This is a genomic window from Vibrio sp. D431a (assembly GCF_030248655.1).
Lineage (GTDB): Bacteria > Pseudomonadota > Gammaproteobacteria > Enterobacterales > Vibrionaceae > Vibrio > Vibrio alginolyticus.
This window is the reverse complement of record NZ_JAHGAP010000032.1, coordinates 57,672-99,669: the sequence shown is the minus strand read 5'-3', so window position 1 is coordinate 99,669 and position 41,998 is coordinate 57,672. Positions and strand designations below refer to the sequence as shown.

General features: G+C 44.6%; 32 protein-coding genes and 1 riboswitch (1 of these 33 running past the window's edge). Of the genes, 26 read left to right on the top strand and 6 right to left on the bottom strand.

The features are described 5' to 3' along the window. Nucleotides 1–693: 693 nt before the first annotated feature. On the bottom strand, nt 694–2,025 hold the full coding sequence (locus KJB35_RS24475) for a sodium:proton antiporter (RefSeq protein WP_031781147.1): 1,332 nt from the start codon (nt 2,023–2,025) through the stop codon (nt 694–696). A gap of 191 nt (nt 2,026–2,216) precedes the next feature. Between KJB35_RS24475 and metH the strand changes: the two genes are divergently transcribed. After that, nucleotides 2,217–5,897, top strand: a complete 3,681-nt coding sequence (gene metH / locus KJB35_RS24470; protein ID WP_053306798.1) for a methionine synthase — start codon at nt 2,217–2,219, stop codon at nt 5,895–5,897. Between the two features lie 86 nt (nt 5,898–5,983). Here metH and lysC read toward each other — a convergent pair whose 3' ends face one another. Next, entirely contained in the window at nt 5,984–7,336 is a 1,353-nt protein-coding gene (lysC, locus tag KJB35_RS24465; RefSeq protein ID WP_017821324.1) for a lysine-sensitive aspartokinase 3, read from the bottom strand. A gap of 101 nt (nt 7,337–7,437) precedes the next feature. Further along, a riboswitch (Lysine riboswitch) is annotated at nt 7,438–7,616 on the bottom strand. A 220-nt stretch (nt 7,617–7,836) separates the two neighbouring features. On the opposite strand from lysC, the gene KJB35_RS24460 reads away from it, so the two are divergent. Beyond that, on the top strand, nt 7,837–8,958 hold the full coding sequence (locus KJB35_RS24460; protein WP_033907426.1) for an alanine--glyoxylate aminotransferase family protein: 1,122 nt from the start codon (nt 7,837–7,839) through the stop codon (nt 8,956–8,958). 59 nt (nt 8,959–9,017) lie between these two features. Here the strand turns inward: KJB35_RS24460 and KJB35_RS24455 are convergent, their stop codons facing one another. From KJB35_RS24455 to KJB35_RS24440, 4 genes are all read right to left on the bottom strand, one after another. Beyond that, complete coding sequence (locus KJB35_RS24455; RefSeq protein WP_285356180.1) at nt 9,018–10,799, bottom strand: PglL family O-oligosaccharyltransferase; 1,782 nt, start codon at nt 10,797–10,799, stop codon at nt 9,018–9,020. A gap of 67 nt (nt 10,800–10,866) precedes the next feature. After that, nucleotides 10,867–13,689 (bottom strand): excinuclease ABC subunit UvrA, encoded by a 2,823-nt coding sequence (uvrA, locus tag KJB35_RS24450; RefSeq protein WP_033907424.1) that lies wholly within the window; start codon nt 13,687–13,689, stop codon nt 10,867–10,869. A 149-nt stretch (nt 13,690–13,838) separates the two neighbouring features. After that, nucleotides 13,839–14,711: a UTP--glucose-1-phosphate uridylyltransferase GalU gene (gene galU, locus KJB35_RS24445; protein ID WP_005381239.1), complete on the bottom strand. Its 873-nt coding sequence runs from the start codon at nt 14,709–14,711 to the stop codon at nt 13,839–13,841. A 159-nt stretch (nt 14,712–14,870) separates the two neighbouring features. Beyond that, a complete protein-coding gene (locus tag KJB35_RS24440; protein ID WP_005381237.1) occupies nt 14,871–15,515 on the bottom strand; it encodes a LuxR C-terminal-related transcriptional regulator in 645 nt (214 codons plus the stop codon). A 277-nt stretch (nt 15,516–15,792) separates the two neighbouring features. Between KJB35_RS24440 and KJB35_RS24435 the strand changes: the two genes are divergently transcribed. From KJB35_RS24435 to KJB35_RS24320, 24 genes are all read left to right on the top strand, one after another. After that, nucleotides 15,793–16,338: a single-stranded DNA-binding protein gene (locus KJB35_RS24435; protein WP_054579428.1), complete on the top strand. Its 546-nt coding sequence runs from the start codon at nt 15,793–15,795 to the stop codon at nt 16,336–16,338. A 242-nt stretch (nt 16,339–16,580) separates the two neighbouring features. Next, nucleotides 16,581–18,590 carry an RNase E specificity factor CsrD gene (gene csrD / locus KJB35_RS24430; RefSeq protein WP_191116183.1) on the top strand — a complete coding sequence of 670 codons (2,010 nt, stop codon included), beginning with the start codon at nt 16,581–16,583 and terminating at the stop codon, nt 18,588–18,590. Between the two features lie 11 nt (nt 18,591–18,601). After that, nucleotides 18,602–20,047 carry a hypothetical protein gene (locus KJB35_RS24425; protein ID WP_054579427.1) on the top strand — a complete coding sequence of 482 codons (1,446 nt, stop codon included), beginning with the start codon at nt 18,602–18,604 and terminating at the stop codon, nt 20,045–20,047. Continuing rightward, nucleotides 20,044–20,694, top strand: coding sequence for a type II secretion system protein GspM (gene gspM / locus KJB35_RS24420; protein ID WP_238843025.1), 651 nt, complete (start codon nt 20,044–20,046; stop codon nt 20,692–20,694). Before KJB35_RS24425 ends, gspM begins: the two co-directional genes overlap by 4 nt. Beyond that, nucleotides 20,687–21,019, top strand: a complete 333-nt coding sequence (locus KJB35_RS24415; RefSeq protein ID WP_005381196.1) for a hypothetical protein — start codon at nt 20,687–20,689, stop codon at nt 21,017–21,019. Before gspM ends, KJB35_RS24415 begins: the two co-directional genes overlap by 8 nt. 20 nt (nt 21,020–21,039) lie before the next feature. Beyond that, complete coding sequence (mshL, locus tag KJB35_RS24410; protein WP_285356181.1) at nt 21,040–22,680, top strand: pilus (MSHA type) biogenesis protein MshL; 1,641 nt, start codon at nt 21,040–21,042, stop codon at nt 22,678–22,680. 44 nt (nt 22,681–22,724) lie between these two features. Next, nucleotides 22,725–23,570: an ExeA family protein gene (locus KJB35_RS24405; RefSeq protein ID WP_238843024.1), complete on the top strand. Its 846-nt coding sequence runs from the start codon at nt 22,725–22,727 to the stop codon at nt 23,568–23,570. Next, nucleotides 23,567–24,661, top strand: coding sequence for a lipopolysaccharide assembly protein LapB (locus KJB35_RS24400; protein WP_213908224.1), 1,095 nt, complete (start codon nt 23,567–23,569; stop codon nt 24,659–24,661). Before KJB35_RS24405 ends, KJB35_RS24400 begins: the two co-directional genes overlap by 4 nt. Then, nucleotides 24,658–26,382: a GspE/PulE family protein gene (locus KJB35_RS24395; protein WP_005381188.1), complete on the top strand. Its 1,725-nt coding sequence runs from the start codon at nt 24,658–24,660 to the stop codon at nt 26,380–26,382. Before KJB35_RS24400 ends, KJB35_RS24395 begins: the two co-directional genes overlap by 4 nt. Before the next feature lie 8 nt (nt 26,383–26,390). Continuing rightward, nucleotides 26,391–27,614, top strand: coding sequence for a type II secretion system F family protein (locus KJB35_RS24390; RefSeq protein ID WP_005381186.1), 1,224 nt, complete (start codon nt 26,391–26,393; stop codon nt 27,612–27,614). Nucleotides 27,615–27,617: 3 nt separating this feature from the next. After that, on the top strand, nt 27,618–28,079 hold the full coding sequence (locus tag KJB35_RS24385; RefSeq protein ID WP_053303461.1) for a hypothetical protein: 462 nt from the start codon (nt 27,618–27,620) through the stop codon (nt 28,077–28,079). Between the two features lie 291 nt (nt 28,080–28,370). Beyond that, nucleotides 28,371–28,862, top strand: coding sequence for a type II secretion system protein (locus KJB35_RS24380; RefSeq protein ID WP_213908223.1), 492 nt, complete (start codon nt 28,371–28,373; stop codon nt 28,860–28,862). Nucleotides 28,863–28,919: 57 nt separating this feature from the next. After that, the gene (locus KJB35_RS24375) at nt 28,920–29,153 is read left to right on the top strand and encodes a Tfp pilus assembly protein FimT/FimU (RefSeq protein ID WP_213908222.1); all 234 of its coding nucleotides are present in this window, start codon (nt 28,920–28,922) and stop codon (nt 29,151–29,153) included. A gap of 115 nt (nt 29,154–29,268) precedes the next feature. Further along, nucleotides 29,269–29,763, top strand: coding sequence for a type II secretion system protein (locus tag KJB35_RS24370; RefSeq protein WP_238843023.1), 495 nt, complete (start codon nt 29,269–29,271; stop codon nt 29,761–29,763). Beyond that, the gene (locus KJB35_RS24365; protein WP_025767603.1) at nt 29,760–30,341 is read left to right on the top strand and encodes a type II secretion system protein; all 582 of its coding nucleotides are present in this window, start codon (nt 29,760–29,762) and stop codon (nt 30,339–30,341) included. Before KJB35_RS24370 ends, KJB35_RS24365 begins: the two co-directional genes overlap by 4 nt. Next, nucleotides 30,341–31,054, top strand: coding sequence for a PilW family protein (locus KJB35_RS24360; protein WP_080525247.1), 714 nt, complete (start codon nt 30,341–30,343; stop codon nt 31,052–31,054). Before KJB35_RS24365 ends, KJB35_RS24360 begins: the two co-directional genes overlap by 1 nt. Then, entirely contained in the window at nt 31,044–31,478 is a 435-nt protein-coding gene (locus tag KJB35_RS24355) for an MSHA biogenesis protein MshP (RefSeq protein WP_186584633.1), read from the top strand. The genes KJB35_RS24360 and KJB35_RS24355 overlap by 11 nt, the downstream gene beginning before the upstream one ends. Before the next feature lie 8 nt (nt 31,479–31,486). Beyond that, on the top strand, nt 31,487–35,542 hold the full coding sequence (locus tag KJB35_RS24350) for a DUF6701 domain-containing protein (RefSeq protein WP_213908220.1): 4,056 nt from the start codon (nt 31,487–31,489) through the stop codon (nt 35,540–35,542). Nucleotides 35,543–35,693: 151 nt separating this feature from the next. Next, nucleotides 35,694–36,737 (top strand): rod shape-determining protein, encoded by a 1,044-nt coding sequence (locus KJB35_RS24345; protein ID WP_005381144.1) that lies wholly within the window; start codon nt 35,694–35,696, stop codon nt 36,735–36,737. A gap of 150 nt (nt 36,738–36,887) precedes the next feature. Further along, entirely contained in the window at nt 36,888–37,784 is an 897-nt protein-coding gene (mreC, locus tag KJB35_RS24340; RefSeq protein WP_005381142.1) for a rod shape-determining protein MreC, read from the top strand. Beyond that, complete coding sequence (mreD, locus tag KJB35_RS24335) at nt 37,774–38,262, top strand: rod shape-determining protein MreD (RefSeq protein WP_005381141.1); 489 nt, start codon at nt 37,774–37,776, stop codon at nt 38,260–38,262. Before mreC ends, mreD begins: the two co-directional genes overlap by 11 nt. A gap of 4 nt (nt 38,263–38,266) precedes the next feature. Next, entirely contained in the window at nt 38,267–38,836 is a 570-nt protein-coding gene (locus tag KJB35_RS24330) for a nucleoside triphosphate pyrophosphatase (RefSeq protein ID WP_005381139.1), read from the top strand. A gap of 18 nt (nt 38,837–38,854) precedes the next feature. Beyond that, complete coding sequence (rng, locus tag KJB35_RS24325; RefSeq protein WP_005381138.1) at nt 38,855–40,324, top strand: ribonuclease G; 1,470 nt, start codon at nt 38,855–38,857, stop codon at nt 40,322–40,324. Between the two features lie 12 nt (nt 40,325–40,336). Beyond that, nucleotides 40,337–41,998: the 5' end (the start) of a YhdP family protein gene (locus KJB35_RS24320; protein ID WP_213908219.1), read on the top strand. 2,220 nt of this gene lie beyond the right edge of the window; only the first 1,662 of its 3,882 coding nucleotides appear in the window; its start codon is at nt 40,337–40,339; its stop codon lies off the right edge, out of view.

The following is a 41,998-nucleotide window of genomic DNA, read 5'->3' as shown; positions in this document are numbered from 1 at the left end:
TGACTTACCTTAAACCCACTCTCATATTTAAATCTTGCATCTCGAGTTACACTACCCTCTTCACATGGTTTTAATACGTCGTGAACGAGCTAGCACGTAACTCTGTGCCTTAGTCTTAGTCTTATTCCGATACCAAGCTCTAACCAAAGCTCCTTTTATTCGATATTAGAAAATCTAGTTATGTGACAGAGTTTAATTGTTTGAAGTGTCGCTTGTTTCTAATTTGAAAATAGGATGACTTTGAATACAAGTTTAGTCTCACTGAGATCAAGAGGGAGGGGGCTAAATTTCTGTTAAGGCTTTGATCTACTGAATGCTAGCTCAGTTTTATCTTGGTGAGGTTGCTAACCTGTTTGGGTTCTGAACGCAATCACCCTAAATGTCTCTTTCTCATAAAAATACAAACTCGCTCATTGCTAAGTATTGTGGAAGTTTAGCTTTGATGTTTGCGAGGAGCCTATATTGCCAAGGGAAGAGAAGTGATACAGATGAAAATGGGTAAATTAAAAGGCTCGTCTATGAATACTATCTATCGGCAATAGTTAGTATCTATGAAAATGTAGCGTAGCGATTCTTAGTATATTTGAAGGTATATCAAAGAATAAGGAGCATTAGTCCTTGAAGGGGAGTCTGAAAATTAGTTATGAAAAAAGCAGCTAGGTAGCTGCTTTTTATTTATTAAGTTACGTGTCTTTAAGAGTCCAATGGCTCCGTATGTTCCGGAGTGGTTATTGCTTGGTTATTCTCTTCCATCTTCTTCTCTTCTGCTTTTGCTTTTTCAATCATTGGAGTGATTGTTGAGCCTTGAATGAGGATAGAGAAAACAACGACGGAGTAGGTCATTACAAGAATAATCTCTTTTACATCGATTAACTTATCTTGAATCACCCAAATACCAGATGGAATAGAAAGTGCCATCGCTAGTGCTAGGCCTCCGCGTAAACCGCCCCACGTCAAAATACGCACTGACCATGGATTATATTTTCTGTAACGTTTAAAGCCTATGTAAGAAAGAAATACACTTAGATAGCGAGCTGCTAGTACAAGAGGGACTGAAATAGCCATCATGATCCAGTCTTCTTTGTGGAATTCAAATAGCAGCATCGACATGCCGATCAGTAGGAATAACACGCCATTCAAGAACTCATCAACAAGCTCCCAAAAATGGTCAAGGTGATCTTCACTCTCTTTTGAAAAGCCAATAAAGCGTGTCCAGTTGCCAATCATAATACCGGATACAACCATCGCGAGTGGGCCTGATACATGGATGTATTCAGCAAATGCGTAACCTGCTGTTGGGACACCAATGGTAAGTAACAATTCCATTGAGTGATCATCGGTGGCACTGATCAAGTAGTGGAATAGCAAACCGAGGACGAAACCATATGTGATACCACCGATAGCTTCTTGGATGAAGAGTAAGGTGACACTACCTACAGTTGGTGCCTCAGTGCCAAATGCAATCGTAAATAGAGTGACGAAGATAACCAAACCGAAGCCATCATTGAAGAGCGATTCTCCTTCAATCTGAGTGGAGATACGTTTAGGAGCATCTAGTTTTTTCACAATAGCCAATACAGCGATTGGGTCAGTTGGCGATATTAGAGCACCAAATAGTAAGCAGTAGACCAAATCAAATTGGATGCCAATTAACTGACAAAACCCATACAGCGCAAATCCAATAAAGAACGTAGAAAACAGTGTAGCTCCAAGGGCTAAAACAGTGATCTCCCACTTTTGATCTTTAAGGTTCGGGAGTTTGATGCCTAGTCCACCAGCAAATAGTAAGAAGCCAAGAATGCCTTTGAGCAAGAAATCTTCGAAGTTAATCCTTGTGACCGTCTCCGTCGCAATTTCGGTGAGATGGAACCAGTTGTTTTGACCCGCAATTAAGATTAGAAGTGAAAGCACCATTGAACCTGCGGTAATCGCAATGGTGGTTTGCATCTTTCCTATCTTGCTGTTTACAAAAGCAATTAGCATCGCAGCTGCGGATAGAAAACATAAAGTATGATAGACCGACATAGAGCTCTCTATTTGTAACATTTTATGAATGGAATTCTCGGCTGATGCTGCTTAAATAGCAAACATTTTTTCGTGATTATTTTGTAAGTTAAGAAGGAGATAAAATAATCATTAATTCCACGTTTAGACGTCTAGACTCCTGAAGTTTGTGTGATAGGATGGAAAGATAACTAAAGGAATGAGGCTGTACTGTGGGAAGTAACGTAAGACAACAGATTGAAGCTCAATTGAAGCAACGTATTCTTTTGATTGATGGTGGTATGGGAACCATGATTCAAGGGTACAAACTTGAAGAGCAAGACTATCGAGGAACGCGCTTTGCGGATTGGCATTGTGATCTAAAAGGTAACAACGACCTGTTGGTTCTAAGTCAGCCTCAACTTATCAAGGAAATTCACGCTGCATATTTAGAAGCGGGTGCAGATATTCTTGAGACCAACACTTTTAACGCAACAACCATTGCGATGGCTGACTACGAGATGGAAAGCCTAAGTGAAGAAATTAACTTTGCAGCTGCCAAGCTTGCACGTGAAGTTGCAGACGAATGGACCGCAAAAACACCCGATAAACCACGTTATGTCGCAGGGGTTTTAGGGCCGACAAACCGAACTTGTTCTATTTCTCCTGATGTAAATGACCCCGGATATCGAAATGTTTCTTTCGACGAGTTAGTTGAGGCTTACTCTGAATCGACTCGAGCGCTTATTAAAGGTGGTTCAGACCTTATTCTTATCGAGACCATCTTCGATACGCTTAACGCTAAGGCTTGTTCATTTGCTGTTGAAAGTGTGTTTGAAGAGATGGGTATTGAGTTACCTGTGATGATCTCGGGGACTATTACTGATGCTTCCGGTAGAACATTATCCGGTCAAACCACAGAAGCGTTTTACAACTCATTACGTCATGTTAAACCGATTTCGTTTGGTTTGAACTGTGCACTTGGCCCGGATGAACTGCGTCCTTATGTTGAAGAGCTCTCGCGTATATCAGAATCTTTTGTTTCCGCTCACCCAAATGCTGGGCTTCCGAATGCATTCGGCGAATACGATTTGTCGCCAGAAGATATGGCTAAGCATGTTAAAGAGTGGGCTCAAAGTGGCTTTTTAAACTTGATTGGTGGGTGTTGTGGTACAACTCCTGAGCACATTCGCCAAATGGCACTCGCGGTTGAAAATATCGCCCCTCGTCAATTACCTGAACTTCCCGTTGCTTGTCGCTTGTCTGGCCTAGAGCCACTCGCTATTGATAAAGACTCTTTATTTATCAATGTCGGTGAGCGTACGAATGTAACCGGTTCTGCGCGTTTTAAGCGCTTGATTAAAGAAGAACTGTACGATGAAGCGCTCGATGTGGCTCGTCAACAAGTTGAAAATGGCGCTCAAATTATCGATATCAACATGGATGAAGGCATGTTGGATGCACAAGCTTGTATGGTTCGCTTTTTAAACCTTTGTGCGTCAGAACCTGAAATCTCAAAAGTACCAATCATGGTTGACTCTTCCAAGTGGGAGGTTATTGAAGCCGGTCTTAAGTGCATCCAAGGCAAAGGCATTGTTAACTCGATCTCTCTCAAAGAAGGCAAAGAGAAATTCGTTGAACAAGCTAAGTTGATCCGCCGTTACGGGGCGGCTGTGATTGTGATGGCGTTTGATGAGATTGGGCAAGCAGATACACGTGAGCGCAAAGTAGAAATTTGTACCAACGCTTACCGAATTCTTGTTGATGAAGTGGGCTTTCCACCAGAAGACATCATTTTTGACCCAAACATTTTTGCCATTGCTACGGGGATCGAGGAGCATAATAACTACGCGGTGGATTTCATTGAAGCCGTTGGCGATATCAAACGTGATTTACCACACGCGATGATCTCGGGTGGTGTTTCTAACGTCTCATTCTCTTTCCGTGGCAATAACTATGTACGTGAAGCGATTCACGCGGTGTTCCTCTACCACTGTTTTAAAAACGGTATGGATATGGGGATTGTGAATGCGGGTCAGTTAGAAATCTACGATAACGTGCCTGAAAAATTGCGTGAGGCTGTGGAAGATGTCGTTCTTAACCGTCATGATGACGCCACTGAGAGATTGTTAGATATCGCGGCGGAATATGCAGGCAAAGGGGTAGGTAAAGAGGAGGATGCCTCTGCACTTGAGTGGAGAACTTGGCCTGTTGAAAAGCGCTTAGAGCACGCGTTAGTGAAAGGAATAACTGAGTTCATCGTTGATGATACCGAAGAGGCTCGTGTCAACGCTTCAAAGCCATTAGAGGTGATTGAAGGCCCACTAATGGATGGGATGAACGTCGTCGGAGACTTGTTTGGTGAAGGTAAAATGTTCCTTCCTCAGGTCGTAAAATCTGCACGAGTGATGAAGCAAGCAGTCGCGCATCTGGAGCCCTACATCAATGCAGAAAAGCAGGTGGGACAAACAAACGGTAAGATTTTGCTAGCGACGGTCAAAGGTGATGTACATGATATCGGGAAAAATATCGTTGGCGTTGTATTGCAGTGCAATAACTACGAAATTATCGATCTTGGTGTCATGGTTCCTTGCGAAAAGATCTTAAAAGTAGCGCAAGAAGAGAACGTCGATATTATTGGTTTATCAGGGTTGATCACACCTTCATTAGACGAAATGGTGCATGTTGCAAAAGAGATGGAGCGTCTCGACTTTAGCTTACCTCTTCTCATCGGTGGCGCAACAACGTCAAAAGCCCATACCGCAGTTAAGATTGAGCAAAATTACAAGCATCCAGTGGTTTACGTGAACAACGCCTCACGTGCAGTGGGCGTATGTACTTCTCTTCTGTCTGATGAACGTCGCCCTGAATTTGTTGAAAAACTTGAAGCTGATTACGAACGAGTACGTGATCAACATAATCGAAAGAAACCGAGAACCAAACCAGTGACATTAGAAGCTGCTCGAGCGAATAAAGTTGCTATCGATTGGGAAGCTTATACTCCTCCAGTGCCTGTTAAGCCTGGCATTCATATCTTCGATGATTTTGATGTGGCTATATTACGTCAATACATCGATTGGACACCATTCTTTATGACTTGGTCACTTGTGGGTAAGTATCCAACAATTTTCCAACATGAAGAAGTTGGTGAAGAAGCAAAACGTTTATTCGAAGATGCCAACGAGATACTTGATCGAGTTGAGCGAGAAGGCCTGTTAAAAGCGCGTGGAATGTGTGGCTTATTCCCTGCTGCGAGCGTGGGGGACGACATTGAAGTTTATGCTGATGAAACTCGTACCGACGTTGTGAAAGTATTACGTAACTTGCGACAACAGACCGAGAAACCAAAAGGATTCAACTATTGTTTATCCGACTACATCGCACCTAAAGAGTCGGGTAAGCATGATTGGATAGGGGCATTTGCTGTCACTGGTGGTATTGGTGAACGAGAGCTTGCTGATGAATACAAAGCACAGGGAGATGATTACAACGCAATTATGATTCAAGCGGTGGCGGATCGCCTAGCCGAAGCGTTTGCTGAGTATTTGCATGAGCGTGTCCGTAAAGAAATTTGGGGTTATGCTGCGGATGAAGATTTATCTAACGATGATCTCATTCGTGAAAAATACCAAGGTATTCGCCCTGCACCAGGTTATCCAGCGTGCCCTGAGCATACTGAAAAAGGACCGCTTTGGGAGCTACTTAATGTGGAAGAGAATATTGGCATGACTCTAACCTCCAGCTATGCAATGTATCCGGGTGCGTCAGTATCTGGTTGGTACTTCTCTCATCCTGACTCACGTTACTTTGCGATCGCACAGATCCAAGAAGATCAGCTAGAGAGTTACGCCGATCGTAAGGGGTGGGATAGGATCGAGGCTGAAAAATGGTTAGGGCCAAACATTAATGGTTAAATTGATGTTTACCTCGTCCAAATATAACAACTAATGAAACAACAAAGGGCTGCAGATACGCAGCCCTTTGTTTTATTGAGTTGAACTTACTTCTCAAACAACTCAGTGTGGAGTTTTTGTATGGCTTGTTTCGATACCGATTCATGGAGCAAGAAGCATAAGTTGTGAGGGCTAGCGCCATAACAAATCATGCGTAGGTTAAAATCTTCTAGCGTGCCAAAAACCTGTTTCGCGTAGCCTTTACTCTCACTCATGTTGTTACCAATGAGAGCAACGAGGCATAGGTCATGTTCAACTTCTACCTTACATAACTCTTCTAACTCTTCTCGTGCAGCTTGCGGCAGCTGTGGTGCTCCGCCAGATGTATCAGTTTGATCAAGTGTTAACGATACACTGATTTCAGATGTCGTGATCAAATCGACAGAGATCTTATGCTTTGCAAGGATCTCAAAGACCTTTGCTAAGAAACCGTATGCGTGGAACATATTGGCGCTGCGTAGCGTTACCATGGTTTGGTTACAACGCAAAGCTAGCGCACGGAATAACGGTGAGCTTTCGACTTGGTGGCGAATCCAAGTTCCCCCTTTTTCAGGCTCTTTCGATGACCCCACAAATACCGGAATGTCGTGGCGCAATGCAGGTACTAGCGTAGAAGGGTGAAGGATTTTAGCGCCAAAGTTAGCCATTTCTGAAGCTTCACTAAAGCTGATCTCAGGAATTGGTGAGGCTTTTGGCGCAATTCGCGGGTCTGTTGTGTAGATGCCCGGAACATCAGTCCAGATTTCTAACCCTGCCGCTTTGACGCTCTCAGCAATTAAGGCGGCGCTGTAATCGCTGCCTCCTCGACCTAGTGTTGTTGTATTACCGGCTTCGTCAGATCCTATGAAGCCTTGAGTAACAACAACGGATTGTTGGCAAAGTGGTACGAGTTTATCTTGCGCAAGCGTCGAAATTGCTTCAATGTTTGGCTCTGCGCGACCAAAGTTGTCATCAGTACGCAGCACATCGCGGATATCAAAGCGCACAGCTTGAATGCCTCGCTCACACATTAACTGAGTTAGAATATGCGTCGACATGAGTTCGCCACATGCGACTAAATGATCGGTTAACTTCGCACTAGCTTGGATAGATGCAGCCTCGGCCAGGCTGGTTACGGTATCTAATATGCCATACACCTCGGCAGCAGTTTTCGTGCTGTCTTCGAGCTGAGTTAAAATGGCGTCATGAATGTTGGCCAGATTTTGCAGCAGCTCAGTACGGTGCGTTTGATCCTGAACACCGTTGGCGAGTTCTACCAATAGGTTGGTGACGCCAGAGCAAGCGCTGCTCACGACCAGGCGAGTATTTGGATTGTTTTCGATAATGGTGGCGCAACGACTCATTGCCTCAAAGTTGGCAACACTGGTTCCACCGAATTTAGCTACGTTAAATGCGCTCACTGCGTTCTCCCACGACTTCCTAAAAAATTGTACATCCAATGTTTAGTGAGAAAAGGAACAGAGCAAAAAGAGAGGTATTTAGAATGCTATTTGAAAAATTTACCCTCAGAAGCCCTTCATCAGACTGCGCTGATGACAGTTGATGGGATTCAGCCCAATTCAACCGACAAGTCAAATCCTGCAACTTTGACTTACCTCGGCACTACTCCCCCTCAATGATTGGTGTTGGAATTGCGGTTCCACAAATCATCTACCTGGGTAGCGCTCCTCTTCTACATAAAGCTCAAACATTGAACGGTTTTGAGGCCTTAATGTCAATCAATATTTCAACCTTTATGGTGTTTTTTATTAACGATTTTGTGACACTGGTTTGACCTCCATACTTACGGCTAATTGCTGATAGAGGAAAAATCTATTAGGGTGAAGAACCCTACACCTGAGCCATGTTATTGAATAGAACTTTTAGAATGCTCAGGATAAAAGATAATCAAGGAGCTGACATGTCGATCCAAAGCTTTATTCCGCCTCACCGTATTTTAATGGGACCTGGTCCTTCTGATATTTATCCTCAAGTGTTACAAGCACTAAGCCGTCCTACGGTAGGTCACCTTGATCCTCTGTTTATCGGTATGATGGATGAGCTCAAGCAGCTATTGAAGTATGCCTTTCAAACTGACAATGAGTTCACTATTGCGGTTTCAGCGCCTGGTAGCGCAGGGATGGAAACCTGCTTTGTAAACTTGATCGAGAAAGGCGACAAAGTGATCGTCTGCCGTAACGGTGTATTTGGTGAACGCATGCGTGAAAATGTCGTCCGTGCTGGTGGCGAAGTTGTTATCGTCGATGATGAATGGGGGACGCCTGTTTCCATTGATAAAGTCGAGCAAGCACTCGAACAGCACCCAGATACAAAAATTCTTGCTTTTGTGCATGCGGAAACCTCAACTGGTGCAGTCAGTGATGCTCAAGCATTGGGTAAGCTGGCGAAACAGCATAATGCATTATCTATTGTTGATGCGGTGACATCGCTTGGTGGTGTGCCGTTAAAAGTGGATGAATGGCAACTGGATGCGGTTTACTCTGGTAGTCAAAAATGTTTGTCATGTGTACCTGGGCTCTCACCAGTGACGTTTTCTCCTGCCGCGATTGAAAAGATTCAAGCAAGAACAACACCAGTACAGAGTTGGTTCCTCGATCAGAGTTTAGTTTTGGGGTATTGGAGTGGAGAAGGCAAGCGTAGTTACCATCATACGGCGCCAGTTAATAGCTTGTATGCGCTTCATGAAGCTTTATTGATACTGAAAAATGAAGGATTAGAAAACGCTTGGGCTCGTCACCAACTGATGCATGAAAAACTCAAAAATGGCTTACAAAAGTTAGGCTTTGAATTTGTTGTGGACGAAGCCCATCGGTTGCCACAATTAAATGCGATTTACGTGCCTGAAGGAGTTGATGAAGCAAAAGTTCGTGCTCACTTGCTAGAAACCTATAACCTAGAAATTGGTGCAGGCCTTGGGGCATTAGCTGGTAAAGCGTGGCGTATTGGCTTAATGGGTTACGGCGCTCGATCTGAAAACGTTGCGCTGTGCTTAAAAGCGTTAGAAGAGTCACTCACTGAATAAAATCATACAGCAATGAGATAAAGAAAAGCGAAGGTCATCCCTTCGCTTTTTGGTATTTATTACTCAGCTCCTGAAGTGGGGGCTGGTGAGGCAGATATTGCTTGAGAAGGTGGCTGGTAATTGACGTCACTGAAATCAATCTTCGGGAACAAAAACTGCGCTTCAGCTCTAATTTGCTCCGCTTTACTTGAGTCATCTAAGCCTTGGTAGGCCAAAATCAAATTATTATAAAATGCAGGGCGAGGCTTATCTTTGATGATTTTTAGCGACCAATCGATATAAGGCTGAATCAAGGTTGCGTCTTGTTGGTACAGCCCAAGGTTTAAAAACGTGCTATAGACATCCCAATCAAACCTGTCTTTCCAAACTACAGGGTTACTGACTTGATTCAGAATATCAGGGTTAGTTGGTCTAGTGGTCTCAAACTTCGTCAATACATAATTCGTATGTAATGCGCTTACCATGTAAAACGTAAACGCAACGGGAAGTACCAAACTAAAAACACGCAGCAAGCTTTTGGTTACATTACTAAAGCCGACTTGTCGATAACGAGAGACGCGCTGATCGACCCAGTACAGTAGGATAACGAAGATCAACCAATGCACGAGAGAGTGGTAGAAAGGGTATTCCAGTTGTGAGTGCAATACGATAGGTATAAACAAGCCCAGCAACGCAAGACGAGTTCCGCGTTTGGCTTGATAGATTCGATACAGTACCAGTGCCATCGCTAAGAAGATGCCGAGTATTGGCAGTAAGCCACCTTCTACTCCCCAGTAAAGCAGCTCGTTATGCGGATGATCCATGGCAGGCAAACCTGCTGGGTAATTCTCATTAAGGGCATGTTGACGAGCCGTATACAGCATGTACTCAGATTCAAACTTGCCATATCCATAACCAGTAAAAGGCTTTTCAATCACCATGTCTAATGTTTGCGGAAAAGTATACGCTCGAGGAGACTCCATATTTACTTTTTCTGCGGCTAACCCACCTCCATCAGGAAAGGCAAGATGCATGACAACGACTGAGAGTAAGAGCCCACTTACAAGTGACACAACCCAGCGGATAAAGCGCCCTTTGGTTGCAAAGCGGTACATGTATGGAATGACCAACAACACGGCGATGACCGAGGCTAACCAACCAGTGCGTGAAGCCAACGCCACAATTAGTGGTAAAGTTAAAACTGGTACGGCATAGAGAAGGTAAACATCGCTTAACTTACGATCGTATTTGTAGGGCTGACGTGCAAGTAAATAGCTGGCAATCACCAACCCTGTCGCAAGAAAACTGGCCATTACATTGGGCTGTTGGAAAATACCATAAGGACGATTGGCCACCGTGTCGTAACCAAACGGATTGCCTGGTTTGAGATACAGATATTGTGTCAGACCAAAAATGGCTTCGATAACAACCGCAAGGACAATGAACCATAATAGGCGTTGGCGATGTTTATTACTGAAATGAAATTGTTGTAAAACAATAAAGAACAGGACACCACACCACAGGCCAATGAGCTTATTGGCTGCCAAACTGCTATTCGCATTTGGGTACAGAATGGGCACCGTCATGATAAGAGCACTAATGAACAAGCCGATGGTTAGTTTTGAGTAACGTAGTACTCGATTATTCGCAAGTTGGTAACACCCAATGCCTAATGCAAAGCTAAAAGCAATCCAAGTTGTCGCATTGAACGAAAGTGAAAGCCCCGAACCGCCGGGGTTGGGCATGAAAAAGTGCATTGCCAACACAAATAGTGTTGCCAAGGCAATGAGAAACTTGCGATTGAGGGGAACCTGTACTTTTTCGGGAGAAAGCTTTGTTCCACTTACATGTATAGTAGCCATAGTTATTGCGTTGTTTTGAATGAAAAAAGACCAGCACTTGCTGGTCTCGATACTTTACCTGTTTTTTCTACTTCAACATAGGCTTAAGGAAGTGAGCTGTGTGCGAACCCTCGATTTGCGACACATCTTCCGGAGTGCCTTGAGCGATTATCTCGCCGCCACCTTGACCCCCTTCAGGACCAAGATCGATAATCCAGTCCGCAGTCTTAATGACGTCCAGGTTATGCTCGATCACCACGACAGTGTTTCCGTGGTCGCGAAGTCTGTGCAGTACAGTGAGCAACTGCTGGATATCATGGAAGTGCAAGCCGGTTGTTGGTTCATCCAAAATGTACAAGGTTTTTCCTGTATCACGTTTGGATAGCTCTCGCGCCAGTTTCACACGCTGTGCTTCACCACCGGAGAGTGTTGTTGCCGCTTGACCCAATCGTATGTACGACAAACCCACATCCATCAGTGTTTGTAGTTTGCGAGCGATGGCAGGAACTGGATCGAAGAAGGTGCGTGCATCTTCGACCGTCATTTCTAGCACTTCATCAATAGTTTTACCTTTGTAACGTACTTCGAGCGTTTCACGGTTGTAGCGTTTACCTTTACACACATCACATGGCACATAAACATCTGGTAGGAAGTGCATTTCTACTTTGATAACACCGTCACCCTGACAGGCCTCACAACGACCACCGCGCACGTTAAAACTAAAACGGCCCGGTTTGTAACCGCGAGAACGCGACTCCTGTGTGCCTGCAAATAGTTCACGGATTGGTGTAAAGATCCCCGTATAGGTTGCAGGGTTAGAGCGAGGTGTACGGCCAATTGGGCTTTGATCGATATCGATGACTTTATCGAAGTGCTCTAGACCTTTAATCGATTTATAAGGTGAAGGCTGAGCCGTTGTCGCTCCGTTAAGTTGGGTATGCGCAATTTTAAAGAAAGTATCATTAATCAGCGTTGATTTACCTGAGCCAGATACTCCTGTAATACAGCTGAATAACCCAACAGGAATTGAAAGGTTAACGTTTTTAAGGTTATTACCTGTTGCGCCTAATAGCTCAACCGTTTTTTTCGGATCTCGCGGCGTGCGATCTTTCGGTACTGCGATTTCTTTAACACCACTTAAGTACTGACCTGTCAGAGAATTCGGATTTGCGATTATCTCTTCCATGGTGCCTTCCGCAACAACATTACCACCATGTACGCCAGCACCAGGACCAATATCTATGACATGATCTGCACAGCGAATCGCATCTTCATCGTGTTCTACCACAAGTACGGTATTACCTAAATCGCGCAAATGAGTCAGTGTTTTTAGGAGTCGTTCGTTATCACGCTGGTGGAGGCCAATCGACGGTTCATCTAAGACGTACATGACACCAACAAGACCTGCACCAATTTGGCTTGCTAAACGAATACGTTGAGCTTCACCGCCTGATAAGGTTTCAGCACTGCGTGATAAGTTTAGGTAGTTCAAACCGACGTTAACTAAGAATTGCAGACGGTCGTTGATTTCCTTCATCACTTTTTCAGCGATTTGGGCGCGTTGACCTTCCAGTTTCAAGGAATGGAAGAATTCCAATGCATCAGCAATGCTGAGTTCAACAATCTCAGGTAGTGTCGTATCAGCAATAAACACGTTACGTGCTTCAAGGCGTAGACGAGTACCGCCACAGCTTGAACAAGATTTAGTGGAGATGTATTTTGCAAGCTCTTCACGGACAGAGTTGGATTCTGTATCACGATAGCGACGTTCTAGGGTATTCAGAATACCTTCGAATGGATGGCGTTTAACGCGAATATCGCCACGATCGTTGATGTATTTAAACTCAATCTCAGTACGACCTGAGCCCTTTAGAATGACATCTTGCGTTTTCTTTGGCAGAGAATTAAAAGGGGCATGAAGGTCAAAACCATAATGATCGGCCAATGAGGTGAGCATTTGGAAGTAGTAGTAGTTCTTTTGATCCCAACCGCGAATCGCACCTTGTGCCAAGCTTAATGAATCATCTTGAATGACTCGGCTTGGATCGAAGTATTGTTGAACACCCAAGCCATCACAAGTGCCACATGCACCAGCAGGGTTGTTGAATGAGAAAAGTCGCGGCTCTAACTCTTGCATGCTGTAACCACATTGTGGACAAGCGAAGTTGGCGGAGAAAATAATCTCTTCACCGTCGCCATCCATTGGCGCGACAACCGCAATTCCGCCTGATAATTCGAGCGTGGTCTCGAAAGATTCGGCCAAGCGCTGTTGTAAGTCTGGACGAACTTTAAAGCGGTCTACCACCACTTCAATGGTGTGCTTTTTATGTAGCTCAAGGGTTGGAGGATCGGAAAGATCGCAAGTTTCTCCATCAATACGCGCACGAATAAAGCCTTGAGCCGCTAAGTTCTCAAGCGTTTTAACATGCTCACCTTTACGTTCTTTGACAATAGGCGCCAATAGCATCATTTTGCTGCCTTCCGGCATCTCTAGGACTTTGTCCACCATTTGGCTGATAGTTTGCGCAGCAAGAGGGGCATGGTGCGTTGGACAGCGGGGTTCGCCCACACGAGCATACAATAGACGTAAGTAGTCGTAGACTTCGGTAATTGTACCGACGGTTGAACGCGGGTTATGAGAAGTAGATTTCTGTTCAATAGAAATCGCAGGTGATAACCCTTCAATGTGGTCGACATCGGGTTTTTCCATCAGAGACAAAAACTGACGAGCGTAGGCAGAGAGAGACTCTACGTAGCGTCGTTGGCCTTCTGCATACAATGTATCGAAAGCGAGAGAGGATTTACCTGAGCCACTTAGTCCAGTAATGACAATCAGTTTATCGCGAGGGATTGTAAGATTAATGTCTTTAAGGTTATGGGTTCGGGCACCGCGAACTTCTATTTTATCCATCGTTTTTGCTCTATGTATAACCAAGTGGGGCAAGTATTACATAGTGTGAGAAATGTTCAAAGAAAATTACTGGATAAAAAAACAGTAAAGTAAAAAGCCCAGCGTTGTGTTGGGCTTTCGATACAGTAATTTCGTACTAAGACGATGCTTTATACTGCTTTTTGTGTTGCGTGCTTACCTAGCTCAGAGGTTTTTTCATCTTTTAGATACAGGTTTTCAAAACAATAGTTAGTTGCTTCGATGTAACCTTCAACGCTACCACAGTCAAAGCGTTTGCCCTTGAATTTGTAAGCCAATACACAGCCCGCTTTTGCTTGTTTTAGCAGCGCGTCAGTGATTTGAATTTCACCACCTTTACCAGGTTCGGTGTTTTCGATCAGTTCAAAAATATCGGGAGTCAGGATGTAGCGACCAATGATCGCAAGGTTGCTAGGCGCCGTGCCTTTCTCTGGTTTTTCTACCATGTCGTCTACGCGATAGATGTCGTCTTTGATCATTTCACCAGAGATAACGCCGTATTTGTGTGTTTCTTCGGCTGGTACTTCTTGTACTGCAACGATAGAACAGCGGAACTGCTTAAATAGTGCCACCATCTGAGCCAGTACGCCCTCTTGCTCGTTCACACAAAGGTCATCTGCAAGAACAACAGCAAATGGCTCATCGCCTACCAATTCTCGTCCAGTTAGAATCGCGTGGCCCAAGCCTTTCATTTCGCGTTGACGTATATAAGTGAAGTTTGCAGATTCAATGATTTCACGGATATCTACCAACAGCTCTTCTTTGTTGGTACCGCTAATCTGATGTTCCAGTTCGTAGTTCTTATCAAAGTGGTCCATGATCGAGTGCTTGCCACGACCTGTCACAATACACATGCCATTCATACCAGCTTGGATTGCTTCTTCGACACCGTATTCAATAAGCGGTTTGTTCACGACTGGCATCATCTCTTTTGGCATAGATTTCGTTGCCGGTAGGAAGCGAGTGCCATAGCCTGCAGCAGGGAACAGACATTTTTTTATCATTGGGGGAATATCCTATCTCGTTTTTATCAAGAATCTGCGCATAACTTTAACACGAGAGGTATCAATGAATCATGAATAAAGTAGGAAAAAATGTGAGACTCGGTGCGGAAAAAAGATGAGCGACTCGTCATTTCAGTTATCAGAGCCGCTCACATTGCATCATGACATTAAGTTTTGGTCTGCCCAGGCGATTGCCTGTACTCGGTTCTTTACGGATAGCTTTTTGAATATCTGATACAAGTGCGATTTGATGGTGAATTCACTAACGAATAACTCCTCGGCCATCTGACTGTTCGAGGCGCCAGCTTGTAGGCAACGCAGTACTTGTAGCTCACGAATGGTTAGGTCTACCGTAGCTGGTGCAGTATGAGTATTAATGACATTGCGGTAATAGTGTAAAAGTTGACTGGTTACATTACGCGGCAGCCAGTTTTGACCGTTAACAATGCCTTTTAACCCTTCTCCAATTTGCTCTAGCGTATCTTCAGAATAAAACACACCTTTTAATTGACCAAATGAAAGAAGTTCATCTGTGGTTAGTCTTTTAGGCACGTTGAATACAACGGTTTCAAAGTTTTTCCATACAAGAGGCAAGTTTTTGATCGATTGAACAAGTGATTTATGTTCACTGAAGTCGATCAGTAGAATTTTATTACGGTGTTGTGGCTTGGCTTCCATGAGTGCTGCGGTTGAAATCACCGGGATGCTCATATCAACGTACTTTTCGAGTGCCGCCACTTTTTTTTGCGCATTATCTTCCATACTGATCAGAAATAGCTTTCTTGCGTAAGCCGACTTTCTCACGTGTTCCAATCTCCCTGGGTTCAATAGAAGCCATAAACTGACATTAAAGAGAGGCCATAACCATCGCTTTACTGAATAAATGCGTTCGAATTCAAAGCTTCACGAAACGATGTCTGCAACGCGAATCAAAAATGCTACACACGTAAGTTGAAATACGATTTGGGTTCTAGAGGATGACTCAATAGATCACAATGGTATTAGACTTTAATCAAAACATTAAAGCGTGCTATTCTAATGCGCTAAAATTTTATATATCCAGAGTGAAACGGAGCACATCATGGCCAGCCGTGGAATTAACAAAGTTATTTTGGTGGGGAATCTAGGTAACGACCCTGAAATTCGTTACATGCCGAATGGCGGTGCAGTAGCAAACATTACTATTGCGACTTCTGATTCATGGCGTGATAAAGCGACTGGCGAACAGCGCGAAAAAACGGAATGGCACCGTGTTGTGTTGTTCGGCAAACTTGCGGAAGTAGCAGGTGAGTATTTGCGTAAAGGCTCTCAAGTTTACATTGAAGGGCAACTGCAAACTCGCAAATGGCAAGATCAAAGTGGTCAAGATCGCTACTCAACTGAAGTCGTTGTTCAAGGCTTCAATGGTGTGATGCAAATGCTTGGCGGTCGTGCTCAAGGTGGCGGCGCACCTATGGGCGGTCAACAGCAGCAGCAAGGTGGATGGGGTCAGCCTCAACAGCCAGCTCAGCAGCAGTACAATGCGCCTCAGCAACAGCAACAGCAACCACAACAACAGGCTCCGCAGCAATCACAGCAGCAGTACAATGAGCCACCAATGGATTTTGACGACGATATCCCGTTCTAAATTCTGCTTATGCTTGAATCGAAAAGGCCGCGAATATCGCGGCCTTTTTTATTGTCGCAATCTAATGATCTCACAGGCTTATCTTGGCAAGGTTAGGCGTAACAATAAAACTTATCAATGAGTGTGATTTTCTTTATGCTCCAGCCTCTCACTATCAGACTAATCCGATTGTTTGATGAACTCTTATCAAGTATAAATATTTCAATAAGGTATATGATGAATAAAAAAGGAATTTGGTATTCATGAGGTATACCCCAACTCTTAAGTTAAGCACACGGCTGGTGGCCTTTGTCACCATGATCGTTATCTGCGCCATGTTTATCTTGTTTGTCGGTGGCACCCTCTCTTTTAAACGTCTTGGGCAGGAATATCTCACCCATTATTTAGAAGGGATCGTAGAGGTGGTCGACAAGGAGATGGAAGATCCTGACGCCGCTTATTCTATGCAGCGCTGGATGCCGAAGATGCTGCAGGCTTCCAATATTGTCGAAATGACGTTGTCGACCAACAACGCCGTTGTTTATCGCTTCAAAGATACTTCTCATCAAATGGAAGCGTCAGTCTTGTTTGAGGCTGAGTACCAGCTGACTCACAATCAAGATTACACGATTCACTTTAAAGCAATTCCCCCTTACTTAGGTTACAGCTACTCAATGCAGGCGCTTTGGTCGATCACGCTTGCCGTTATATTGATCATCTTCTGCTTAATGCGCGGCGTGGCATGGCTTAAGGAACAATTAGAAGGCTCCGAAATGCTCGAAGAGCGAGGCAGAATGATCCTGGCTGGTAGGGTAGAGCAGTATGCCAAAGGTGACAAAAAAGAATGGCCTTACACCGCCAGTGAAGCGCTCGATGTATTAATCGAAGAGTTACAAGATGCGCGTCAAGAGCGAAGCCGATTTGATACCTTTATTCGAACTCAAACCTTCCTTGATAAGCTAACCGGTACCGCTAACCGAGTGTTATTTGATAGCAAGTTGGAATCGGCGTTACTAGAAAGTGGGGCTCGCGGCGCCGTGTTGCTAGTGCGTATTCAAGACTGGAAACTGGTTGAAGAAGAGCAAGATAAGCAAATTACGGATGAGTTTATTGTTGAAGTTGGGAGTTTATTGTCCAATTTAGTTCAACGATACCCAGATGTTGTATTTTCCCGTTATTACGATGCTGATTTTGCGCTTTTTCTACCGCACCAAAGTGCGAAAGATGTGGCTAACCTCGCCTCGCAATGCATTCGCCAGTTAGAAAAGTTAATGCCGCCAGAGCCACTTGATCCAGACAACTGGTGCCATATTGGCATCACCACTTATAAAGAAGGTGAGCGACACAGCCAAATCATTGATGAAGCCGAGACTGCTTTGCGTAGTGCGCAACTACAAAATAACAATAATTGGAGTCGCTTCAAAAAATGGAACCACGATGAAGAAGCTCGCGGAAGTGTGAGGTGGAGAACGTTATTTGACACAGCACTTACACCTGAAAGTGTGATACTCTACGCACAATCTGTGCACCCAATAAGTGACGCGACGCATAAAAAATCATTATATGAAGAGTTAACATGTCGGATTCGCGATCCTGAGAATGGGATTGTTAAAGCGTCTCGGTTCATTTCTGCGATCAGACAGGTTGGTTATGAAGCGCAAATGGATAAGTCGGTTATTAATAAATTCTTAAGAGAGTTTAAGGGTAATTTTGATAACTCAAGATCGTATGCGCTCAATTTGAATGTAACGCCATTTTCTAACCGAGAGTACTTTAAATGGTTTCGTGATGAACTCTTACAGTTGTCACGTGAGCAGAGAAAGTGTCTCAGTTTTGAGTTTGTTGAAGCACAATTTGTAAGACACTTAGACTTTATGCGACCAGTCGCTAAAATGCTGGCCGGTTTAGGGTGCCACTTAATGGTTGGGCAGGCTGGGCGTACCATCGTCAGCACTCACTATTTAAAAGAAGTGGACATTCGTTACCTTAAACTTCATCGCAGTTTAGTAGCAAAAATCGACCAACGACATGAAAACCAGCTATTTGTCCGCAGTATGCTAGGTGCGGCGGCAAACAGTAAAACTAAAATTATAGCAGTGGGAATTGAGAATCAGAACGAGCTCAACACATTAATTGAGCTCGGGGTTTATGGTGGGCAAGGGCGTTACTTTTCTGCGGAGCAGCAGTTTCTTCCTCGTCCCCAAGCGTTGCCGAATTCTCAATCAGAATCCCAAGTTAAATTGGGAAGACGAAATCGCTGGCGGAAAAAATAAAGATAATAATCATGGATTTCAAAGCACTATTCGACAAGCTTAAGCGATCATCTAGTGGTGGTCGCTCCTGCTTTTTGGTTATTCAGCCAGACGCCGTTTATTTATCATCTTCAATCAAAAGTAGTCGTCCATACCAATTTGATATTTCTGAGTCCAATTGGGAAAAAGCCGTTGAGCAAGCATTGAGCGTTGCAGCGAGTGCGTATGATTCATTAACGGTTATTCTTTCTCATAACTATTACCAGATGTACCAAATCGACAAACCGGTCATGCCGCGTCAAGAATGGCCAGCTGCATTACCGTTTTTGTTGAAAGAACTGATCTCTGAGCGTGCCATCGACATTATTGCCGATGCGGTCGAGTTACCGAATTCAACCAAAGTGCAAGCATACGTCTTATCGCGAAAAATATTGGATAAGATTGTGTTACTGGCCAGCCGAGCCCAGTTACCATTAGAAGCCATTCTTCCTGAAGACGATATTTGGGGAGAGACTGCGGGTGAACTAGGAAACTTCCTATTATTACAACGCAGTGTGCGTGGTCATTTCCGTATAAGCGCTTTTGTTGAAAATACTATTGCGTTCCACCGCTCTATTCGCAGTGTGACGCCACCGTTAACGGGGGTTCCGTCTAGCGATTTACAGATGGACAGTCTGTCGTTAGAACTGCAACGTTCGATTGATTATCTTTCATCTCAGTTACGCCACGTGCAATTACATCAATTGAAAGTGTGCTGCGATGAAGAGGATGAGAGCGAGCTTGTTCAGGCTCTGAACTACCGTTTAAGTACTAAGGTTTCACCGTTATTACCACCAGAACATGAGCTATCAGGACATGTTTTGGCTGACACTGCGGCTACTTCAAATACTCGACGCGTCAACTTATATCCCGATTACTTAAAGCCGAAAAAAGAGCTCCTGACGCTAAAAAATATCGCGTTATCTTGGGGCGTTGCGGCGGCTGCAATTCTATTTTCTTACGGTTATGTCACTTGGCAGAGCAGCGGTTTGGAAGATGAGATTGCTATTGTAAAAAGTAAAGGCGATATCATGAAGTCAGAGCTTGAACGTTATCAAGTCAAGCTACGTAAGCATCAACCTGACAATAATAAGCTGGCAGCTAAAGCCCGCTTAGAGCGTGAAGTCAAGGCGAAGCGAGACTCGCTTAAAGCTGTCGGGAAATACGATGACTCGCAGCGCACGGGTTACTCTGGCGTGATGCAATCATTAGCGAAGCTAGGAAACCAAGAAATTTCTTTGTCCGAAATTCGAATCAATACCCATACCTTAGACCTGAAGGGACTAGCGAAAAAACCGAGCTCAGTGCCAAATTGGGTCAGCCAATTTAAAAACGAAATTAGCTTGGTTGGTCGAACGTTTGACGACGTCAAAATAGGTCGAAATGATAAGGATATTGTGACGTTTGAACTAAAAACGCGCGAGGATAAAGAGAAATGAACGAATTCTGGCTCTCATTAGAAGGGCGCTTTGGCGAAATGAGTACGCGTGAAAAAGTGCTCACCGCATTGTGCGGTTTAGTTGTCGTGATCATGTTGCTCTTTACGCTGGTATTGGAGCCAAAGCTTAACGAGATCACCAATAATGAGAGGCAACTAAGTAATTTAAAGCAAGCCAATCAAAAGATTGAAATCGATACGCTACGTATTCAGGCGCAACTTAAGAAAGATCCAAATGCTGAGATTGATCGCGCGATATCTAATCTGTTAGCTGAGAGTCAGCATCTTTCGATGCAATTAGCGGAGATCATCGAGCATCTTATCACACCTTCGCAAATGGCTGAGCTGCTTGAAAATGTGTTGGAGCAGCAAAGTGGCATTCACCTTTTGTCTCTGCAAACCTTGCCATCTGAGCCAATAACGGAAGATAAAGAAGCATCGCAATACTCTGGTTACTACGTGCATCCTGTTCGTATGGAACTGACTGGTGACTATTTTTCTATTGCTAATTATCTGAATAAATTGGAGAGCCTTCCTGCGAGTTATTACTGGCGCAGCTTTAGTTATAAAGTCGAAGAGTACCCGAAAGCGAAGCTTGTGTTAGAAGTCTACACACTAGGATCTAGAGAGGAGTTTATTGGTGGTTAACAAACTCATCATCTCATTGCTTGTTATGGCAGCGGCAGGAACCGCTTGGGCAAACCAGGACCCAACGGCCCCACTTGGTTGGGAAAAGCCAGCGGTTGAAACGTCAGCGAAACCAAAAGTTAAACGGTACCGACTGCCTAAGCTCAACAGTATTGTGTGTAAGCCAAGTACTGATTGTATCGCGATTATGGATAACAAACTTGTCGAAAAAGGCGAGCTATTTAAGGGTTATCGCGTCGCGAGCATTAATAGTGAATTTGTAACTTTAAAGCGTGGTAACCGTCAGTGGGACCTAGAGCTTTTTGATTTAAACGTAAAACAATAATAACCAGAGCCCGATCAGATATGCGCAAATTAGTTGTAGGAATAACGATTGCTTCTTTAATGGGATGTTCAATGGGTCATCGGAATCCAGTGGAAGTTAAAGAAGCGCTCAATGAATCGATCAATCAAGCGAACAGCCGCACATTGGAAGAAATCCCTTCTTCTGTTGAGGCAGACTTGATGCCAAATTTAGACTCGAACGTTGCATCAGAGCAAGGCACCTCGAAGCGTTTTCGTATTCAGGCGAATGCGGTCGATGCAAGAAGCTTTTTCGCCTCATTAGTGAAAGGCACTGAGTACAGCGTGGCGATTCACCCATCGGTACAAGGTAATATCACCGTCAACTTGTCAGATGTGACATTGGATGAAGTTCTGAATGTCGTACAGAATATGTATGGCTATGACGTGGTGAAGTCTGGCAAAGTTATTCAAATCTACCCAGCAGGTATGCGTACGGTGACCATTCCAGTCGATTACCTGCAGTTCAAGCGTTCTGGTCGCTCATTAACCAGCATTGTTACGGGCTCTGTAACCTCGGCTGGTACGTCTAATTCTGGTGGTAGCTCAGACAGTTCTGACTCGTCAGACTCTAACAATGGAAACAACAACGATAGCTCGACCACATCTACGGGCGGTACACGCATTGAAACCATCACTGAAAGTGATTTCTGGCCGATGCTGCAGCAAGCTGTTGCGAATCTAATTGGTTCAGGCAAAGGGCAAAGTGTGGTTGTAACGCCACAAGCGGGAGTTATTACGGTTCGAGCATTTCCAGATGATATTCGCGAAGTACGCGAGTTCTTAGGTGTATCGCAGGAGCGCATGCAGCGCCAGGTCATTCTTGAAGCTAAAATCCTAGAAGTGATGTTGAATGATGGCTACCAACAAGGCATCAACTGGTCAAACTTATCGGCGTCAATTGGTAACTCGGGTAGTATCGTAGTCAACCGCCCTGCGTCGACATTACCACCATTGGATGCGATTGGCACGCTATTGGGCGGTCAAACTAACGTGACTATTTCGGATGGTAACTTCAATGCAGTGTTGAGCTTCATGTCTACGCAAGGTGACTTGAACGTCCTTTCGAGCCCTCGTATTACCGCTGCCAACAACCAAAAATCTGTCATCAAGGTCGGTACCGATGAGTACTTTGTTACCGAGCTATCGAGCAATGCAGGCAACGGTGAAAACTCAAATGCAGTTCCTGAAGTGGAACTGACGCCATTCTTCTCGGGTATTTCCCTCGATGTGACTCCGCAAATTGATAACAAAGGCAATGTGTTCCTGCATGTTCACCCCGCAGTTATTGAAGTCACGGAAGAAGTGAAGCAATTGAACTTGGGCGGAGATTTCCAAAACATCCAACTGCCATTAGCGAAAAGCTCTATTCGTGAATCAGACTCGGTTATTCGTGCTAAAGATGGCGATGTTGTGGTTATCGGCGGGTTGATGAAACAGCAAAATCGTGAGCTTGTTTCTAAAGTCCCATTTTTGGGCGATGTACCAGCACTGGGGCATTTGTTCCGCAACGTGAATAACGTAACTGAGAAAACAGAATTGGTCATCTTGCTAAAACCGACCGTAGTTGGCGTGAACTCTTGGCAGAAAGAGCTAGAGCGCTCTCGTGATCTGCTGCAAGAGTGGTTCCCAGATGCGCAATAAGCGCTGGGAAAGGTTCTGTTTTTCAATAGGTTTGTGATTCGAGTATGTACTTGTCACACTTTGGGTTCCGAGTTCAGCCTTTTTCGTTAACCCCAAATACAGAAATGTTCTTGGGGTTAGTCCCTCACTATGAGGCGATCCAAACCATCCTAGCTGCCGTGCAAATGAGAGAAGGGGTGATTAAGGTGACGGGAGAAGTCGGCACTGGAAAAACCATGGTATGCCGTAAGCTGATCGAGCAGATTGAATCTGAAGTTGAGCTTATTTACTTACCCAATCCAGTGTTGAATGGGGAACAGTTGCAGTTTGCTGTCGCCAGAGAGTTAGGTATCGAGAACGATGATCCGCTGCGCATCGTTTCCCTCATTCAAGAGCACTTGATTCAAGTACATGCCTTGGGAAAGAAAACCGTCTTGATCGTTGATGAAGCGCAAGTTCTTTCCCCACAAGCTTTAGAAACATTGCGTCTATTTGGCAACCTAGAAACGGAACAAGATAAGCTCATTCAATTGGTGTTATTCGGACAACCTGAGTTGGATGAAAGATTGGCTAACCATGAGCTAAGGCAGTTTCGTCAACGCATTACGTTTAGCTGCCAGTTACGTTCTCTCTCTATCGATGAAGGCGTGGCTTACATCAATAATCGTTTAGATAAAGCAGGCAATGGGGCGCACATTTTTTCTATTGAACAGAAAAAAGCGATTTGGCGTTCATCAATGGGGATTCCGCGCTTGATAAACCAAATTAGCCACAAGTCGTTGCTTGCTGCATTTAATGAGCGTTGCACACTATTGAAAAATCATCACGTTTACGCCGCTATGCACGATACGTTTGATGCCCGTAAACCTAAGTTTAAAACACCCGTATTTTGGGGATGGAGTCAACCTTGAGTGCCATCAATAAAGCATTATCAGAACTTGCTGAAAAAACATCGCCGTCAGAGCTTACTCGTGCGGAGATTCCAAGAGTCTCACGCAGTAAACCTTGGCTTTGGCTTGTCGCCGGTTTTTCGTTAAGCCTTGCGGTTGGTAGCTGGGCGGTCTCTCGCGGTCCTGTCCCTTCAGGCGAGCTATCACAGTTTCAAACCGACGCTATGCCACTGTCGTCTGTGAATGTCTCACCAATTGTTTCATCGGAACGCACTCACTCGCCAACGAGTAAAATGACGCCCGATACAACTCAAGTGGTTTACACCAAACCAGCCACACAGCCGGTAGCGCAACAGCCTCACATGCAAGAGGCTGATAGGTTCACGCCAAGATCTGAGATAAATATCGCCTCTGATGATTCAGTTTTACTCGCGCAGTTAGCAACGATGCCGAGCGAGGAACAATACGATCACGTAACCCACACGACAGCAGAAAACAGTTCAATGAGTATTGAGCAGGTTGAGCTTACACATCGTCAGCTTTCCCTTAAGGCTGTTAGTCGAGCGGAAAAGGCACTCGATGCTAACGATATGCAAACAGCGTTATCGGCTTATGCCGAGGCGTTGCGTTATGAGCCAATGAATGCAGACACGCGTCAAAAGTTATCAGCGTTGTACTTTGGTAAAGGTGACACGCGTAAAGCATATGAGATTATTCAAGAAGGCATCAACCTAGATACGAACAACCAAGTACTCCGCTTGGCCTTGTCTAAGTTGTTAGTGAAAGCTAATCAACCTGAAGCGGCGCTGAGCCCGCTTGTTCATTTGCCTCCAGTACCAAGTCGAGATTACTTGGCGATGCGTGCGGCATTGGCACAAAAACACAAGCAAAATGACATTGCGCTTGAGAGCTATCAACTCCTCACTCAGCGTGAGCCGGAAAACGCGCGCTGGTGGTTAGGTTTGGCTATTCAACAAGAGCGCGCCCTGGCTTTTACTGCCGCGATTAACTCTTACAACCAAGCTCTGGGTAAAGTTGGCATTTCGAATCAATCGCAAGCATTTATCCGTGACCGTTTGAGCATCTTGAAAGAGTTGGAGAGCGCACAATGAAAATTCAGTTGAGAAAACGCTTGGGCGATCTTCTGGTTGAGGAAGGTATCGTCTCTGAAGAACAAATCCAGCAAGCACTAAACGCACAACGCAGTACCGGGCAGAAGTTAGGGGATGCGTTAATTGACCTTGGCTTTATTACTGAAAAGCAAATGTTGGACTTCTTGTCTCAGCAGCTTGGTTTGCCACTGATCGATCTTGGTCGTGCACCTGTGGATGCCGAAGCCGTGCAGATTTTACCTGAGGTACACGCTCGTCGCTTACGTGCGATGGTCGTTGCTCGAAATGGGGACACCCTGCGCGTTGCTATGAGCGACCCTGCGGACTTGTTCATTCAAGAATCATTGATGAACTTGTTAGGTCAATACAACCTTGAGTTCATTGTGGCTTCAGAGCGTCAGCTTATTTCAAGCTTTGACCGTTATTACCGCCGTACTAAAGAGATCGCCTCCTTTGCTGAACAGCTGCATGAAGAGCATAAAGATGTACAAAGCTTTGATTACGGTATTGATGAAGCCGATAGTGAAGAGGTTACCGTTGTAAAGCTGGTTAATTCCATGTTTGAAGATGCGGTACAGGTTGGAGCTTCGGATATTCATATTGAGCCAGACGATCAAGTATTGCGTTTGCGCCAGCGTATTGATGGCGTATTGCATGAAACGCTCTTAAATGAAGTGAATATTGCATCGGCTTTGGTTCTTCGACTGAAGTTGATGGCACACCTAGATATTTCTGAAAAGCGCTTGCCGCAAGATGGCCGATTCAATATCAAAGTTCGTGGCCAATCAATTGATATTCGTATGTCGACGTTACCAACGCAGTACGGAGAATCTGTAGTAATGCGTCTGCTTAACCAGTCCGCTGGTTTGCGTCCGTTAGAAGAGTCGGGCTTGCCGCCAGACTTGCTTGCTCGCTTACGTCGACAGTTGGCGCGTCCGCATGGCATGATTTTGGTTACCGGGCCGACAGGTTCCGGTAAAACCACCACGCTTTACGGTGCATTGAGTGAGCTCAACGAACCTGGGAAAAAGATCATTACAGCAGAGGACCCGGTTGAATATCGTCTGCCTCGCATCACTCAGGTACAGGTTAACAGTAAGATCGATCTAACTTTCTCGCGTGTTCTTAGAACCTTTTTACGTCAAGACCCAGACATCATTCTTGTTGGTGAGATGCGTGATCAAGAGACAGTAGAAATTGGTCTGCGAGCTGCACTAACGGGTCACTTAGTATTGAGTACTCTCCACACCAACGATGCTGTCGACAGTGCGTTACGTATGATCGACATGGGTGCGCCGGGTTACTTGGTTGCTAGTGCAGTCAGAGCCGTGGTGGCGCAGCGTCTTGTGCGCCGAGTTTGCCCAGATTGTAAAACAGAAGACCACTTAGATGAGTCTCGCCAGCAGTGGTTAGCTGGGCGTTTCCCAAATCAAGTTAGCACCATTTTTTATAAAGGCGCAGGTTGCCAAAACTGTAACTTGACTGGTTATCGAGGCCGAATCGGTGTGTTTGAAATGCTCGAACTTGAGCAAGAGATGATGGATAAATTGCGAGCCAATGATGCGGTTGGCTTTGCGCAAGCCGCGCGCCGCTCAGAAAACTATAAGCCACTGCTTGCTTCTGCAATGGAACTGGCGCTACAAGGCACCGTCAGTTTGGATGAAGTGATGACCCTAGGTGAGGGTGATGCTTCTGGTAAGACTGATCCCATTTTCATATAGGTAAGTGAATGCCAACTTTTCGTTATCAAGGCCGCACGCTAGACGGCTCATCCACTAACGGCAAAATCGAAGCAGTGAACTCTGAAGCTGCAGCGGAAGCATTGATGAATAAAGGGGTCATCCCGCTCAATGTACGGTTAGAGAAAGAGTCGGCAAAAAGCCAAGTGAGCTTGTCTAAGCTGTTTGTGCCTGCTATTCCGTTGGAAGTAATTATTCTTTTCTCTCGCCAGTTGTTTAGTTTGACTAAAGCTGGCGTACCTTTGCTGCGCTCTATGCGTGGCTTGTTGCAAAATTGCGAAAACAAACAGCTCAAAGAGGCGCTAGAAGATGTCGTTTCTGAACTGAGTAATGGCCGAGGTTTGTCTTCTGCGATGCAGCAACACAGTAAAGTATTCAGCCCACTGTTCGTTTCTATGATCAACGTCGGTGAGAATACGGGTCGGCTTGACCAAGCGCTATTGCAACTGGCGAATTACTACGAACAGGAACTTGAGACTCGCAAACGCATTAAAGCGGCGATGCGTTATCCGACGTTTGTCATTATCTTTATCACCATCGCCATGTTTGTATTGAATATCTTGGTGATCCCTGAGTTTGCATCGATGTTCACGCGCTTTGGGGTTGAGCTACCATTGCCGACGCGTATTTTGATCGCGACTTCTAATTTCTTTGTTAATTATTGGGTGTTGCTGGTTGTGGCAATGATTGGCGCGTTTACTGTATTCAGAGCGTGGGTGGCGACGGCTGATGGTCGGGAGAAGTTCGATAAGTTTCGGCTTCGGCTGCCAATTGTAGGCGATATCGTTAATCGTGCGCAGCTTTCTCGTTTTGCCAGAACCTTCTCGTTGATGCTGAAATCAGGGGTGCCACTTAACCAGTCTTTGGCTTTGGCCGGGGAAGCCTTAGGGAACCGTTTTTTAGAAAACCGAATTCTTGAGATGAAGTCCGCAATTGAAGCGGGTAGCACCATTTCAGTGACGGCCATTAACAGTAAAATATTTACCCCATTGGTGATTCAGATGATTGCAGTAGGTGAAGAAACTGGTCGTATTGATGAGTTGCTGCTGGAGGTGTCGGACTTTTACGATCGAGAAGTCGATTACGATCTAAAAACGCTGACCGCAAGAATAGAACCATTACTTTTGGTGATCGTCGCAGGCATGGTCATGGTGCTGGCATTGGGTATCTTCTTACCAATGTGGGGAATGCTCGATATCATCAAAGGCGGCTAATAGGTGGTTGAAAATCAAAGCCGAGCAACGCTTATTGTGTTTGGGGTTATTGCTACGATCATCGCTGTTGGCTTGGCGGTCAAATTACGTCCTGTGACCGAGCAAGCACAAGTAACTGGGGCTAAGTTGGCGAGAGTTTGGATGCAAGATAGTGTTCAGCGTTATCGTCAAGCTTGGCTAGTACAAGGCGAGCCAGAGCATATGCTGATGGATGGTTTTAACCTTACTATGACTGAGGACGGGTTAGTGTCTCCCTTTACTCAGCAAGGTGTATTAGATTGTGGTTATTGGCTAGCGGTGCATTACCCCCAACGTAAAATAATGACCAACAAGTTAATAGATATCAGTGGAGCCATCAAAACTGATCGTTATGTCTGTCACTACACTTATGAAAATGGTCAGTCGATTGTAGTTATCTTAACTGCTAATCAACTGAAAATAGACGTCGAAATGTCGGCAGAGTGAATTTTTTGACACCTAATCACTATAATTGGTAATGAAAGTCGGTATAATGCAATCATTACCATAAGTAACAGGCTGTAATAGTGGGTAAACAATAATGTGTTTTTCTCATTGCAGCATGAACTGAATAATGGCGAATCGTCATTCTGCTCAAGCGGTAGATACAGTATCCACTTCACGGTCAGTTTTAGTGAACGTTGCTGCCCCAAACCGTTTTGACAATATCCAAAATGGTCGCGTGACCTAAACAAAACTTTGCAGTTGTACTGCATGCTTACATAGAGAGAGTAAACAATGAAAAGACAAGGTGGTTTCACCCTTATCGAATTGGTAGTGGTAATTGTAATCCTAGGTATTCTAGCGGTAACTGCAGCACCACGTTTCCTTAACCTGCAAGATGATGCACGTAAAGCTGCAAACCAAGGCCTTAAAGGTGCCATTGATGGTGCAGCTGGCATTACTTATGGTAAAGCTGCTGTAGAAGGTAAAGAATCTTTGACTGCAGAAGGTACGAAAGTAGAGGATATTACGATCTACCTAGGTTACCCAACGGCTGACGAAAATGGTTTGGGTAAGGCAGTACAAGGATTAGATGAAGATTGGGTTCTTATTTCAGAAACAGAGCGTACAGACGCAAAAGATCAGAAAAATGGTACTGCAGGTACAATTACTTATGCATCTGAGGATAAAGCTGCTGAGTGTGTTAAGTACTCTGAATCATACTATGATGCAGATGGTGCGCTAATTCCTGCTAAAACAGAGATATCCACTTCTTGTACTAAATAATAGTGGTTTGTTTGATTTTAAAGGGGTCATAATGGCCCCTTTCTAAGGCGTGCTTAAGTGAGAATAGTAAAGGGCTTATCCCGCATTGAACTTGTAGTCATACTAGTTTTAATAGCTATAACTGGGTATATCGTATTACCCAGTTATGTAAGTTTCGAACCAGAAACTTACGAAGCAAAATGGGAGCAAACCAAGCAAACCGCGGAGCACGTTTCTGAGACGCTAAGCAACAAAGAAACTTACGATCGAATTGAAGAAGAGATTAGTCGTTCAAAAGGGCAAAGTAACTAGATATTGGTTATTTGTTCGTCTTTTCACATTTCGAATCGAAAAATTATAAACCTATCATTAATCTCATAATTTCATCGTATACTTATCTCGCTTGTTCTAAGCCTAAGGTTGGGTTATGAAAATTCGCAGCTCTGCATTAGGGTTCACGTTAATGGAGTTAATCCTCGTGATTGTTCTCCTCACTATCCTTTCACTTTTTGCAGCCAGCCGTTTTATGGACTCTGGCAGTTTCTCTGCATATGCATTACAAGAACGTGTGATTTCTGTGATTCGCCAAGTGCAGGTTAACCGCATGCAATCGAACATTGATGAAGCAAATTTAGGTGATGATTTTCGTTTGCAAGTTTCTAGCTCATGCATTGGTTCAGTTGCTGCCTGCACACTAACAGGCAGTGCACAAGATGCTCGTAGTGACGTAGTTATTGATAAATCCACAAAGTTTTCACTGACCAATGCCGTAACTAATCCAATCGAGTTTAATTTGTTGGGTAATCCTATAAATTCTGCGAGTGGTGGGGTTTCAATCCTGATTGAAGATAAACATGGTCGAAGCCGCTGCCAAGTTGAAATTAATTCTCAAGGTTATGTTTCTAAAGGTACATGCTCATGAAGAAATCTAGTGGCATGACTTTAATAGAAATGATCATCGCGATTGTTTTGATGGGCATTGCGATGGTGGCGTTTACTTCTTTTCTTGTCCCTCAGATTCGAGATTCCGCCATCCCTCATTATCAAACCCGCGCGGCCGCATTAGGCCAAGGTTTCATGTCTCAGATATTGGCGCGAGGCTTCGATGAAAACAGCGACTTTGATGGTGGCACCGTTCGGTGTGGTGAGAATGGAGTGAGCTGCACTGACGTAAATAAATTAGGTGCGGATAAAAAACTAGACGGTTCCTTGGAAACAACGCCTAGTGATTTCAATGATGTCGATGACTATATCGGGTGTTGGAGCACATCTACAACGGCTTCTCAGTGTGATGGTATCCCTAGAGGGAATATTAGTGATGTACTTGGTGCGGACAGTACTGAGCAGTACAAAAACTTTAGATTAGAAATTAGCGTTGCCTATGATGATCTGACGGATAAAGCTCCCGATGAAATAACCGAATACAAAAAAGTAACATTAAGGATTTTTGCGGGGAACACGCAGCCCCTTACTTTAACAGCTATTAAGGGGAACTACTGATGAAAGATCGTGGTTTCACCTTAATGGAAATGATAGTTACGATTGTGGTCGGCAGCTTCATCATGTTGGGGATAGCTGGGTATGTCCAGTTAGGAATGAAAGGTTACGCTGATACTATCGATCGCCAACGAATACAAACACAGGCTCAGTTTGTTTTAGAAAAGATGACGCGTGAAATCCGCCATGCTGTACCTAATAGTTTTCATGTGCCAAAAGGAACAACTAATTGTCTAGAGTTTGTGCCGATTGAATATTCTGGTTTTTACACGTTTAAGAATAACGACTTAGAGTTTTTGCTAGGTAATGACTCAACGCTTAATCCTATTCCTGCGAATCGCAGGATGGTGATAAATCCGAGCCGATATGAAGATTTACAATCAACTTCTTCGCGAAATATAGCCATTGGTGGTTTAGCTAAAACAGGTAAGGTTTTTGTTGTTAGTGGGGGGGCAAGTACGATTACGGGATCCTCTGTTTCTAGCCGTCTTTATATTTATCAAGAGAAGTCGGAGGTTCGCTACTGTTTTGATACCAAGCGAGTTACGCGAAATGGTATTACGGTTGCGGATAGTGTCGATACGTCCGTAAGTGGTATGCGTTATCTAGAGCCAACTCTGCAACGAGGTGGTTTAGTTCATATCAATTTAGAGTTTGAGCAGGATGGTGAACGTAGTGTGTATCAACAAGATGTGCAGGTGCTCAATGTCCCATAGAAGAAACTCCAGCGGAAATGTACTAATCATCGTGTTGTTCGTCATTATTGTAATGGGATATTTGGCTTCCTCTTTAATGAAAGTGACATGGTCGAATCAAAGCGGATTAACAAGAGAGTTTTTGGGAACAAAAGCTTGGTTTGTTGCTCAGTCTGCAAATGAGTGGGCATTGACAAGGTTATATCCCATCAATGGTACGAGTGATAGCGTCGCGACAATCTGCACAAATACGGTAAGCGGTGCAATGCCTAATGTCACACAAGGGACCGGATGTAGGCTTAGCCCAATGAGTTGTGTAGATTTAGGCACTTTAAACTTAGGAACACCAGCAGCAGAGTCACTATTTAGGGTGCAAGCTACGGCCGTTTGTGGCTCGGGCTTATCGCAAGTTGAGCGCCAGCAAGAGATTTGGGTTCGGGAGTAATAACAAGAATGAAAAAACTGATTTGCTTAGCCTTGATATGTATGATGAGTACGGCGAACGTTCTCGCTAAGGTTCACGATATTACGCCAAGTTGGGACTGGGTGAGGTGGGTCCCTGAAGGTGCAAGCGATTTGTGTGATAACGGTAGTTACCAAGCTCGATTTAATTTTTTTGTTAGGCCTACAACCTACGTATGCCCGAACGGACTCACGTTGAATAACGGCGATACTATTGTGTCTGATAGTAAAATGACGATTCGTGTACGAGGTACTATTCAACTCGCTGGCAACAACCAGATCGGTAAATCTAATGCTCATATTGACCTTATTAACGAGACCAGCGATGTTATCGGAGATAACGGTGGCTATGATATTTATGGTGATATTGAGTCGCACGGTAAAATTCAACTTAAGAACCGATCGCATGTTTATGGTTCGATCTTGTCCACGCATGGGGAGGTTATTCTTTCTCAAGCGGTTATTGAAGGAAATGTTACGAGTAAAACGAGCACGATAAAAACCGAACAAAGCGACAATATCATTCGCGGTAACGTTGAAGCTGCTGGAACGGTTACGTTGAAGCAAACCCATGTCGAAGGTAGCGTGACAAGTATCGGTGGTGAGGTGAAAACTGAGCAAAGCGGGAATGAAATTCAAGGTGATATTTCTGCATCAAGCCGGGTTACATTAAATGAAACAAAAGTTACGGGTGACGTTACCAGTAAGGGCTTAGAGGTTATTTTAGAAGCCAATAACCAAGTACACGGAAATATTCTCGCTCTACATAAAGTCGATATTAAAAACTCATTGGTTTGTGGCCGGGTAGAATCAACAGGTAGCGAAGTATCGTTGACTAACTCTAAACTCGATCAAAATCGAGGTGTTTATACTCTTAGTGAAGCGATTCAGTCCCACGGGAAAGCCACAGTAAAAAGCTCGACCGTCTGTGGTTCTGTTAACTCAAAATCACATTCTTACGAGTACAATGATAGTGACATTTATTGTGGTGTAGATGATCCCAACTGTCAGCCCCCCCAGACCGGAGAGTGCCCAATAGAGGCTGTAGCCTCACTTTGTCCTGAATTAGTTCCTGTTATTCCGCCAACACAGCAATGTTCACTATTACCAGAAGAAAACTTCAATTCAGGTTCATTGTCAAACTGGTCGGTGATGGGCTTTGGTACCAGTGACGAGCCCCATATCTCTGATGGACGTTTCATCTTAAACTCAAATAAACCAGAGCAGGCAACAGCCTCTGCATATAACTATATTTTTCCGTCAGATCAGAACTATTTAGAGATTGAGTTTGATCACAATGCATATGGTGGGAATGGTGCTGACGGTGTTGCGCTGGTGATTTCTGATGCGAGTGTCCCTCCTCAAACCGGGGCATTTGGTGGTCCGCTTGGTTACGGGATGAAGCTTCTAAAGAATCACTACCCTGAAGTCTCCAAAGATGTAGAAGGCTTTGCTGGTGGTTGGCTAGGTATTGGTATTGATGAGTTTGGTAACTACATTCGTGAAGGGAGCGAGAAAATCGTTTCAAATAGTGTTGCTGATAATGTTGGGGTGCGTGGACAGGGCGTCCAAGATGCGAATGGTAAGTGGTTGAAAGGTTATCCGTATATCACTGGCAAAAAATACAGCAGCTCGTTGGATAATCGAAAAGGTAAAGAGAAACTGCATCGTTATAAAGTAGTTTTAAATTCGCGTAACACCGATACGATAACGCTGGCTGTATTTCGAAAAGTCGGAAAAAATGGCGGATGGGATCCTGTTATCGAAGAGTTTAACGTTTTGGAAAAAGGTGGTTTTAACTATATTCCAGATAACTTCCGTCTGTCGGTAACGGCATCCACAGGTATGCTTACCAATACGCATGATATTGATAACTTCCGAGTCTGTGCGGACAAGTACTCGCGATTAACAGATGGTATTCATCATTTCGAGTTTGACTACTCAGGCTCAGGCAGTACGTGTCAGGCTTCTGATGTGACACTTAGAGCTTGTATGAATGAAAGTTGTTCTGAGCAATATCCTAGAGATGCATACGATGATGGCAGCTTAACGCCTCTCTCTGTCACTTTACTTCCATCTACTGGCAATAATGTTGCCAACTGGGTTGGTGGTACAAATGTACAGTTTGAGAATGAAACTCAGCTTGAGCTGCAAGGTTCAAGAGCTGGCGATATTACTTTGGGTATCGATCAAAGTTCCGTACCACAGTTTGGCTTTGAAGGGGCACGATGTCGAATTAATGGCGGGCCACTATCTGCTAACAACTGTAATGTAACCTTCGCTTCAAATGTGCTTGCGGTGAATGTTAATGATGTAGTTGCTAGTCGCGAAACTACGGGGGAGGACTACCTATCGTTTTGTTCAACTCGAACTGAAGACGGCGGAGAATCTCGCGGTGTTAATATGTCGATTGATTATGAAGTGGCACCGATCGATAGCTCTCAACCTGTCGTGATTTCTTACAAGAAAAAAGTGAAAGATCAGGCTGTGGAATGGAGTTCAAATGTCGAGCTAACCAGAGCTAATAAATACCTGCCTAATGTTTATTTTGATGATGAAGGCAAGGCATTCTTTAAGTTGAGATACTCTGAAGCTGGAAAGGTCAAACTTAAAGCCAGTGTTGAAGGTGTTGATGACTCGGATGGATTCGGCAGCTTCGTTAGTTTTCCTTCAAAACTGAAAGTTACTGCAAAGAGTGGTGATAAGAGCGGAGAGTGCACCAACAGTGAAAATGGCTGTTCTTCGGGGTTTGTTGCTGCTGGTGAAGTTTTTGAGTTAACCATCTCGGCATTGCAAGATGATGATACGGTTGCTGAGAACTATCAAGAGAAGACTATTACGGTTAGTAATAAAGTGAAGTACCCGTCTAATGGTTCATTAGCCAAACTTCTAAATGAGAAGCTACCAGAATCAAGTAAATGGTCTCGTGGTAGTGTGACGTTTGATCAATCGGTTTCAGAAGTCGGTGTTTTCGAGCTTATTGCTGAGGCACCAGTTGCTAAAGATGAAAATGGCGATGATATTGGCAAATCTCTATATCTTGGTAGTAATGCATTTAAAATAGCCGATGGTAAGTTAACCATTGGGCGCTTCTATCCGGATTACTTTAAAGTCACCGGGACAGAGTGGACCTACCCTGATAATCAGAATCAATCTGTATATATGGGACAGAATTTTGAATCGGTTAAGTTTGAAGTCACAGCATATAACGCTAACGGTTACACAACTCAAAATTATGGTGGTTTTGCCAATTCTTTAAAAGCAGATTTGTATTTGGCTGGTGGTTACTCAGATAGACTTAGCATTTTGGATTCCGATTTGACTAGTGATAACTGGTCGGGAGCTGTGTGGAGCAAAACTTGGGATAACTCAGTTTATTGGCGTAAAGATTTATCTTTGCCGAGTCCCGATGGTCCATTTAATTCAAAACTACCGGCAGACAAGGATAGTTCCATCGAAACGTCTATTTCGCTTTCACTTAATAATAATGGAACTAAAGTATCTGGCTATGTTGATCCTACGATGTTCTTAAAAGAAGGGCAAAATAGCACTGAAGATAGAATGGTTTCGCAACAGCTACTATCGCAACCTGATGTCAGGTTTGGTCGCATAGCTCTGGATGATGTGGGAGTGAATCAGGGTAAATCTGTTAATATCCCCCTTAGAGTGGAGTATTGGAGAGATACCCGATTCGTTTTAAACAGTAAGGATAACGGGACAACAGTGTCCCCAACTCTAAAAAGCCAGGAGCCAGTTTGGCCTGATGATGGCTCCGACTGCGACATTTTACTTGAAGGCGTCAGAACGACGGTTAACGATGGTGCCATGCGTGAACTTATTGCTAAGCAAGAGCGCGCAGACTGTGGACGTCAACAAGCTGAAGTTTGGCTTAATCTCGACCCTAGTGGTAACAACCTCCCTTGGCTCAAATACGACTGGGACAATGATGGCTCCGAAGAAAACCCATCCTCCGTCGTCACCTTTGGTATTCATCGAGGTAACGATCGCGTGATTTACCGTGGTGAGCCAGGGTTAACCGGACAGTAACAACTTAGGTTTTTGCCCTTAAGTTAGGAAACTGCAAGAAATTGAGGCTTTCTGCTCATGTTTGTGTACCAATACCTTGCTGTGACAGCGAGGCATTGGTACATTTAGAGCAATTTTTGTCTTCTATATTTTTGCAGGATGAGCGAAGAGTATGTTTAAGAAACTTCGTGGCATGTTTTCTAACGATCTATCTATCGATTTAGGTACAGCCAACACTCTAATTTACGTAAAAGGGCAAGGAATTGTCCTTGATGAACCTTCTGTAGTTGCTATTCGTCAAGATCGTGTAGGTTCTGCAAAAAGCGTTGCTGCAGTCGGTCACGCAGCAAAACAGATGCTTGGTCGTACACCTGGCAACATTTCCGCTATCCGCCCAATGAAAGACGGCGTAATCGCTGACTTCTACGTAACCGAAAAAATGCTTCAGCACTTTATCAAGCAAGTGCATGACAACAGCATCCTAAAGCCAAGCCCACGTGTTCTTGTTTGTGTTCCTTGTGGTTCTACCCAAGTTGAGCGTCGCGCAATTCGTGAATCAGCACTTGGTGCTGGTGCCCGTGAAGTTTACCTAATCGACGAGCCAATGGCGGCGGCAATTGGTGCTGGTTTACGCGTATCTGAGCCGACAGGTTCAATGGTGGTCGATATCGGTGGAGGTACAACTGAAGTTGCCGTTATCTCTCTAAACGGTGTGGTTTACTCATCGTCTGTACGTATCGGTGGTGACCGCTTTGATGAAGCTGTGATCAACTACGTACGTCGTAATTACGGCAGCTTGATTGGTGAAGCAACGGCTGAAAAGATCAAACACGAAATCGGTTCTGCTTACCCAGGTGATGAAGTTCAAGAGATTGAAGTTCGCGGTCGTAACCTTGCAGAGGGTGTGCCACGAAGCTTTAGCTTGAACTCAAACGAGATCCTAGAAGCGCTTCAAGAGCCGCTATCTGGCATAGTATCAGCAGTCATGGTTGCACTAGAACAGTGTCCACCAGAGCTTGCTTCAGACATTTCTGAAAACGGTATGGTACTAACCGGTGGTGGTGCACTACTTAAAGACCTAGACCGTCTACTAATGGAAGAAACTGGTATTCCTGTGGTTATCGCGGAAGATCCACTAACGTGTGTTGCGCGTGGTGGCGGTAAAGCTCTAGAAATGATCGACATGCACGGTGGCGATCTGTTCTCTGAAGAATAAAGGTTTAGGTGAAGCTCATGTCGGGCTTCACCTTCATTTCTGCTCTCTCTGTAATTCAAACATGCTCCATACCTAAAAGTATTTAGTTAAGTATTTTTAGGTTGCCAAGTAAGGCTCAATAATCATGGAAGCAATCAGGTCAAAAACAAGATGAAACCGATTTTCGGCAGAGGTCCGTCTCTGCAATTACGTCTGTTTTTTGCTGTCATCGTGTCGGCGAGCTTAATGCTGGCCGATAGTCGTCTAGATACGTTTTCCAACGTTCGATACCTACTAAACAGTATGGTTGCACCGATTCAGTACGCAGCGAATTTGCCTCGTAGTATGTTCGATGGCGTATTTGAACGTTTTAATTCTCATCAGGCATTGGTTGAAGGCAATCGCAGCTTAAAGCGAGAAGTGCTACGCCTGAAAAGCGAGCTTATCTTGCTCGACCAATATAAAGAAGAAAACCAACGCTTACGTAAGTTGTTAGGATCTTCATTTGTCCGTGATGAAAAGAAAGTCGTGACAGAAGTAATGGCGGTGGATACTTCACCTTATCGTCATCAAGTGGTGATCGATAAAGGCCGTATTGATGGTGTTTACGTTGGTCAGCCTGTTATCAACGAGAAAGGCATCGTCGGTCAGGTTACGTTTGTCGCAGCGCACAACGCACGTGTTCTGCTGCTAACGGACGCGAAAAATGCAATTCCTGTCCAGGTGATCCGCAATGATATCCGAGTGATCGCATCGGGCAATGGTGAAATGGATGAAATCCAACTGGAGCACATTCCAACCAGCACAGATATTCAGGTTGGTGATTTATTGGTGACATCCGGTTTAGGTGGCATTTACCCTGAGGGATATCCAGTCGCGACGGTTACCAATGTGGATCACGATACGCGTCAAGAGTTCGCCTCAATCAAGGCTGAGCCGGTTGTGGAGTTTGATCGCTTACGCTACCTACTGCTGATTTGGCCGAATGAAGACCGTCAACACAAAGTACTGCGGTCCAATGTAGATGAAGGGTTAGAGCAAGAACAAGAGGTAACCGATGGCCAATAATGTATTGAGTAGCCGAATGGTGATTGGCGTCAGTTTCTTCGTTGCGCTGGTACTGCAAACCATTCCATGGCCAGGTGTGTTAGATGTGTTACGCCCTTCATGGTTGTTCCTTGTTACGTGTTATTGGGTGTTGGCACTACCGCACCGAGTGAACGTCGGAACTGCGCTAGTGTTGGGCTTATTGTGGGATATCTTGATCGGCTCAACGCTTGGAATTCGTGGCATGATGATGTCGATCGTTATCTACCTCGTGGCGCTGAATTTCCTGTTGATTCGCAACATGGCTTTGTGGCAACAGTCGATTTTAATTGCCTTTTTTACTGCGTTATTGGAAGTTTTGATATTCTGTGGGGAATATTTGAACCAGGACGTAGTATTTAATCCATTATCTCTGTGGACGGCGGCAATAAACTGTATACTTTGGCCATGGATGTTTTTATTAATGCGACGAGTTCGTCGTGCATGGCACGTAAGGTAAAGCGGTGAAGAAAAGCTTATCTCTCGTTCTCGCATCGGGTTCTCCGAGAAGAAAAGAGCTGCTTGCTCAACTGGGTTATGATTTTGAGATCGTATTGCCTGATATTGAGGAAGCCAAACAGGCTCATGAGCAAGCACGAGATTACGTGTTGCGTCTTTCTTTGGAAAAAGCTCAGGCAGGCTTAGCGTTGGCTAAGCCTGATTCCGTTGTATTGGGCTCTGATACGGTCGTAGTATGCGATGACCGTGTGCTAGAAAAACCAAAAAGTTTTGAAGATTCAAAGCGTATGCTTACTGACTTATCGGGTCGTCGTCATCAAGTGATGACTGCGGTGAGCGTTGTATCATCGGAACAACAACATTCAGTGGTCGTTACCACTGACGTGTGGTTCAAACCACTGACTCACGAAGAAATCGAACAATATTGGCAGTCAGGAGAGCCATGCGATAAAGCTGGAAGTTATGGTATTCAGGGACTCGGAGGACGATTTGTCACCCGAATCGAAGGCAGTTATCACGCTGTAGTAGGCTTACCTTTGTTCGAAACCGATCAGCTAATTCAAGAATTTTTATAATTGTTTTGAGGTGTGCACATGAGTGCAGAATTGCTGCTTAACGTGACCCCGAGTGAAACTCGTGTGGCCATGATTGAAGGTGGAGTACTACAAGAAATACATATCGAGCGCGAATCGCGTCGCGGTATTGTGGGCAATATATACAAAGGCAAAGTAAGCCGAGTGTTACCAGGTATGCAGGCGGCTTTCGTCGACATTGGTTTAGATAAAGCAGCGTTTTTACATGCGTCAGATATTGTTCCTCATACCGAATGTGTGGCAGAAAACGAAAAACAGCAGTTTCAAGTCCGTGATATCTCTGAACTGGTACGCCAGGGACAAGACATTGTTGTGCAAGTGGTCAAAGATCCGCTCGGCACGAAAGGTGCGCGTTTAACGACGGATATCACCTTACCTTCGCGTTATCTTGTTTTTATGCCGGGGGCCAGTCATGTCGGTGTTTCGCAGCGTATTGAAAGTGAGAAAGAGCGCGAGCGTTTGAAAAAGGTGGTGAACCATTACTGCGATGAGCACGGTGGTTTTATCATTCGTACCGCGGCAGAAGGCGCTGATGAAAAAGAGCTATCTCAAGATGCGGCATTTCTAAAGCGTTTGTGGTTAAAAGTCATGGAGCGTCGCTCAAAATACAAAACGCGTTCAACACTTTACGGTGAACTCGGCTTAGCTCAACGCATTCTGCGTGACTTTGTTGGCACAGAGCTCGATAAGATCATGGTCGACTCCCGCCTTGAATATGAAAACCTGAAAGAATTCACTTCTGAGTATGTACCGGAGTTAACAGATAAGCTTGAGCTTTACGAAGGTGACAAGCCAATCTTTGACATGTACGACACTGAAAACGAAATTCAGCGTTCTTTAGAGCGCAAGGTCGAGCTAAAATCGGGCGGCTATTTGATCATCGATCAAACCGAAGCCATGACCACCATCGATATCAACACGGGTGCATTTGTTGGTCGTCGTAATCTCGAAGAGACTATCTTCAATACCAATATAGAGGCAACGCAAGCTATTGCGCGTCAGCTACGTTTACGTAACCTTGGCGGTATCATCATTATTGATTTTATCGATATGGCATCCGAAGAGCATCGTCAGCGAGTACTTACCTCACTGGAAACGGCGCTGGCGAAAGACCGAGTAAAAACCAACATCAACGGCTTTACCCAGCTTGGCTTAGTTGAAATGACGCGTAAGCGCACACGAGAAAGTATTGAACATATCTTGTGTTCTGGCTGTCCTACTTGTGAAGGCCGTGGCAGCGTGAAAACGGTCGAAACCGTATGCTTTGAGATATTACGCGAGATTACTCGTGTGAACCGTGCTTACGACGCCGATAATTTTGTCGTGTACGCATCGCCGTTTGTTGCTGAAGCGCTATTGGGCGATGAGTCTCATGCGCTGGCTGAGCTCGAAGTATTTATTGGCAAGCAAGTGCGAGTTCAGGCTGAACCCCTGTACATTCAGGAACAGTTTGACGTCGTAATGATGTAATTTGGAACATTTGTGAATTCTGGTGTTAACCGTTTTGGGCGTTTTTGTGCGTGGAGTTTAGTTACTGTATTGGTGTTATTAGCCATATTAGTAACCACGCTTCGCGTCACACTGCCGCAACTTAACCATTTCCAAGATGAGATCAAAACCTGGGTCAAACAAGGCACAGGTTTTGACGTTTCTATTGCCAATGTCGCAGGGACGTGGCGCAATAATCATCCCTCAATTGCGTTACTGGGTTTAGAGGCAAATCTACCAAACGTGCAAGATGCACGCTTCGCTGTTGAAGAAGTCCAAATTGAGTTCGACCTTATTCAATCTCTTTTTCAACTTAAACCTGTAGTTGCAGACCTTACCATTCATAACCTCGCTTTAGACATTCACACGGTAGACATTCTGCCGACTTCTCATCGTCAAGATCCGAAGCCTGAAGTGGATAAGAGCGAAGTGAAACTCATTGACCAACTCGACTCACTTCTTTTACGTCAGTTCGAAGACTTCACTATTAGCGATTCACGGATTTGGTATAAGTCGGTGTCTGGTGAAACTCGCCGTTTAGATATTGAGCAGCTTCGTTGGAGCAATCAAGGGAAACGTCACGTAGCCGAAGGCACGGTTAGCATTGCCGATGTTCGCCTGAACTCATTGTTAGTAAGCGCTAACTTTAAAGATCATGGCTCGTTGCGCGATGTATCTGGTGAGTTTTACGTGAGTGCTCAAGATGTCTCGGTCACACCTTGGCTGACCACTTACATGCAAGAAGAGTCAGGAGCAGAGTCGGGTAAAGTCAGCTTAAATACTTGGCTAACGCTCAAACATAGCCAACCGCATGATGCTTATGTTGAATTGCTGCCTTCCGAGTTGGTGTGGAATGAAGATGGACATCATGAGCTGTTTATTGAGTCTGGAATTTTCAATCTTCGACCAGATAAACAAGGCTGGAAAGTAAATGGTCACTCACTTCAGATCAGAACCGATAATACCCCTTGGCCAGAGCTAGACGTCGCGTTTGATTGGCAACCAAACGGCTGGATGCTTAATCTCTCTCAACTCGACATAGAAGCACTCATTCCGCTCATCAAGCTGGCTCCAGAGTCAGAGTCGACCAGTGACCTTATTAACAAACTAGCACCGAAAGGTCGGGTCGAAGATGTCCGATTGTCAATGAACGGTGGTTTAGACACCTTACGCTACTCGGCTGAACTGGATGAACTCGCGATGACACAATGGGAGCTCCTACCCGGGTTTCATCACGTACAGGGCAGCGTATCGGGGGATGTGAATCAAGCTAAAGCAAAAGTCACCGTCATTGATGATGTCTTTCCGTACGGCGATGTATTCCAAGCTCCGCTGAATATCAAACAAGGTGAAGTCGATATTATCTGGCAGCAAGATGATGCGGGTTGGCGTTTGTGGGCGGATAAAGTGACGGCAGCAACGCCTGATCTTCAAGTCTTGGGGGCATTCCGTCTTGATTTTCCAAAAGAACAAAGCCCATTTTTATCGTTCTATGCCGAAGCGGATCTCTACAACGCGGGTGAGACATGGCGCTATCTACCGACTCTGGCACTTGGACAAGACTTGACCGACTATCTTTCGACCGCGATTCAGGGCGGTAAAGTGAACACAGCGAAATTGTTGTGGTATGGCGAGTTAGGTGATTTTCCTTACAAA

Excerpts from the sequence above, each read along its gene's own strand:
- KJB35_RS24475 (WP_031781147.1), bottom strand. The coding sequence starts at position 2,025 with ATGTCGGTCTATCATACTTTATGTTTTCTATCCGCAGCTGCGATGCTA.
- KJB35_RS24460 (WP_033907426.1), top strand. The coding sequence starts at position 7,837 with ATGTCGATCCAAAGCTTTATTCCGCCTCACCGTATTTTAATGGGACCT.
- KJB35_RS24455 (WP_285356180.1), bottom strand. The coding sequence starts at position 10,799 with ATGGCTACTATACATGTAAGTGGAACAAAGCTTTCTCCCGAAAAAGTA.
- uvrA (WP_033907424.1), bottom strand. The coding sequence starts at position 13,689 with ATGGATAAAATAGAAGTTCGCGGTGCCCGAACCCATAACCTTAAAGAC.
- galU (WP_005381239.1), bottom strand. The coding sequence starts at position 14,711 with ATGATAAAAAAATGTCTGTTCCCTGCTGCAGGCTATGGCACTCGCTTC.
- KJB35_RS24435 (WP_054579428.1), top strand. The coding sequence starts at position 15,793 with ATGGCCAGCCGTGGAATTAACAAAGTTATTTTGGTGGGGAATCTAGGT.
- csrD (WP_191116183.1), top strand. The coding sequence starts at position 16,581 with ATGAGGTATACCCCAACTCTTAAGTTAAGCACACGGCTGGTGGCCTTT.
- KJB35_RS24425 (WP_054579427.1), top strand. The coding sequence starts at position 18,602 with ATGGATTTCAAAGCACTATTCGACAAGCTTAAGCGATCATCTAGTGGT.
- gspM (WP_238843025.1), top strand. The coding sequence starts at position 20,044 with ATGAACGAATTCTGGCTCTCATTAGAAGGGCGCTTTGGCGAAATGAGT.
- mshL (WP_285356181.1), top strand. The coding sequence starts at position 21,040 with ATGCGCAAATTAGTTGTAGGAATAACGATTGCTTCTTTAATGGGATGT.
- KJB35_RS24405 (WP_238843024.1), top strand. The coding sequence starts at position 22,725 with ATGTACTTGTCACACTTTGGGTTCCGAGTTCAGCCTTTTTCGTTAACC.
- KJB35_RS24395 (WP_005381188.1), top strand. The coding sequence starts at position 24,658 with ATGAAAATTCAGTTGAGAAAACGCTTGGGCGATCTTCTGGTTGAGGAA.
- KJB35_RS24390 (WP_005381186.1), top strand. The coding sequence starts at position 26,391 with ATGCCAACTTTTCGTTATCAAGGCCGCACGCTAGACGGCTCATCCACT.
- KJB35_RS24380 (WP_213908223.1), top strand. The coding sequence starts at position 28,371 with ATGAAAAGACAAGGTGGTTTCACCCTTATCGAATTGGTAGTGGTAATT.
- KJB35_RS24370 (WP_238843023.1), top strand. The coding sequence starts at position 29,269 with ATGAAAATTCGCAGCTCTGCATTAGGGTTCACGTTAATGGAGTTAATC.
- KJB35_RS24365 (WP_025767603.1), top strand. The coding sequence starts at position 29,760 with ATGAAGAAATCTAGTGGCATGACTTTAATAGAAATGATCATCGCGATT.
- KJB35_RS24360 (WP_080525247.1), top strand. The coding sequence starts at position 30,341 with ATGAAAGATCGTGGTTTCACCTTAATGGAAATGATAGTTACGATTGTG.
- KJB35_RS24355 (WP_186584633.1), top strand. The coding sequence starts at position 31,044 with ATGTCCCATAGAAGAAACTCCAGCGGAAATGTACTAATCATCGTGTTG.
- KJB35_RS24350 (WP_213908220.1), top strand. The coding sequence starts at position 31,487 with ATGAAAAAACTGATTTGCTTAGCCTTGATATGTATGATGAGTACGGCG.
- KJB35_RS24345 (WP_005381144.1), top strand. The coding sequence starts at position 35,694 with ATGTTTAAGAAACTTCGTGGCATGTTTTCTAACGATCTATCTATCGAT.
- mreC (WP_005381142.1), top strand. The coding sequence starts at position 36,888 with ATGAAACCGATTTTCGGCAGAGGTCCGTCTCTGCAATTACGTCTGTTT.
- mreD (WP_005381141.1), top strand. The coding sequence starts at position 37,774 with ATGGCCAATAATGTATTGAGTAGCCGAATGGTGATTGGCGTCAGTTTC.
- rng (WP_005381138.1), top strand. The coding sequence starts at position 38,855 with ATGAGTGCAGAATTGCTGCTTAACGTGACCCCGAGTGAAACTCGTGTG.